This is a genomic window from Parerythrobacter aestuarii (assembly GCF_030140925.1).
In the GTDB taxonomy this organism is placed as follows: domain Bacteria; phylum Pseudomonadota; class Alphaproteobacteria; order Sphingomonadales; family Sphingomonadaceae; genus Parerythrobacter; species Parerythrobacter aestuarii.
Map to the genome: position 1 here is coordinate 2603128 of NZ_JARBWD010000001.1, position 55461 is coordinate 2658588.

General features: G+C 62.6%; 57 protein-coding genes and 1 tRNA gene (1 of these 58 only partly in view). 30 read left to right on the forward strand and 28 right to left on the reverse strand.

All coding sequences use genetic code 11. The annotated features are described in order from the left end of the window. Positions 1–116 precede the first annotated feature (116 nt). On the forward strand, positions 117–1625 hold the full coding sequence (locus QPW08_RS12655) for an MFS transporter (RefSeq protein WP_284126172.1): 1509 nt from the start codon (positions 117–119) through the stop codon (positions 1623–1625). A 71-nt stretch (positions 1626–1696) separates the two neighbouring features. Here the strand turns inward: QPW08_RS12655 and QPW08_RS12660 are convergent, their stop codons facing one another. Next, entirely contained in the window at positions 1697–2584 is an 888-nt protein-coding gene (locus QPW08_RS12660) for an ROK family protein (protein ID WP_284126173.1), read from the reverse strand. Between the two features lie 65 nt (positions 2585–2649). Here QPW08_RS12660 and QPW08_RS12665 point away from each other — a divergent pair, with 65 nt between their 5' ends. After that, a complete protein-coding gene (locus QPW08_RS12665; protein WP_284126174.1) occupies positions 2650–3981 on the forward strand; it encodes an MFS transporter in 1332 nt (443 codons plus the stop codon). 112 nt (positions 3982–4093) lie between these two features. On the opposite strand, the gene QPW08_RS12670 is transcribed toward QPW08_RS12665, so the two are convergent. Next, positions 4094–4184, reverse strand: a tRNA-Ser gene (locus QPW08_RS12670). A gap of 108 nt (positions 4185–4292) precedes the next feature. Between QPW08_RS12670 and QPW08_RS12675 the strand changes: the two genes are divergently transcribed. From QPW08_RS12675 to QPW08_RS12685, 3 genes are all read left to right on the forward strand, one after another. Next, complete coding sequence (locus QPW08_RS12675) at positions 4293–4697, forward strand: metallopeptidase family protein (protein WP_284126175.1); 405 nt, start codon at positions 4293–4295, stop codon at positions 4695–4697. A 194-nt stretch (positions 4698–4891) separates the two neighbouring features. Continuing rightward, positions 4892–5908: a peptidylprolyl isomerase gene (locus QPW08_RS12680; protein ID WP_284126176.1), complete on the forward strand. Its 1017-nt coding sequence runs from the start codon at positions 4892–4894 to the stop codon at positions 5906–5908. Beyond that, positions 5905–6219 (forward strand): DUF1905 domain-containing protein, encoded by a 315-nt coding sequence (locus QPW08_RS12685; RefSeq protein ID WP_284126177.1) that lies wholly within the window; start codon positions 5905–5907, stop codon positions 6217–6219. Before QPW08_RS12680 ends, QPW08_RS12685 begins: the two co-directional genes overlap by 4 nt. Positions 6220–6297: 78 nt before the next feature. Here the strand turns inward: QPW08_RS12685 and QPW08_RS12690 are convergent, their stop codons facing one another. Beyond that, positions 6298–8391 carry a RelA/SpoT family protein gene (locus tag QPW08_RS12690; RefSeq protein ID WP_284126352.1) on the reverse strand — a complete coding sequence of 698 codons (2094 nt, stop codon included), beginning with the start codon at positions 8389–8391 and terminating at the stop codon, positions 6298–6300. A gap of 125 nt (positions 8392–8516) precedes the next feature. On the opposite strand from QPW08_RS12690, the gene QPW08_RS12695 reads away from it, so the two are divergent. Continuing rightward, positions 8517–9989: a patatin-like phospholipase family protein gene (locus QPW08_RS12695; RefSeq protein ID WP_284126178.1), complete on the forward strand. Its 1473-nt coding sequence runs from the start codon at positions 8517–8519 to the stop codon at positions 9987–9989. Here QPW08_RS12695 and QPW08_RS12700 read toward each other — a convergent pair. Together QPW08_RS12700 and QPW08_RS12705 are read right to left on the reverse strand one after the other, a co-directional pair. Continuing rightward, positions 9986–11896: a M1 family metallopeptidase gene (locus tag QPW08_RS12700; RefSeq protein WP_284126179.1), complete on the reverse strand. Its 1911-nt coding sequence runs from the start codon at positions 11894–11896 to the stop codon at positions 9986–9988. The genes QPW08_RS12695 and QPW08_RS12700 overlap by 4 nt on opposite strands. Before the next feature lie 35 nt (positions 11897–11931). Continuing rightward, positions 11932–12798: a Rieske (2Fe-2S) protein gene (locus tag QPW08_RS12705; RefSeq protein ID WP_284126180.1), complete on the reverse strand. Its 867-nt coding sequence runs from the start codon at positions 12796–12798 to the stop codon at positions 11932–11934. 100 nt (positions 12799–12898) lie between these two features. On the opposite strand from QPW08_RS12705, the gene QPW08_RS12710 reads away from it, so the two are divergent. Then, positions 12899–13792, forward strand: coding sequence for a glycoside hydrolase family 16 protein (locus QPW08_RS12710; RefSeq protein ID WP_284126181.1), 894 nt, complete (start codon positions 12899–12901; stop codon positions 13790–13792). Here the strand turns inward: QPW08_RS12710 and hemF are convergent, their stop codons facing one another. Beyond that, positions 13793–14650: an oxygen-dependent coproporphyrinogen oxidase gene (gene hemF, locus QPW08_RS12715; RefSeq protein WP_284126182.1), complete on the reverse strand. Its 858-nt coding sequence runs from the start codon at positions 14648–14650 to the stop codon at positions 13793–13795. Between the two features lie 44 nt (positions 14651–14694). Here hemF and pdeM point away from each other — a divergent pair, with 44 nt between their 5' ends. From pdeM to QPW08_RS12755, 8 genes are all read left to right on the forward strand, one after another. Beyond that, positions 14695–15399 (forward strand): ligase-associated DNA damage response endonuclease PdeM, encoded by a 705-nt coding sequence (gene pdeM, locus QPW08_RS12720; RefSeq protein ID WP_284126183.1) that lies wholly within the window; start codon positions 14695–14697, stop codon positions 15397–15399. 114 nt (positions 15400–15513) lie between these two features. Beyond that, the gene (infC, locus tag QPW08_RS12725; RefSeq protein ID WP_284126184.1) at positions 15514–16032 is read left to right on the forward strand and encodes a translation initiation factor IF-3; all 519 of its coding nucleotides are present in this window, start codon (positions 15514–15516) and stop codon (positions 16030–16032) included. Between the two features lie 258 nt (positions 16033–16290). Continuing rightward, complete coding sequence (locus QPW08_RS12730; protein WP_284126185.1) at positions 16291–17298, forward strand: DUF547 domain-containing protein; 1008 nt, start codon at positions 16291–16293, stop codon at positions 17296–17298. 143 nt (positions 17299–17441) lie between these two features. Beyond that, positions 17442–18593: a DUF547 domain-containing protein gene (locus QPW08_RS12735; RefSeq protein ID WP_284126186.1), complete on the forward strand. Its 1152-nt coding sequence runs from the start codon at positions 17442–17444 to the stop codon at positions 18591–18593. Between the two features lie 73 nt (positions 18594–18666). Then, on the forward strand, positions 18667–20100 hold the full coding sequence (locus tag QPW08_RS12740) for an SLC13 family permease (RefSeq protein WP_284126187.1): 1434 nt from the start codon (positions 18667–18669) through the stop codon (positions 20098–20100). A 179-nt stretch (positions 20101–20279) separates the two neighbouring features. Further along, on the forward strand, positions 20280–21599 hold the full coding sequence (locus QPW08_RS12745) for a cystathionine gamma-synthase family protein (RefSeq protein WP_284126188.1): 1320 nt from the start codon (positions 20280–20282) through the stop codon (positions 21597–21599). A gap of 154 nt (positions 21600–21753) precedes the next feature. Then, the gene (locus QPW08_RS12750) at positions 21754–22251 is read left to right on the forward strand and encodes a hypothetical protein (protein ID WP_284126189.1); all 498 of its coding nucleotides are present in this window, start codon (positions 21754–21756) and stop codon (positions 22249–22251) included. Positions 22252–22290: 39 nt separating this feature from the next. Continuing rightward, the gene (locus QPW08_RS12755) at positions 22291–23118 is read left to right on the forward strand and encodes an SDR family NAD(P)-dependent oxidoreductase (protein WP_284126190.1); all 828 of its coding nucleotides are present in this window, start codon (positions 22291–22293) and stop codon (positions 23116–23118) included. Positions 23119–23124: 6 nt separating this feature from the next. Here QPW08_RS12755 and QPW08_RS12760 read toward each other — a convergent pair whose 3' ends face one another. Next, positions 23125–24705 (reverse strand): tyrosinase family protein, encoded by a 1581-nt coding sequence (locus QPW08_RS12760; RefSeq protein ID WP_284126191.1) that lies wholly within the window; start codon positions 24703–24705, stop codon positions 23125–23127. Positions 24706–24876: 171 nt separating this feature from the next. On the opposite strand from QPW08_RS12760, the gene QPW08_RS12765 reads away from it, so the two are divergent. Both QPW08_RS12765 and QPW08_RS12770 read left to right on the forward strand, forming a co-directional pair. Continuing rightward, positions 24877–25341, forward strand: a complete 465-nt coding sequence (locus QPW08_RS12765; RefSeq protein ID WP_284126192.1) for a hypothetical protein — start codon at positions 24877–24879, stop codon at positions 25339–25341. Between the two features lie 13 nt (positions 25342–25354). Next, on the forward strand, positions 25355–25630 hold the full coding sequence (locus QPW08_RS12770; RefSeq protein ID WP_284126193.1) for a hypothetical protein: 276 nt from the start codon (positions 25355–25357) through the stop codon (positions 25628–25630). A 44-nt stretch (positions 25631–25674) separates the two neighbouring features. On the opposite strand, the gene QPW08_RS12775 is transcribed toward QPW08_RS12770, so the two are convergent. Then, positions 25675–26208: a J domain-containing protein gene (locus tag QPW08_RS12775; RefSeq protein ID WP_284126194.1), complete on the reverse strand. Its 534-nt coding sequence runs from the start codon at positions 26206–26208 to the stop codon at positions 25675–25677. A 180-nt stretch (positions 26209–26388) separates the two neighbouring features. Between QPW08_RS12775 and QPW08_RS12780 the strand changes: the two genes are divergently transcribed. Beyond that, the gene (locus QPW08_RS12780) at positions 26389–26529 is read left to right on the forward strand and encodes a hypothetical protein (protein ID WP_284126195.1); all 141 of its coding nucleotides are present in this window, start codon (positions 26389–26391) and stop codon (positions 26527–26529) included. 50 nt (positions 26530–26579) lie between these two features. Here QPW08_RS12780 and pal read toward each other — a convergent pair whose 3' ends face one another. The 14 genes from pal to hisB form a co-directional block, all read right to left on the reverse strand. Further along, positions 26580–27095 carry a peptidoglycan-associated lipoprotein Pal gene (gene pal / locus QPW08_RS12785; protein WP_284126196.1) on the reverse strand — a complete coding sequence of 172 codons (516 nt, stop codon included), beginning with the start codon at positions 27093–27095 and terminating at the stop codon, positions 26580–26582. 65 nt (positions 27096–27160) lie between these two features. After that, positions 27161–28558, reverse strand: a complete 1398-nt coding sequence (gene tolB, locus QPW08_RS12790; RefSeq protein ID WP_284126197.1) for a Tol-Pal system beta propeller repeat protein TolB — start codon at positions 28556–28558, stop codon at positions 27161–27163. Beyond that, complete coding sequence (locus QPW08_RS12795) at positions 28555–29316, reverse strand: energy transducer TonB (RefSeq protein WP_284126198.1); 762 nt, start codon at positions 29314–29316, stop codon at positions 28555–28557. Before QPW08_RS12795 ends, tolB begins: the two co-directional genes overlap by 4 nt. A gap of 10 nt (positions 29317–29326) precedes the next feature. Next, positions 29327–29770: an ExbD/TolR family protein gene (locus QPW08_RS12800; protein WP_284126199.1), complete on the reverse strand. Its 444-nt coding sequence runs from the start codon at positions 29768–29770 to the stop codon at positions 29327–29329. Continuing rightward, complete coding sequence (tolQ, locus tag QPW08_RS12805) at positions 29770–30486, reverse strand: protein TolQ (RefSeq protein WP_284126200.1); 717 nt, start codon at positions 30484–30486, stop codon at positions 29770–29772. The genes QPW08_RS12800 and tolQ overlap by 1 nt, the downstream gene beginning before the upstream one ends. Beyond that, positions 30483–30941 (reverse strand): YbgC/FadM family acyl-CoA thioesterase, encoded by a 459-nt coding sequence (locus QPW08_RS12810; protein ID WP_284126201.1) that lies wholly within the window; start codon positions 30939–30941, stop codon positions 30483–30485. The genes tolQ and QPW08_RS12810 overlap by 4 nt, the downstream gene beginning before the upstream one ends. Positions 30942–31029: 88 nt before the next feature. Then, positions 31030–31416, reverse strand: a complete 387-nt coding sequence (locus QPW08_RS12815) for an HIT domain-containing protein (protein WP_284126202.1) — start codon at positions 31414–31416, stop codon at positions 31030–31032. Next, on the reverse strand, positions 31416–31730 hold the full coding sequence (locus QPW08_RS12820) for a phosphoribosyl-ATP diphosphatase (RefSeq protein WP_284126203.1): 315 nt from the start codon (positions 31728–31730) through the stop codon (positions 31416–31418). The genes QPW08_RS12815 and QPW08_RS12820 overlap by 1 nt, the downstream gene beginning before the upstream one ends. 41 nt (positions 31731–31771) lie before the next feature. Then, the gene (locus QPW08_RS12825) at positions 31772–31957 is read right to left on the reverse strand and encodes a PEP-CTERM sorting domain-containing protein (protein ID WP_284126204.1); all 186 of its coding nucleotides are present in this window, start codon (positions 31955–31957) and stop codon (positions 31772–31774) included. A 109-nt stretch (positions 31958–32066) separates the two neighbouring features. Continuing rightward, on the reverse strand, positions 32067–32912 hold the full coding sequence (gene hisF / locus QPW08_RS12830) for an imidazole glycerol phosphate synthase subunit HisF (RefSeq protein ID WP_284126205.1): 846 nt from the start codon (positions 32910–32912) through the stop codon (positions 32067–32069). Beyond that, complete coding sequence (locus QPW08_RS12835; protein ID WP_284126206.1) at positions 32909–33241, reverse strand: hypothetical protein; 333 nt, start codon at positions 33239–33241, stop codon at positions 32909–32911. The genes hisF and QPW08_RS12835 overlap by 4 nt, the downstream gene beginning before the upstream one ends. Continuing rightward, positions 33238–33966, reverse strand: a complete 729-nt coding sequence (gene hisA, locus QPW08_RS12840) for a 1-(5-phosphoribosyl)-5-[(5-phosphoribosylamino)methylideneamino]imidazole-4-carboxamide isomerase (RefSeq protein ID WP_284126207.1) — start codon at positions 33964–33966, stop codon at positions 33238–33240. Before hisA ends, QPW08_RS12835 begins: the two co-directional genes overlap by 4 nt. Positions 33967–34060: 94 nt before the next feature. Next, on the reverse strand, positions 34061–34690 hold the full coding sequence (hisH, locus tag QPW08_RS12845) for an imidazole glycerol phosphate synthase subunit HisH (protein WP_284126208.1): 630 nt from the start codon (positions 34688–34690) through the stop codon (positions 34061–34063). Then, positions 34683–35276, reverse strand: a complete 594-nt coding sequence (gene hisB / locus QPW08_RS12850) for an imidazoleglycerol-phosphate dehydratase HisB (RefSeq protein WP_284126209.1) — start codon at positions 35274–35276, stop codon at positions 34683–34685. The genes hisH and hisB overlap by 8 nt, the downstream gene beginning before the upstream one ends. Before the next feature lie 82 nt (positions 35277–35358). Here hisB and QPW08_RS12855 point away from each other — a divergent pair, with 82 nt between their 5' ends. From QPW08_RS12855 to gmk, 3 genes are read left to right on the forward strand one after another with little or no spacing between them, the layout of a single operon-like run. Further along, entirely contained in the window at positions 35359–35847 is a 489-nt protein-coding gene (locus tag QPW08_RS12855; RefSeq protein WP_284126210.1) for an SspB family protein, read from the forward strand. Beyond that, complete coding sequence (locus tag QPW08_RS12860; protein WP_284126211.1) at positions 35847–36218, forward strand: hypothetical protein; 372 nt, start codon at positions 35847–35849, stop codon at positions 36216–36218. Before QPW08_RS12855 ends, QPW08_RS12860 begins: the two co-directional genes overlap by 1 nt. Positions 36219–36264: 46 nt before the next feature. After that, a complete protein-coding gene (gmk, locus tag QPW08_RS12865) occupies positions 36265–36918 on the forward strand; it encodes a guanylate kinase (protein WP_284126212.1) in 654 nt (217 codons plus the stop codon). A gap of 14 nt (positions 36919–36932) precedes the next feature. Here the strand turns inward: gmk and QPW08_RS12870 are convergent, their stop codons facing one another. Further along, positions 36933–39233 (reverse strand): putative bifunctional diguanylate cyclase/phosphodiesterase, encoded by a 2301-nt coding sequence (locus QPW08_RS12870; RefSeq protein WP_284126213.1) that lies wholly within the window; start codon positions 39231–39233, stop codon positions 36933–36935. Next, positions 39230–39841, reverse strand: a complete 612-nt coding sequence (locus QPW08_RS12875) for a cupredoxin domain-containing protein (protein ID WP_284126214.1) — start codon at positions 39839–39841, stop codon at positions 39230–39232. Before QPW08_RS12875 ends, QPW08_RS12870 begins: the two co-directional genes overlap by 4 nt. Positions 39842–39940: 99 nt before the next feature. On the opposite strand from QPW08_RS12875, the gene QPW08_RS12880 reads away from it, so the two are divergent. The 3 genes from QPW08_RS12880 (at position 39941) to QPW08_RS12890 (ending at position 42608) form a co-directional block, all read left to right on the forward strand. Then, a complete protein-coding gene (locus QPW08_RS12880) occupies positions 39941–40849 on the forward strand; it encodes a DUF3034 family protein (protein ID WP_284126215.1) in 909 nt (302 codons plus the stop codon). A gap of 35 nt (positions 40850–40884) precedes the next feature. After that, the gene (locus QPW08_RS12885; protein ID WP_284126216.1) at positions 40885–41412 is read left to right on the forward strand and encodes a group I truncated hemoglobin; all 528 of its coding nucleotides are present in this window, start codon (positions 40885–40887) and stop codon (positions 41410–41412) included. Positions 41413–41549: 137 nt separating this feature from the next. Continuing rightward, on the forward strand, positions 41550–42608 hold the full coding sequence (locus QPW08_RS12890) for a fatty acid desaturase (RefSeq protein WP_284126217.1): 1059 nt from the start codon (positions 41550–41552) through the stop codon (positions 42606–42608). 78 nt (positions 42609–42686) lie between these two features. Here QPW08_RS12890 and QPW08_RS12895 read toward each other — a convergent pair whose 3' ends face one another. The 3 genes from QPW08_RS12895 to QPW08_RS12905 are packed head-to-tail and all read right to left on the reverse strand — an operon-like array spanning position 42687 to position 45832. Further along, positions 42687–43493, reverse strand: a complete 807-nt coding sequence (locus tag QPW08_RS12895) for an SDR family NAD(P)-dependent oxidoreductase (protein ID WP_284126353.1) — start codon at positions 43491–43493, stop codon at positions 42687–42689. A gap of 17 nt (positions 43494–43510) precedes the next feature. Further along, positions 43511–44650, reverse strand: a complete 1140-nt coding sequence (locus QPW08_RS12900) for an acyl-CoA dehydrogenase family protein (protein WP_284126218.1) — start codon at positions 44648–44650, stop codon at positions 43511–43513. 3 nt (positions 44651–44653) lie between these two features. After that, the gene (locus QPW08_RS12905; protein ID WP_284126219.1) at positions 44654–45832 is read right to left on the reverse strand and encodes an acyl-CoA dehydrogenase family protein; all 1179 of its coding nucleotides are present in this window, start codon (positions 45830–45832) and stop codon (positions 44654–44656) included. Positions 45833–46028: 196 nt separating this feature from the next. On the opposite strand from QPW08_RS12905, the gene QPW08_RS12910 reads away from it, so the two are divergent. The 5 genes from QPW08_RS12910 to QPW08_RS12930 all read left to right on the forward strand — a co-directional run bounded on the left by QPW08_RS12910 (position 46029) and on the right by QPW08_RS12930 (position 52115). After that, positions 46029–46886, forward strand: coding sequence for an SDR family NAD(P)-dependent oxidoreductase (locus tag QPW08_RS12910; RefSeq protein ID WP_284126354.1), 858 nt, complete (start codon positions 46029–46031; stop codon positions 46884–46886). Beyond that, positions 46883–48319, forward strand: coding sequence for an MFS transporter (locus tag QPW08_RS12915; protein ID WP_284126220.1), 1437 nt, complete (start codon positions 46883–46885; stop codon positions 48317–48319). Before QPW08_RS12910 ends, QPW08_RS12915 begins: the two co-directional genes overlap by 4 nt. Before the next feature lie 92 nt (positions 48320–48411). Next, on the forward strand, positions 48412–49749 hold the full coding sequence (locus tag QPW08_RS12920) for an acyl-CoA dehydrogenase family protein (protein WP_284126221.1): 1338 nt from the start codon (positions 48412–48414) through the stop codon (positions 49747–49749). A gap of 107 nt (positions 49750–49856) precedes the next feature. After that, entirely contained in the window at positions 49857–50945 is a 1089-nt protein-coding gene (locus tag QPW08_RS12925; protein WP_284126222.1) for a Zn-dependent alcohol dehydrogenase, read from the forward strand. Positions 50946–51035: 90 nt separating this feature from the next. After that, on the forward strand, positions 51036–52115 hold the full coding sequence (locus QPW08_RS12930; protein ID WP_284126223.1) for a phosphotransferase family protein: 1080 nt from the start codon (positions 51036–51038) through the stop codon (positions 52113–52115). 229 nt (positions 52116–52344) lie between these two features. Here QPW08_RS12930 and QPW08_RS12935 read toward each other — a convergent pair whose 3' ends face one another. Further along, positions 52345–54675, reverse strand: coding sequence for a S8 family peptidase (locus QPW08_RS12935; protein WP_284126224.1), 2331 nt, complete (start codon positions 54673–54675; stop codon positions 52345–52347). A 157-nt stretch (positions 54676–54832) separates the two neighbouring features. On the opposite strand from QPW08_RS12935, the gene dapD reads away from it, so the two are divergent. After that, a protein-coding gene (gene dapD / locus QPW08_RS12940; protein WP_284126225.1) for a 2,3,4,5-tetrahydropyridine-2,6-dicarboxylate N-succinyltransferase crosses the window boundary here: on the forward strand, positions 54833–55461 show its 5' portion. The gene runs 190 nt beyond the window's last position; only the first 629 of its 819 coding nucleotides appear in the window; it begins with the start codon at positions 54833–54835; its stop codon lies beyond the right edge, outside the window.

The following is a 55461-nucleotide window of genomic DNA, read 5'->3' on the forward strand; positions in this document are numbered from 1 at the left end:
ACCACGTTCGCAGACCACATTCGTATGTGTATTGCCCCGCTCCGCGTGGCGTGCCAGCGATGGCCGATCGACAGCGCAAGCACCCGCAAAGAGGTGCCGCGCGAGGGGGAGAGTACATGGCAACCGCAATCGCCAAACCGCACCAGAGCTTCTGGGGCCTGTGGAACATCAGCTTCGGCTTCTTCGGGATCCAGATCGGCTTTGCGCTGCAGAATTCGAACATGAGCCGGGTGTTCCAGACACTCGGTGCGAGCATGGACGATTTGCCTGCTCTATGGGTCGCCGCACCGCTGACCGGGCTGGTCGTGCAGCCGATCATCGGCCACCTGTCAGACAAGACCTGGAACCGGCTCGGACGAAGGCGGCCATACTTCCTGACAGGGGCAATCTTCGCCGCCATCTCGCTGATCCTGATGCCTCTCGCGCCGGCCATTGCCGCCCCGCTGGTGTTCGCCGCGGCGATGCTGTGGGTGCTCGACGCCTCGCTCAATTTCTCGATGGAGCCGTTCCGCGCCTTCGTCGGTGACATGCTGGGCACCGACCAACACAGCGCGGGCTATGCTGTCCAGACCGCATTTATCGGCGCGGGCGCGGTGGTCGGCTCGATCTTCCCTTACTTCCTCGAACATGTCGGGGTGAGCAATGTCGCGCCGGGTGGAGGCCTGCCCGACACGGTAAAGTGGAGCTTCTGGGCCGGCGGTATCGCGCTGTTCGCGGCAGTTATGTGGACTATCCTGACCACGCGCGAATATTCGCCGGAGGAAATGGCGGCTTTCGGCGGCGAAGAAGCGCTGGACGACGACACCACCCTGCGCGCGCTGGCGGCCAAGAGCTATGGGTCGGCAGGCGCATGTATGGCGGCGGGCGTGCTGGTCGTGCTCGCTGTGCTGATGCTGCGGCTGGAGAAAGAGGTCTACCTGCTGGGCGGCCTACTGGCGACCTATGGTGTACTCAGCGCGATCGCCATTTCCATGGCCAAGCAAGGCAAGGCCGCCAACATGCTCTCCAGTATCGTCGGCGATTTTTCCGGCATGCCCGATGTCATGAAGCGGCTGGCGCTGGTGCAGTTCTTCAGCTGGTCGGCGCTCTTCATCATGTGGATCAACACCACTCCGGTGGTGACGCAATATGTCTTCGGATCGAGCGACACCGCCAGCGCCGCCTACAATGAAGGCGCGAACTGGGTGAACGTGCTCTTCACGGTCTACAACGGCGTCGCGGCGGTGGCCGCGCTGGCGCTGCTGCCGTGGCTCAGCCGCACCTTTGGGCAGGTCAAGACGCATTCGATCTGCCTGACACTGGGTGCGATCGGCTTCCTGATGTTCTTCTTCGTGCGCGATGCGCAGGCACTGCTGCTGGCCGAGGTCGGCATCGGCATCGCCTGGGCCAGCATCCTTGCCATGCCCTATGCGATCCTCGCGTCGAACCTGCCGCAGGCCAAGCTCGGCATCTACATGGGGCTGTTCAACATCTTCATCGTTGTTCCCCAGCTGCTGGTAGCGACAGTGATGGGCAGCATCATGCTGTGGCTGTTCCCGGGCGAGCCGATCTGGACCATGCTGTTCGCCGCGGCAAGCTGGCTGGTGGCAGCCGCTGCCATGCTCCGGGTGCAGGCTGCGAGCTAGGTTACTCAATGACCGTTGCGGCGATGGCCGGCAATAGAGGCACTTCCTGCGAACCATTGCAGGAGCAGTCACTAGGCGAGAGCGCGCTCCGCAACCATCAGCGCTCCGACCGGTCCGGCGCGGTTTGCAAGCTCGGGCCGCCTGATACGCTCTCGGATGGTCGCTTCGTCCAAATCGGGCAGATAACCCGCCAACAGTTGCGGCACCATCGATCTCGCATGAGCGATCAGTTCGGGCCTGTTTGTCGCCACGCCGCCGCCGACAAGAATCCGATCGCAGCTCAGCGTCAGGAGAAGGGTCGCAAAGAGCTGCGCGAGGTCAGACGCTACAAACTCCCAGCGTGGATCGTCCGCAGCCACCTGCGCGGGATCGATACCGAAGCGCGCCGCCAGCGCCGGGCCGCTTACCAATCCTTCTACGCAATCACCGTGAAACGGGCAGTTTCCGGCAAATACATCATCTCGCGAACGCTTGAGGCGAAGATGACCAATTTCCGGGTGCAATGCGCCAACGATAGGCTTGCCATCGAACAAAATGCCTCCGCCCAGCCCCGTCCCAATAGTCAGGTAGACCAGCGAGCGACAACCGCGACCGGCGCCATAGGCACATTCGGCCAGCGCCGCTCCGTTGACATCAGTATCAATGGCTGCCGGGCAATCGAGGTCATTGGCAAGCACCCCGAGCACGTCGAAATTGCTCCAGCCCTGCTTGGGTGTGCGCAGGATATGCCCATAGTCGCTGGCAGTAGGATCGACGCGAACTGGCCCAAAGCTTGCGATCCCGAAAGCATCGAGAGGCTGCTCTTCGTTCCACTGGGAAAGCACCGACAAACACGCGCCCAGCGTTTCCGCAGGCGTGGTTGTCGGAAACGTTTCGCAATCGGTGATCATCGACCCGCGACCGCGCACGACGATCGCTTTGGTCCCACCGAGTTCCACCCCTGCAACAAGCTTCTCCATGCCGGCACTGTTGGCAGAGGGCTGCACTGCGCGTCCACACGAATTCGTATGGGAGTTGTCAAACCATGATCCCGTCCAAGCCGCGCCTCTCGCTCTTGCGCATCGTCGAAATGAATATCGGCTTCTTCGGCCTGCAATTCAGTTTCGGGCTGCAACAGGCGAATATGGGACCAATCTACGGCTTCCTTGGGGCTGAGGAAGCGACAATGCCGCTGTTGTGGCTGGCCGGGCCCGTGACTGGCCTGATCGTCCAGCCCATCGTGGGAGCGATGAGCGATCGGACATCGACCAGATACGGGCGACGGACTCCCTATTTCCTGATCGGCGCTGTCATCTGCTCGATCTGCCTGTTCCTGATGCCCTATTCCAGCGCGCTCTGGATGGCGGCGAGTCTCCTCTGGATCCTGGACGCCGGCAACAATATCACCATGGAGCCGTATCGCGCCTATGTCGCAGACCGCCTCTCGCCTGGGCAGCGCTCGACCGGGTTCCTTACGCAAAGCGCGTTCACCGGACTGGCGCAGACACTGTCCTACCTGGCGCCCACGCTGCTCACCGCGTTCGTCGCCAAGGATGTGCTGGACGAGAATGGCATACCGGTGATCGTCCGCATCGCTTTCGTGATAGGTGCGATCCTGTCGATCTCGACAATCGTCTGGTCGGTCTGGCGGGTGCCTGAACTGCCAATGACGACGGACGAAAAGGAACTGCTTCGCGAAAAACCGCTGACGCTCAAGGCAACGATGGCAGAGATCGTTGATGCGATACGCGAAATGCCCAAGCCGATGAAGCAACTTGCAGTCGCCATGCTGTGCCAGTGGTACGCCATGTTCGCTTACTGGCAGTATGTCACCTTCGCAGTAGGCCGCGCGATCTATGATACGAGCGACCCGTCGAGCGCCGCGTTCCGGGATGCGACCCTCACGGCTCAGCAGGCCGGTGCGCTCTACAATTTCATAGCCTTTCTCGGCGCATTGGCGCTTATCCCGATAGTGGCTCGACTGGGCGCGCGCTTGGTCCATGCCACCTGCCTTACAGCTTCCGGCATCGCCATGCTGCTGTTGCCAGGGGTCGACACAACCGGGGGCCTCTTCTTCTTGATGCTGGGTATCGGGATCGGTTGGGCCGGAATGATGGGCAATACCTATGTCATGCTGGCTGACTCGATTCCCCCTGAACGCAACGGCATCTACATGGGTATCTTCAACCTGTTTATCGTCATTCCGATGTTGATACAGACCTTGACGATGCCCCTGATTTACAACTCGATTCTGCGCGGCGATCCACGAAATGTGCTCATGCTGGGTGGTTGCCTGATGATTATGGGAGCATTCGCTACTCTGTTTGTGGATGCCGGACATCGGACGCCGCGCGAACAGACAAGGTCAACAGGGTGATCGCTGCTCCGCAACCAACGAGACATGCCCGCTAAACGGTGCCTGTCTATTGAAGCGCGCATAGCGGGAGCCCTGTGAAGGCCTGCCACTGGAGACTAGTGCTCGAGGTAGGTGGCGGAGCGGGTGGGATTCGAACCCACGATACGGGGTTACCGTATACACACTTTCCAGGCGTGCGCCTTCGACCACTCGGCCACCGCTCCGTATTTCCTGTTGGCCTACCGCGCTTCGCGCTGCTTGAGGTCAGCAAGAACGCGGCCCTCTAGCCGCCACGACTTGCCGTGGCAAGCGGGTCTGCCTACCTCTTCGCCATGAAGCGCATTTTCGGCACTCCGATCACCCTCGCTGAGATGGAAACGCTCGGGATTGCAGCACTGGACAAACTCCCGGCTCCCTTCCGCGAACAGATGGGGGATGTTGTGTTCCTGGTCGAAGACTTCGCCGATAAAGAGACCCTGCGCGAGCTCGGGATCGAGGGCCCGTTCGAGCTTTCGGGTCTCTATGAAGGCCATGCGCTGACCGAACGCAGTATCGAGATGTCAGGCACGCTGCCAACCCGCATCCGCCTGTTCCGCCGCCCGATCTTCCACGAATGGGCGACACGCGGTGACGAGACGCTGGAGCATCTGGTGACGCATGTGGTGGTGCACGAGGTGGGGCATCACTTCGGGCTGAGCGATGCCGACATGCATGCGCTGGAGGATGGGGTCCTTTAACCCAAGCCCGGTCGGGCTGAGCCTGTCGAAGCCCAGGCGCGGATGTTGCGGCTGCCCTTCGACAGGTTCAGGGCGAACGGGGTTGGGAACTGGTTCCAATTCGTCATTGCGAGGAGCGCAGCGACGCGGCAATCTAGGGGCGTCTCGCGATCCGCCCTGGATCTCTTCGCTCCGCTCGCAATGACGGGATTGGTATGATCAAGCACTTCTTCGCCGCCACAGCCGCGCTCGCCCTTCCCTTCTCCTTCCCTGCTGCCGCGCAAGGCGAGCCCGAGGGGGCGCCCTCACCGGGCCAGATCGTCGATGCTTCGGCGCAGGACGAATGGGTGACCATCGATCCCGAAGACCTGCTAGTGATGACGCTTGCCCCGGATGCGGAGGGCAACGCGCGCGCAGTCGTGATCCAGTTGATGCCCGCGCCCTTCAGCCAGGGCTGGGTCAGCAACATCCGCACCCTCGCCCGCGCCAAATGGTATGACGGGATCAGCGTCAACCGGGTGCAGGACAATTACGTCGTCCAATGGGGCGATCCTAATTACGACAATCCGGAGGCTAGTGGCGAGGCGAAGGCACTGCCCTCCAGCTTACAAAAAGTTTCAGTTGAAGAATACACGACCGATTATCGGACATCACCTACTCTGAGAGAGCGCTTCTTTGACAAGGTGCAGGAGTATTTGATCGAGTCGAGTAACATGCTTCGTGGGAAGACCCCCTATCGCGGCGACGCCTATTCGGTTGGGACCCTGAGTGTCTTGGGCTGGCCGGTCGCATATGAGAGCGGCGAGGTTTGGCCCGTCCATTGCTACGGCATGGTCGGCGTAGGGCGGAACTATTCGCCGGACACCGGCTCTGGCGCGGAGCTCTACACCGTGATCGGCCATGCGCCGCGGCATCTCGATCGCAATATCGCGCTGGTGGGTCGGGTGATTTCCGGGATGGAGCATTTGTCCTCGCTGCCGCGCGGCAAGGGCGAACTGGGGTTCTACGCCGATTTCGAGGTCGAAAAGCGCACCCCCATCCTCTCGATCCGCGTCGCCAGTGACCTGCCGGAGGCCGAGCAACCGAGGTTCGAGTATCTCTCCACCGAAAGCGAGAGCTTCGCCAGATACGCCGATGCGCGCGCCAACCGCCGCGATCCGTTCTTCATCCATCCCGCCGGCGGGGCCGATATCTGCAATATCCCGGTGCCGATCCGCGCAGTGGCAGAGTGAGCAACAGTCTTGTCCTGACGACCTCACTCGTCCGCTGGGATGGCGGCACGGCGGCCTATCACCTCGTCCGCATCGACGGTGAACCCGCCGAGGCGATCGCCATGCATGCGCGAATCGAACGGCTGGAGACCGGCCGACGGCGCGGCTTCGGTTCAGTCAAGGTCAGCGCGCGCGTGGGCGACACCGAATGGAAGAGCTCGGTCTTCCCTTCGAAGCCCAATGGCTGGATATTGCTGGTCAGCAAGAAGGTGATGCGCGCCGAGGATCTTGCCGAAGGCGATCCGGTGAGGTTGGAGCTGGAGCTTCTGTGAGTTCCCGCGAAGGCGGGAACCTCGGGACGCCTGGTCGAAACTGCCTGAGGCTCCCGCTTTCGCGGGAGCTCGGGAAGGCTAGATCCGCTCGGCCTGCGCCACCGCATCGCTGGCGCGCAGGGCACTCAACATTCGCGTCAGGTGTGCGAGGTCCTGCACTTCGAGGTCGATCTCGTAACTGGTGAACGGATGATCGAGCTGGGTCTGGTTGAGGCTCGTCACATTGACATGGTTCTTGGCGAAGATCCCCGCCATTTCCGCCAGCGTGCCGGGCCGGTCATACAGCGTAACCCGCAGCCGCCCGACCGCGCCATGGCTGCGCTTGCCCCATTGCAGATCGATCCAGTCGTTGTCGATCCCACTCGCCAGTGTCAGGCAGTCGATGGTGTGGACTTCCACCCCTTCGCCCTGCTTGCGGGTGCCGACGATGCGGTCGCCCGGCACCGGGTGGCAGCATTCGGCGAGCTTGAAGCCGACCCCGGCGGTGAGGCCACGGATCGAGATCGCTTTTTCGCGCTTGGACCAGTCGGGCTCTTCGTCCTCGAATTCAGCCGTGCAGCCGGGGACCAGCGCTTCCATCACATCCATGTCGGAGATTTCAGCCGCGCCGATAGCGTAGAAGAGGTCTTCGTCTTCCTCCATCTCCAGCCGTTTGAGCGCTTCGCGCACGGCCTTCTTGCCGATCTTGGCGGGGACACGGTCGGCAATATCGTCGAACAGCTTCTTGCCCAGTTCGGCAACTTCGGCGCGTTCCTTCTGCCGCACCGCGCGGCGGATTGAAGCCCGTGCCTTGCCGGTGACGACAAAGCCAAGCCAGCTCATCTGCGGCTCGGCTTCCTTGCCCTTGATGATCTCGACCACGTCGCCATTGCCCAACACGGTACGCAGCGGCATGTGCTTGCCGTTGATCTTGGCCCCAACTGTCTGCGCCCCCAGGTCGGTATGCACGGCAAAGGCGAAATCGACCGGGGTTGCGCCCTTGGGCAACTGGAACAGCGCACCCTTGGGGGTGAAGGCAAAAATGCGATCCTGGTAGATCGCCATCCTTGTATGCTCGAGCAGCTCTTCGGCATCGTGGCTGGCATCGACGATTTCGATCAGGTCGCGCAACCAGCCCACCGAGCCATCGGGTGTGTCGTGTTGTTTGTAGGCCCAGTGCGCGGCCAGCCCGAATTCATTGCGCTGGTGCATGTCGCGGGTGCGTATCTGCACCTCCACCCGCATGGAATTTTCGTAGATCAGCGACGTATGGAGCGAGCGATAGCCGTTGTTCTTGGGCGTCGAGATGTAGTCCTTGAAGCGCCCGGGAATGAATTGCCACACCGTGTGCAATACGCCGAGCGCGCGATAGCAGTCGGCAATGTCATCGGTGATGATGCGGAAAGCGAAGATATCGCTGACCTGTTCGAAGCTGACATGCCGCTCGGCCATCTTGTGCCAGATCGAATAGGGATGCTTTTCGCGGCCGGAAACTTCGACTTTCAGACCAGCCTCGGCCAAGGCCTGCTTGATCGCCAGCGCAATCGCATCGACCTGTCCGCCATCCTGTTCGCGGATCTGCGTGAGCCGGTCGGTGATGGTCTTGTATGCATCAGGCTCGATCTGTTCGAATGCCAGCGCCTGCATCTCGCGCATATATTCGTACATCCCGATCCGCTCTGCCAGCGGGGCATAGATATCCATCGTCTCGCGCGCGATACGGCGGCGCTTTTCCGGGTTCTTGATGTGATGCAGCGTGCGCATGTTGTGGAGCCGGTCACCCAGCTTGACCAGCAGCACGCGGATGTCTTCGCTCATCGCCAGCAGGAACTTGCGCAGGTTTTCAGCGGCGCGCTCATTCTCAGGCATCTGCTCGATCTTGCTGAGCTTGGTCACGCCATCGACCAGTCGGGCAACGTCTTTACCGAAATTGCTCTCGATATCCTCGATTGTCGCCAGCGTATCCTCGACCGTGTCGTGGAGCAGCGCCGTGATGATCGAATCCTGGTCGAGCTTGAGATCAGTCATCAAGCCGGCGACTTCGACCGGATGGCTGAAATAGGGATCGCCACTGGCACGCAGCTGGCTGCCATGCTTCTGCACCGTATAGACATAGGCGCGGTTGAGCATCGCCTCGTCGGCGTCAGGGTCATATTCCTTGACCCGTTCAATGAGTTCGTACTGGCGCAGCATCTTCCCGGACAAGAATGTGGCGCAAGTGGGGCATATTGCAATGCAAAATGCCTCTTTGGTCCTATCCAACTGCGGAATTGGGGCTATCGTGCATCATTGCAGGGGTTTGCCAGTGGGGGCGCGACATGCGGACATCGATTTTGGCTATGGGCCTGGCGGCACTCGTTCTGAGCGGGTGCGGCATAAACCAGAAGGCACCATTGACGACGGGACCGCAGATGTGCGGCTTCATCACACATTCGCTTTCGATCCCGATTCCCGATCCCAGCGCGCCCGACCAGCTTTCGCCCTTTGCCGCTGATATCGAAGCCAGCTTGTCGACCTTCGATGCGCAGCAGCAGGCGAACATGCCTGAAACGGGTCCTGTCCCCGAAGATACTCCACTGCCGGAACCGGGAACGCCGCCTGAACCCGCCCCGGAACCGGTCGAACCAGAACCCGCCAACATGCTGTTCCTCTCCGGGGGCAGCGAGCACGGCGCCTACGGGGCCGGCATCCTCAAGGGATGGGGCGGTGACGGCCAGCTGCCCGATTTCCAGGTCGTGACCGGGATCAGCACCGGCTCGATCCTCTCCAGCTTCGCTTTCGTCGGCAAGGGCGATTTTGCCGCCGACGGCTACACCATCTCCAGCGAAAGCCAGCTGCTCAACGTTTATAGCAAGCCCAAGAACGGCAAGCCCGACATTGGCAATTACATGGACCTCATCAAGAAAGGCGCCTTTGCCAACCTCGATCCACTGCGTAGCCGTATCAAGGGTTTCCTGACCAAGGATTATGTCGCCGACGGCACTTCGCACACGACCACGGTGATGGCCGAGATCGCCCGACGTCATGCGCAGGGGCGGCGGCTGTATGTCGGCGCGGTAGACATCGATTCCGGCATCGGCACCGCTTTCAACATGGGCGACATGGCAACCCGCTATGATACGGCACGGTTGCAGGGTGAGCCGGACAAGATGGAAAAGTGGCTCGATTGCTATGTCAGTGCCATCATCGCGTCTTCCTCGACACCCATGGCGGCACCGCCCGTGTTTATCGACAACACCATGTATGTCGATGGCGGGGCGCGGTTCGGGCTGTTCGGCGACACTGTGATCCGGGCCGTGCGGGTTCACTCAAGCAGGGCCGACGAAGAGCATCGCGCGCACGCCGCACCGCGCGTCTATGCGGTACTGAATGGCACCATGCAGTTACCTCCCCCGGCCTGCCCCAAGGAGGATCCGTCATTGTGCAATGGCGACCCTCCGGCCTGGCCAAACAACGGCCAGCACAAGGATTGGAACATCCTCGAGCTGGCGCTCAAATCCGAACGGGTGCTGGTGAACCAGGTCTATCGTTTCTCCGCCCAGTCGGTCGAAGACGAAGCCTGCAATGGCGGCGGGTGCTTCAACTTCCTGCGGATCGAGCCTGACATCAGCGAATTCGCCATCGCCCTGCCTGCCCCGCTCAATGCCGGAAACGAAGGCGAGTTGACTTGCCCGCAATGGACCGCGGTCGATATTGCCACCGACAACCCCATACAGTTCCACAAGCGCTATATGCGGTGCCTGATCCGCTATGGGGAAAGCAAGGTGCAGGAGGCCGGCTGGGGCAGCTAGCTCCCCACCACCTTGTCTACGGCACCTTGTGTTACCGCGTGATAGCTGCTGCGGGTCTTGGCATAGACCCGCTTGGCAATCGGCTGGCCCCAGCTGCCCTGTTCCATCAGCACGGTGAACAGCGGGCGCACGAACTTGGTCCGTCCGACGCGTGACAGGAAAGCATCAGCCTGCGGCACCGCCGGATCATAGCGATTGCCCAGCGCCAGTTCGAGCCAGAGGAACAGCTCTTCGTTGTTGCCGGTCCGGGACAGGCCCAGCGCGCTGTCGAGCGCGGCCAGCTCTGCACCGGTGCGGGCCTTGGGAATATTGTCGAGGAAACGCTGCCGCTCGGCCGAGGTCCAGCCGTTGTAGCTGGCCCTGGCCGGCAGGGCACCGGTATCGGCATAGGCCTTCACCGCCGCGTCGATCTCGGCAAAGACCGTGGCGTCGGGGCGATAGACATTGTCCGGCAGGCCGGGGGCATAGATCCAGTCCTCGAGCTTGAGCTCTTTCGCGCGGGCTTCATCACCGCCGAGCAGGTTTGCCTTCATGTCGGCAAGTAACATCGCCGAAGTCGCGGGCTGGAACGCGTGCCGGTCGAACCAGCTGCGCAGCCAGGCGTCGAATGTCTCGCGTCCGACGGCATGTTCCAGAGTGCGCAGGAACGCCGCCCCCTTGTTGTAGACGATGGCGCTGCCTGCACTGTCCGTCCCGATCGGCTGGTGCAGCGCGGTGCCCGGCGCGTCCGTACCAACTTCGGCCAGCGTTTCCTCGATCGCCGCGAAATCGAGCAGAGCCTCCTGCACTGCGCGCTTCTCGCCGTAGATCTTCTCGACGATGCGGTTCTCGAAATAGGTCGTCACCCCTTCGTTGAGCCAGCTGTCAGTCCAGTTGGCATTGGTGACGAGATTGCCCGACCAGCTGTGCGCCAGCTCATGCGCGACGAGGCCGGTGAGGCTCTTGTCCCCGGCGATGAAAGTCGGGGTGAGGAAGGTCAGCGTGGGGTTTTCCATGCCGCCGAACGGGAAGGCGGGAGGCAGCACGATCATGTCATAGCGACCCCAGCGATAGGGGCCGTAGAGTTCCTCGGCAGCCCCGACCATCGCTTCGGTATCTTCCAGCTCCTTCGCGGCGGCATCGATCATCGCCGGTTCGGTCCACACGCCCGTGCGCGGGCCGAGCTCGCGGAACACGATGTCGCCCGCGGCAATGGCGATCAGGTAAGGCGCGACGGGCTTGTCCATGCTGTAGGTGAAGGCACGGCGACCCTCGCCCACATCTTCGGGATCACCGCCCGAAAGGCCCGACATGACGACCGTCAGTTCCGCCGGAGCGGTGATGCGCGCGTTCCAGGTCTGGCGGATGCCGGGGCTGTCCTGGGTCGGGATCCAGCTGCGGTTGAGCGTCGCCTGGCCCTGGCTGAGCAGGTAAGGATGCTTGCCCCCGGCGGTCTGTTCCGGGCTGAGCCATTGCAGCGCATCGGCATTGGCGGCGGAATAGGTGACGGTGATCTGGCGTGGTTCCTCGCTGTCGGAGGCACCGATGGTGACTGACAGCGGAGCGCCGTGCAGTCCTTCGTCACCGCCTTCTCCTTCGATCCGGTCGCCCAGTTCCCAAGCGAGCGGCTGCCCCTCGGCATCGGTGACGCTTTCGATCTCCAGCCCATCCGTATCGAGGATGACGGTATCGACCCCCGGCCTGGCAATGATATCCAGCACCGCCTTGCCTGCAACCGCCTTGTTCTCGAAGTCGAGATCGAGACCGAGCGAGACATGGCTGACGCGGGCATCGAGCGGTTTGGCGAAGCTGTAGACGTCCACCGCGTCCTCGCTGTCGAGGATCGGCGCGACAGCGGGCGCGTCGGAAGGTAGCTCGCCGGAACAGGCGGCAAGCAGGAACAGGGCAGCAGCGGCAAGAAAGCGCATCGGGATACTCCGGGGAGGTCTGTGTCGGGCGCGCGTTAGCGCAGGTCGGCGTGAACGACCAGCCGCCCATCTTCGACAGCAGTGCGATAGAGCCGCAACGCGCCGCAGCGGCCTCGTTCCTCGCTCCCGCTGGCAAGGTCGAAGCGGTAGCCGTGCCAGGGGCAGGTGATACCACCGTTGGCATCGGGCTGGGCATCGTCGAGCGGGCCCAGCGCGTGCGGGCAGCGGGCGGCATGGGCAACCCATTGCCCCTGCCAGTGCCGCACCAGCACCCTCGCCCCGTCGAGCGTCGCTTCGTGCACGCGCGCGTGGTCGAGCTCTGCCTCCGGGCCAAGGTCGACAGCAGAGTTGTCGTCCGTTCCGCGCAGCGCCTTGCGCTCGTCAAGCGCTTCCTGCCGCCCCAGCATCAGCGCTTCATCCTCGTCATAGAGCGTGGCGTATTGCGCCTGCAGATAGCCAAGGATCATCGCCGCCTGCTCCTCATGCTCGGGCGGCTGCGGCAGGTAGAAACGGACATCGACCGTGATCCCGCCAGCGTCATTGTCCTTGGCTTGCGTGTGGATCTGCGTCCCCTGTGCTGGCCCTGCCACAACGGTGGTCGCCCAGTAATGCCGTTCGTTGTCGACCAGCAGCTCGATCAGCTGCTCGCCGCCATTGTTCGGCAGCGCGGTCTTGCAGCGCCATCCCCAGGTGCCGCTTTCAACCTCTTCGATCGCTGCAAAGGAAGACGGATGAACAAACGGCAAGTGCTCCCAGTCGTGCGCGTTCTCCATCATCCGGGGCAGGCTAGACGGTATGTCGCGGACATAGTTGCCGAGGTAGTGCAGGTGATCTGTCGCATCGGCAGCGATATTTGTCGGGCGCACTGCGAAACTTGCGCGCTCTTCAGTCATTGTCTGCATATACTGCTCCCGCACGGGCTTGATCCGAAGCGATCTGGAGCGGGCGCTGTAACCCTGTCCATCTCTGCCTCGCTAGCCCTAAACAGAACGAAAGGCCCTCATGAAAGCAATATATGTCCTTGCCGCTGCCAGCCTCACTCTTACGCTAGCGGCCTGCCACGGCACCACCGCAGAAACCTCCGACCAAGCCCATACGGAGCGCGAGCTTATATTCTTCGACGGCTTCGACAATGGCGAGCTTGATCGCGAAAAGTGGATCGTTGTCGGCACGGATTTCTGGGTCAATCGGGAGGAGCAGGCCTATCTCGACGATCCTGAAACCATCGTTTTCCGCGATGGTGTCGAAGGTGCAGAGGGTGGCGTGCTGGAGCTGCGCCCGGTCTATCGCCCCGGCGTGGATCCGCACGAGGACCGCGAAGCCGATTTCGTGTCCGGTCGGCTCGAGTCCAAGGGAAAGTTCGAGACGACATACGGCCGCGCAGAGGCCCGGATTCGCTTGCCCGATGCGGAAGGTTTCTGGCCGGCGTTCTGGATGCTGGGCAACGGCAAATGGCCGGATACAGGCGAAATCGACATCATGGAGTATATCGGCGAGAAGGACTGGACAGCAGTCGCGCTGCACGGTCCGGGCTACTCGGGCGACAATACGCCATTCGTTGACCGCTTCTACTTCCCGCAGGGTGAGGACGCGACCGGCTGGCATGTCTATGCTGTCGAATGGACGCCGGATATGATCCAGTTCGAGATCGACGGGCGCGTGACCTATCGCGCTACCCGCAAAATGGTCGAACACCTGAGCGACTGGGCGTTCGACAATCCCAAATACCTCATCCTCAATTCCGCAATCGGCGGAGCCTATCCAGTCAAGAACAATCGGGTCGAAGAACCCTATTACGGCCTGCCCCAAGCAACTGCCGAGTTGATCAAGCGCGGCGAAGTGGCAATGGAGGTGGACTGGGTGAAGGTTTACGCGCCGCTCGACGCTGGCGACTGATCAGCTCCACACCGCCTCAGGCGGCAGGCTCATCAGGATGGCATCGATATTGCCGCCGGTCTTGAGGCCGAACAGCGTGCCGCGGTCGTAAACCAGGTTGAATTCGGCATAGCGTCCGCGCCATTCGAGCTGGGTCTGCTTCTCTTCGGGTGTAAACGGGCTTTCCATCCGGCGGCGGACGAGCTTCGGGAAGATGTCGAGAAATGCCTTGCCGACATCCTGCGTGAAGGCAAAATTGCGCTCGAACGCGGCGTCGTCCGTGCATTCCAGGTGATCGTAGAAAATCCCGCCCACGCCGCGATGCACGCCCCTGTGGGGAATATAGAAATAGTCGTCGGCCCATTTCTTGAACCGCTCGTAATAGGTCGGGTTATGCGCCGAGCATGCGGCGCGGAAGCGGGCATGGAATTCGTCGGTGTCCTCGGCATAGGGGATCGGCGGGTTGAGGTCTGCCCCGCCGCCGAACCAGGCCGCCTGCGTGGTGAGGAACCGGGTGTTCATGTGCACCGCCGGCACATGCGGGTTGGCCATATGCGCGACGAGGCTGATGCCGGTTGCGGTGAAACCCGGATTCTCTGCGCTGGCACCATTGACCTGTCCGGCGAATTCCTTGCTGAAATTGCCTTTCACGGTCGAGACATTGACCCCGACCTTCTCGAAAACCTTGCCTTTCATGAGGCCCTGAACGCCGCCGCCGGGATCGGGATTGCCCTCTTCCTCGCGATCCCATGGAGTGTACTGGAATGCAGCATCCGAGCCCGCCTCGCGCTCGATTGCTTCGAACTCGGCACAGATCGAATCCCGCAAGGCTTCGAACCATTGTCTCGCGGTGGCGGTTTGGGTTGTCCAGTCAGTCATGATGCACCCTTGCCAAACCGCATGAGTCGCGGCAAGTGACCACAATGGTTCCCCTTTCGTTCGCATCCGAAGAATTGCTCCTGACAACCGGCAACGCCCTCTATTGGCCGGCAGAAAGAGCGCTTTTGGTGGCGGACCTGCACCTGGAGAAGGCCAGCTTCTATGCTCGCCACGGGCAGATGCTGCCACCCTACGACAGTCGCGAAACGCTGGAGCGGGTGGCCGACGCCGTGAAGGCGACAGGGGCCCGGCGTGTCATTACCCTGGGCGACAATTTCCATGATCGCGAAGGTTCCTCGCGGCTGGAGCCCTATGCTGCCGGGATGCTGGAAGCCTTGACCCGGTCGCTCGACTGGGTCTGGATCACCGGCAATCACGATGGCGAGGCCATGCACCGCAGCTTCGGCGGCACTGTTGCTGAAGAACTGGAGATTGGCGGCATTGTATTGCGGCATGAGGCCCGGCGCGGCGAGACGCGCCCGGAACTATCCGGCCACTACCATCCCAAGCTCCGCGTCCGTGTGCGCCAGCGTCATGTCAGCCGACCTTGCGCAGTGCGAGCGAGCGGGACGACTTCCGACCGCATGATCCTGCCAGCCTTCGGCACCCTTACCGGCGGCATGGATGCAGGCGACCCGGCAATCCTGGGGGCACTGCAGCCCTCTGCAGCGATTGATGCGCTGGTCCCGGTCAAGGGCAGGCTCTCGACATTCCCGCTTTGGCGCGAAGGTGCCACACACGGCATTTAATTCGCGCCCGGTAACGCAACCCCTTTGCGAATCCTTCGCTCACCCCCTACATAGCGCCCAGTTCAAACGGCCATTTCAGGAGAATGCCCCATAGCCCGTCCACCACGTCGTTCCATGCAGCCGCCGGTCAAGAGCGGTCCGCGATACGACAATTTCATCCAGTCGCCCAAGGTTCGCGTCATCGACGACGAAGGGGAGAACCTTGGAGTCATGTACACCAACGAAGCGATCGAGCAGGCCCAGGAGAAGGGCCTGAACCTGGTCGAGGTCTCACCCAACGCAGACCCGCCGGTGTGCAAGTTCCTCGATGTCGGCAAGCACCGCTACGAAGCGCAGAAAAAGGCCAACCTGGCGCGCAAGACGCAGAAGACCCAGGACATCAAGGAAGTGAAGATGCGCCCCAACATCGACACGCATGATTATGACGTGAAGATGCGGAACGTGAACAAGTTCCTGGAGCATGGCGACAAGGTAAAAGTGACGCTGCGCTTCCGGGGCCGCGAGATGACGCACCAGCAACTGGGCATGAATTTGCTCAATCGCGTGCGTGACGATGTGGAAGAGATCGCCAAGGTAGAGAGTTTTCCCCGCCTTGAAGGTCGCCAGATGCTGATGGTGCTGGCTCCAAAATAAGTATTACCGCGCGTACTTGCAGCAAAAAGGCTGCAGGGCTGGCGACTTACATGAATTTGCGATACCGCCGATGCTACGGATATTTGCCGCGGCATCGGCGGTATTTGCGTTGACCATCGATGCCGCTGCATGCACCCCACCCCCAGCGGAGTCTGCAGCATGCCCAAATCCCCCCGGTTCCCAATTCGCCATTCGTTGGCTGTAGTTGCGCTTGTCGCCTCGCCCATCCCCCTTCACGCATCAAGCCAGAGCGAGGCCGTGCTCTTCGCTCCGGCACCGGCGAAGCAGGATATCAGCATCGATTACGGATACTGGGATGCCGCGCTCAAGGAAATCGTCTTCAAGATGGGCCGATCGGAGCGCAAGGGAGCGCCGAGCGTATCTGCCGGGATAGCCACCCGTTTCGTCTATGGGCATGAGTCCCGGCTTCGGCTGGAAGGCAACCGGGTGCTGTTTTCTTTCCTGGAGGACGAACAACTGGAAGCGCTGACCGCCTACCGGCAGGACCTGGAGGCCGTCGCAGCGCAAGTCGACCTCACTTCCCTACCGAGGAATGAGCAATTGGCGTTCTGGCTGAACTTGCACAATGTCGCGGTGATCGAACAGATTTCGCGCAATTATCCCGTCAAGCGACCGGCCATGCTGCGGCTCGGGGAGGAACGCGTCCCGCTGGACGAAGCCAAGATCGTTTCCATCGCCGGGGTGATGCTCAGCCCCCGGGATATTCGCATAAAGATCGTCTATCCCAACTGGCAGGATCCGAAGGTCATCTACGGCTTCTTCCGCGGAGAAATCGGCGGGCCTTCGATCATGCGGGAGGCCTTTACCGGCGAGAATGTCTCCGACCTGCTCGACGAGGCAGCCGATGAGTTCGTCAACTCCCTGCGGGGGACGGAGAAACGTGGAAAGATCATGCATGTCTCACGGCTCTACGAAGAGGCTATCCCGTTCTATTTCCCCGACCGCCAGGCCAGCCTGCGGGCCCATCTCATCGCCTACAGCGACGAGGATGTGCGTGGGCTGATCGAGCGAACCCATACGATCGAGCCGAGCTTGTGGGAAGAAGACATCTCCGACCTCGCCGGGGCAGAATTCGATCCGCAATATTATCCCAACCCAGTTCCCACCAATGGCCTGGCCCCCAATATTGCCCGGCTGGTTGGCGAACGGAATGCCAAGCTCGAGCGGATGATCCGCCGGGGCAAGCTGATTGGCAAGGTCACCGTGATCGATATGGAAAAGGAACGGAAGAAAGAGGTCGAATAGGCTGGCGTGCGAAGTCATTGGTCGAGCCCGGCCACAAATTGATCGAACCGCGACCACCTTGCCTGCCGTGTACGGCTAAGGCATTGTGCAACAAACAGTACGGTCGCCCCAGTATCCCCCTTCTCATTGGAGCTTGTCCCCCGATGCCCCGTAAGATCTTGCTTGCCGCCCTTTCTGCAGGCGCAGCCCTGTCGCTCATTGCAACCGTACCGGCTTCTGCGCAGAGCGCGGCTTCTGCCAGCGATGCCTCTTTCGCGCAGTTCACGCCCAAGGCGGATATGACGCAGACCTCGCTCGATTACACGGTATGGGACGAAGCCCTGCGTTATGTCGTGTTTCGCATGGGTCGATCCTCGCGCCAGGCCGCTCCATCCGTCGAAGTCGGGCTGTCCGGGAGGATCAAACGCGGACATCATTCGCGCTATCGCCTCGAAGGAAACCGGGTGATTTTTTCCTTCCTTGAACAGGACATCAAGGACTCGTTGCTGGCGTACAAGCAGGATCTGGAAAGCGTTGCCAGCCAGGTCGACATAGCCTCGCTGCCGCGCAACGAGCAGCTGGCCTACTGGATCAACCTGCACAACGCTGCGGTCATTGCCGAGCTGGCGCAGCAATATCCGGTCCGCTCGCCCTCGCTGGGCAAGTTCGGGCCCGACAATGTGTCGCTCGACGAAGCCAAGGTCATTACCGTCAATGGCGTGGCGATGAGCCCGCGCGATATTCGCACAAAGATCGTCTATCCCAACTGGCAGGATCCGAAGGTCATCTACGGCTTCTTCCGCGGGGAAATCGGCGGGCCTTCGATCCCGGGAGAAGCCTTCACCGCCGCCAATGTCTCGCGCCTGCTGGCGGACAATGCGCGCGAGTTCGTCAACAGCTTGCGGGGCGTCGAGAAGATCGGTTCGACCATGCATGTCTCCAAGATCTACGAAGAGGCACGGCCGTTCTACTTCGGCAATTGGGAGGCCGACCTGCGCGCCCATATCGACAAATATGCCCGCCTGGATGTGGCAGATGTGCTGGAGAAGACGACCCGCAGCGAAGCCTCGCTGTACGAGACCGATATCTCGGACCTTGCCGGCGGGCAGCGGGAGCCGAGCTACAGCAATATCCAGACCCTCGGCGAAGATGGCATGACCTCGGCCCAGAGCACGCGCGTGCCAAGCTCGGTTGCGCGGCTGATCCTTGAACATCGCCGCAAGATCAACGAACTGATCCGGCGCAAGGAGCTGACACCGCGGGTTATCGTGATCGACATGAACAGTTCGACCGGCGAAGGCTACGAAGTCGAGTAATCGACACCCGGCCCGCCTGCCCACCTTGCCCTCTGCAGCCTGAACGCTAGGACAAGCCGCAGAGGGGAAGTTTGTGACTGCACAACGGATCGGTCTGATTATCGGCGCACTCGGCCTGCTGGCCGGATTCCTTGCGCCTGTGCCGGGCAGCATGACGCGCGAGGCGCTGATCGTCGCTGGGCTGGTCGTGCTGATGGCGAGCTGGTGGATGACCGAAGCGATCCCGCTCACGGCCACTGCGTTGATGCCGTTCATCGTCTTGCCGCTGGGCGGTGTGATGGGTGCCAAGGCGACCGCGAGCGCCTATTACGCGCCTATCCTGTTCCTCTTGCTGGGCGGTGCATTCCTGGCGCTAGCCATCGAGCGGACCGGGCTGCATCGGCGGCTCAGCCTTGCCATCCTCAAGACGATCGGCAGCGGCGGTGACCAGTCGCGACTGTTGCTCGCCTTCATGGTTAGCGCGGCAGTTCTTTCCATGTTGATTTCCAACACCTCGACGTCGCTGATCATGATGCCGATGGCGCTGGCAGTCCTGCATGGCGGGGGTGTGCCCTTGGCCTCAAGCAGCGAAGCGGTAGGCCACAAGGAAGGCCTGGCTGGCGCACTGCCCATGGGCATCGCCTTTGCCGCCAGCATCGGTGGGCTCGGCACCATTGTCGGCTCACCGACAAACGGCATCGCGGTTGCCTTGCTCGATGAAATGACGGGACTGCGCATCAGCTTTGCCGAATGGATGGCCTATGGCTTGCCGGTTGTAATCGTTGGCGTGCCATTGGCCGCGTTCCTGATCTCGCGGGTGCAGCGCGTTTCCGCCCACCCTTTCGACGTAAAGGCGGCGCGTGCCACAATCGACGACCACTCTCCATGGTCCAGTGCTGAAAAGCGCCTGTTGCCGATCATCGCCATCACTTTCTTGCTGTGGATGAGTCAGCGCTGGGTTGCGCCCTACCTGCCGGAGGACAGCTGGACCGACGGCACTATCGCCATCCTCGCGTCGCTGGCGCTGTTCCTGCTGCCTGACGGAACCGGGCGGCCCATGCTGAAATGGCAGGAAGCCGATCGTGCACCATGGGGTGTCATTATGATGTTTGGCGGCGGGCTGGCGCTGGCAGCAGGCATGCAAGCCTCCGGCCTTGCCGAATGGCTCGGGCAAGCGTTGTTGCCGCTCGATGCACTCCCGCTGGTGGTGGTCGCAATCGCCATTGTCGCCATGGTCGTGCTGATCACCGAATTCGCCAGCAATGTCGCTACGGCGAGCGGGATCATCCCGGTGGTAGCGAGCCTGGTGGTGGCACTGGGGGTCGATCCGATCCTGCTCGCCATGCCCGCCGCGCTCGCTGCCAGCTGGGGCTTCATGCTTCCTGCCGGGACCGGGCCCAACGCGATCGCATGGTCCACCGGTCACATCCGCATCGAGCGGATGGTCAAGGCCGGAATCCTGCTCGACCTCATCGGCATATTCCTGATCGTTGCACTGGTTTGGGCAGTGGCCGCAATCCTGGCATAGCGACATGGGATAATTTCATTTGTAACCGGTTGCACGGGTGCCGACGCGGCGGTATTTGCCTGTGCCAGCATTCAGGCACACCGTGCAGATGCGCTCCTGCGGAGGTTAGGAGCGGGCGGCCCGTGTGCCCATTGGCTCCTGCCTTCCTGGGAGCGTGACACAAGGAAGGTCCATCACCGATGACCGATGCCGTCGACGCTGTCGATCAGCCCACCCCGCGCCGCAATCCCAAGCCCAAGGTGACCACCATCAACGGTCGCGAGATGAAGCCCAGCACGCTGATGATGGGCCATGGCTATGACCCGGCGCTGTCCGAAGGCTCGCTCAAGAGCCCGATTTTCCTCACTAGTACTTTCGCGTTCCCGAGCGCCGCCGACGGCAAGCGTCACTTCGAAGGCATCACCGGAATCCGCCCGGGCGGTGCCGAGGGCCTGGTCTATTCGCGCTTCAACGCACCCAACCAGGAAATCCTCGAAGACCGTCTCGCCATCTGGGACGGAGCCGAAGAGGCGCTGAGCTTCTCCAGCGGGATGACCGCGATCGCCATCCTGATGCTGGCCGCGTGCAAGGCGGGCGACGTGATCGTTCATTCCGGCCCGCTCTACGCTGCTTCCGAAGGCTTTGTCGCCAAGATCATGGCCAAATATGGCGTGACCTATGTCGACTTCCCCGCCGGAGCAACGCCGGCGGAACTCGACGCGGTGATGGCAAAGGCCAAGGCGCAGGCGGAAGCGCAGGGTGGCGAAGTGCCGCTGATCTACCTCGAAAGCCCCGCCAACCCGACCAACGCGCTGGTCGATGTCGAAGCGGTCAAGGTAGCGCGCGACGCGCATTTCGACGCCGACCGCTGCCCTATCGCCATCGACAACACCTTCCTCGGCCCGCTGTGGTCGCGCCCCCTCGAGCACGGCGCGGACCTGGTGGTCTATTCGCTGACCAAATATGTCGGCGGCCATTCGGACCTCGTCGCCGGCAGCGTCTCCGGCAAGAAGCGCTTCATCGATGCCATCCGCGCACTGCGCAACACCATGGGCGGGATCGCCGATCCCAATACCGCGTGGATGCTGTGTCGCAGCCTCGAGACCGTCGAACTGCGGATGCAGCGCGCGGGCGAGAATGCGGAGAAGGTCTGCGCTTTCCTCAAAAGCCACCCGAAGGTCGCCGGCCTCGGCTATCTCGGCATGATCGAGGATGCGCGGCAACAGGACATCTATGACCGGCACTGCCTGGGGGCAGGCTCCACATTCTCGCTGTTCATCAAGGGCGGCGAGGCCGAATGCTTCCGCTTCCTCGATGCGCTCAAAGTCGCCAAACTCGCAGTCAGCCTCGGCGGGACCGAGACGCTTGCCAGCCATCCGGCCAGCATGACGCACCTCTCCGTGCCACAGGCGCGCAAGGATGCGCTGGGCATCACCGACAGCCTGGTGCGCATCAGCATCGGCATCGAGGATCCGGATGATCTCATCGCCGACTTCGAACAGGCTCTGGCCGCAGTCTGATTGCCGCTCCTGTCCTATCCCGAGTCGCAATCCCGGTGTAGATGCGACTCGGAAGTGGGCAGACCCGTGGCTCAATCCGAGGCCGGTCATGGCTTCATCAATGGCGATCTGATCGGCAAACTGCGGCTGCCCCTCGCGAGAGGGAGGACCGACAATGCAAGACAACGCCATTATCCTGATGGGGGCAGGAGGATTGTCCCTGGTCGCCGCCATCGCCTGCTATCTGAAGAACACCGAACGCTTCGTTTTCCCGATCGCGCTGTTATTGATCGGGGTATTCCTGCTGGCAGCCAATGTCGTGAAGGCGGAGCTTCCCGGCGGGGTCAAGATCGAGCTGCAGAAGCTCGCCGACAATTCGTCGGAAGCGGCAAAGGCGCTGACTGAAGCATCGCAGAGAAATGGCGAGGCGATTGCCGCGCTGAACGAGTCCATGGCTGCCAGTGAAAGGGCGTTTGCCGCCTATCGCATTGAAGTGAACAAGCGATTTGCCGCGCTCAACGAACCGGAGGTTCGGCTGCCCCAATCGCAGCAAGTCCTGCAATCACGGCAAGTTGCCGCGAGCAAGATTCGCGAAGCGCGCAGCGCCAATGAGCTTGCCGTCGACAAGACCAAGATCCTCGAAGAGATGGCGAAGATGGGCGTGGGTAGGTGAGGGCTATCGAAATGCGCCGCGCGGGTGCTAGACAGCCGCATGGCAAATCCTGAACAGAAGCCCATTATCCTCGTCATCGGCGCCGGTGCCGGCATCGGCGGCCATGTTGCTAGACGCTTTGCCGACGGCGGCTACCACGCGGTGCTGGCCCGGCGTTCCGACGAAGAGGGCCTGCAACGTCTTGTGACGCAAATCGAGGAAGCGGGCGGCAGCGCCAGCGGCACGCTGCTCAACGCTAGCGAAGACGGCTCGATCGAAGATCTTGTTGAGCGGGTAGAGCGCGACATCGGCCCAATCGACACTGCGCTCTACAATCTTGGCGCGCAGATCGGGAATCGCACGCTGAACGATACACCGCACCGCACCTTCGAGCTCGGCTGGCGACTGGGATGCTACGGTGTGTTTCGCCTCGCTCATGCGCTGTTCCCGGCGATGGTCGAACGCGGAAAGGGCACGCTGCTTGTCACTTCCGCGACGGCCGCTGTGCGCGGCAATGCCGGGCAGCACAGCCATGCCGCCGCGATGGGTGGCCGGCGGATGCTGTGCCAGACGCTCAACGCCGAATACGCCCCGCAAGGCGTGCATGTCGCGCATGTCGTGGTCGATGGTTCAGTCGATGCGCCCGACACGCTGGGCAAGCTGCTCGGCGACAGGTTCGAAGCCTATAAGGCGAGCAAGGGCGAGGACGGCGTGATCGATCCCGCTGCGCTGGCGGAAACCTACTGGCACCTGGCCCAGCAGCCGAGGAACTGCTGGACACACGAGCTCGACCTGCGGCCTTTCACCGACACCCCGTGGTGGAACGACAATCCCGATCCGAAGATCAATACCGCAGGGCAGCGCCCGCCGGCAGAGCAGGAAGACTAGCCATACCTAGCGGATTTCCAGCGTATAGCTGGGTCGCTCGCCTTCGGTTGCCACGAACCCTTCCGTCAGCACCCCGGCGGCCTTGTTCACAGGACCATCACCGACGATGCCGTCGCGGGTATGCAGTTCCACAGTGACTTTCTCGGGTTCCAGACCTTCGGGAATATAGCTGTCCGCGCTCACCTTCAGCTTGCTCATGCAGTTGGCACAGCCTTCCACATTCCAGCGACTGAGTACGGGTTCGACATCGATCAACTCGCGCTTGCCGTCGCGTTCGCCATAAATCGCGATCAGCATCGAACCGCGCACCTTGGACCGGTCAATACCTTCTACGTGCGCAACTTTCGGCGCGGCAGACGTTGTCATTGCCGCGAGCGAATCGACCGCCTTGGCGGCAGGAGCATCGAGCGATCCCGGGCCGTAGGTATAGCCCATCTGCCCTTCGATATCGATGCAATCCGCGCTGGTGACAGAGGCTCCACTGGCATCGACAAACGGTAGCAAGGGAGTCTGCAGCGACATCGTCGCGTTACGGTCAGCCCCGGCCGGTGGCGGATTGTTCTCGCCATATGTGGCACCGGGATCGTTCGGATCGATGGTGAGGTTCTGGGTCGAACCGCTGCGCTGCTGCCATTTCCAGAACACATAGTCGATGAAGCAGTGGTGGAAGAAGAACACCGGATCGAGCCCGGCGGTGTTGTTCTCGCCCATGTCGCCATTGGCACCGGCGATGGGAGAGATATTCCCCTGCCCGGGCACGTCGAAACCGCCGACTGCCAAGTGCATGTAATTGTGCGGGCTTTCCAGCGCCATCACCAGCGATTGCGGGTTGGCGTTGTTGTAAGCGCTCGAGCTCGTGGTGTTGGAGAACAGCGTGTAGGTGGGTGCCGCAAGGCAGGCGACAAAGCGCTTGTGGATCAGTCCCCATGTGCCGCCGCCAACCACCACCTGGGTGTTGAGCCACTGCGTGATGTTGTAGTTCAGCTGCGTATTCTGGTCGGCTGCAGTAGGGAACTGCGCATTGTGCGCGGCGGATTCCGACTGCGCCTGCGGCGTACCGACGAGGCCGGAAAGCGGGTAGCGGACCGTCGCATACCCGGCAGGCTTGGAATACAGGGTCTGCCCGGCAACATCCTGGATCGCATCAGGCAGAGTGAAAGACCGTATCGGGTTGGGAATTTGCACGCCGTCGAGCGTATAGAACTCGTCTGTCAGGCAGGGGGGCAAGCCAAGAGAGAGGGATTGCTGGCTGGTTTCATCCCAGAACGGGAGCGTGACATCCTCGCAGCCCGGGATGGAGCGCAGCGCATTCTCCAGGCGCATCATGTAGGCCCGGTGCCAGGTCGGAAACAGGACTGTGCCATGCTGGCAATAACCGCCCCACCAGGACGGGTCAGTCGCCCCTTCGCCGGTAAATGGCTCGCCATGATACCCGCCGATTACGAAGAATGAATTCGGGTCGGTGGCCGGCAGATCCTTGATCCCCTTCCAGGCGCGCATCAGGTTGTCGAGTTCGGTCGTATTGCCATTGTCGAAATCGGCCTGGATATCCCAGATAGACCTGCGAACACGGATTGAATTAGTCATGGCAACACCCCTCCATTTCGGAAAAACACTCCGAATAAAACTCTGATGACGGACCCATATTTTTGTAAAATCTGAAATGACCACTAAATATTGCGGTTGTCAATATTCCCGGTTTGCCAAGCATCGAGAATTTTTATATTCACCTGCAGGACCAATCCGGGACATCGACTCATGCTCGAAGGGCTTTGGACATATCGCAGCTTCTTCAACCGCTACGACCGCGTGGATTCGGATGCCAATGCTGCGCTTGCGCTGCTGTTCGGCGAAGGCCTGTTGAAGCTGACCCGACTGCAAACCGGCAACTATACGGGCGGCCTGTCTTTCGGCGACGGCCTGGACCTGAATCTCGAATGCAAGATTCTGCGCGATAGTGACCCGTTCGAGTTCGCCTGGATCGGGACAGGGCTTGCCGGCAAGCCGACAGAGGGGTGGCGCTATGATTATCGAGGGTATCTTTCGCACCAGTGGCCAAATGCCATCGACCAGGTGCCGGCACTGGTGGGCACAGTGATCCGGACGCTAGCCCACGGCGACAATGCCCCGGCCGGGGTCACTGCTTCGTTCATCGCTGTAAAACACCCCGAGCGTGACGATGACGATGTCTCTGCTCCGCGCGCTCCGAGCTTCCTGACATGAGAGCGGACTGGGCGTGAGCGCAAACTGGCACAGCGTCCGCGCCCGGATCGGCGCAATTACCGCGCTCTTCGCCATGCCCGCCATCATGGCGATGCCGGCCAGCACGGCAACTATCGGTGCTATCCCGCTTTGTGCTGGCGATGGTGAAACCCGCTACATGCTACAGCCGCCGGACTCGCCGCTGCCCAGGTCTTCAAAACGCGATCAGGGTGACGGTAAATCCATGGCCTGCGCCCATGTTCCGGTGGTCCGCAAGGCCGGGGACGACCCCGAGGACGAAGCAGGATAGCTTCCTGTCCCTGGCCCACCCCTGCTATCAGGCAGGCGGTGGATTCATCCCTTCCACTCGCGACGTTCTTCGGCTGCTTTAAGCACTTCGTAGGAAAGCTGCAGTTTCTGGAACTCGTCTGCGGCCTCCTTGTCACCTGGCTTGACGTCGGGGTGCACGGCCTTGGCTTTGACACGGTAGGCCTTCTTGATCGCGGCGAAATCGGCGTCGGCATCCAGCCCGAGCACTTCAAGCGCGCGCATTTCATCGGCGGAGCGGCTGCCGTCGCCGCTGCCGGCCCAGCCATAATGCTGCGCCTCGGCATAGCCAGCGCTTTCGGCCTGCTCACTCTTGGCCCGGGCGGCTTTCTCCGCCTTGTCGAGCCCTTCGAAATAGTCCCACTTGGAATTGTATTCGGCGGCGTGCTTCTGGCAAAAATACCACCGCTCCGGGCTGTTTGGTGCCTTTGGCGCGGGGCAATCGCCCGGTTCTTCGCACCCATGCCGATCGCAAATACGCACGCTGGTCGCCTCGCGCGAGCCGCCATAGGGCCGCCAGCGGGGGAAGCCCCAATCGTCAGACCGACGCGCCTTAGGCATCGAGGAGGTTACATGCAGTTGGTCGGGCGATCATGACAGCCAATCTAGGGAGTATTGAGAGAGATGGAAAGTTCGGGAACCAGTTGCACAGTGAAATGTTGCATTGCAACAGAGTGTTTACCCCCGCCCGCTAGTGGGCACGCCAGACCAATCGACGAAAGCGCCCCCATGTTCCAAGACATGAGCAAACAACTGAGCTTTTCCGCAACCGTTTCGGTGCTGACCATGGCGCTGTTCGCGATGGCAGCGGGCCAGCAGGTTATCTCGGTCGAGCGCGCTCAGGCGCAGGCTCCGCTCGGGATATCGGCTTTCGCTCGCTAGGCGTCGGCCTGCCCCCGCCCATCGGGCAGGGGCACACCCTATTCCACCAGTCAGTCGATAACAACGGAGACCGCGCGGCGGTTCTGCGCCCATGCGCCTTCGTTCGAACCAAGCGCGACCGGACGTTCCTTGCCGTAGCTGACGACCGAGATGCGGCTGGCATCAATGCCCAAGCTGACCAGGTAGTTCTTGGCCGCATTGGCCCGGCGTTCACCCAGCGCGAGGTTGTATTCACGTGTGCCGCGTTCGTCGCAGTGCCCTTCGATGGTGATCGTCACATTGGGATATTGCGACAGGTACTGTGCCTGCGTCTGCAAGGCGGCGGCATCGGCGCTGTCGATATTGTAGCGATCGGTATCGAAATAGATGATGTTCTGCCCGTTGACGCCGCGCACGAAGTGCTCCTGCGTGCCGATCGCCGGGCCGGTGGGGACAGTCGGGCCAGGTGTCGGGGTCGTCGTGACCGGGCCCGGATCGGGCGGCAGGTCTTCAGGGGCGCTGGTCTTGCAGGCGGACAGCGCGAGGGCGCCGGCCAGCAGGGTGACAGAAGCGATATGAGCATTCATCAGGCGTCTCCTCAGTGAGAGAATCGAGTGCGGAGCGACCCGCTTCGATTTGTTATATAACACATTTATGGCAGGATCGGTCCCCATGCAGGGTCCGAGGCATCGACGGGGGTGTTGAGGCGGCGCAGGTTCTCGCCGGTCAGGTCGACCTGGTAGAGCGCGGTATCGCCGCTGTTTCGCTCGGTGCGGAAGAACTGGATGATGCGTCCGTTGGGTGCCCAGGTCGGGGCTTCATCCTGCCAGCCATTCGATAGCGTGCGAAAACCGCGTCCGTTGGGGCTGATCACTGCAATATTGAAGTCGCCGGCGATGTGCGTGAACGCGATCTGGTCGCCGCGCGGGCTCCATTCCGGTGTCGCCGCGCGTCCTCCGAAGAAGCTGATGCGGCGCTGGCTCGAACCGTCGGCGTTCATGACGTAGAGTTGCTGGCTGCCCGAACGGTCGCTCTCGAACACGATCTGGCCGCCGTCGGGCGAATAGGATCCGCCGATGTCGATCCCCGGCTCGTTGGTCAGCCGAACGCTCGGCCCGCCCGCCGCACTGACGCGGTAGATGTCGGTGTTGCCGTTAACGGCCATGGAATAGAGGATCCACTTGCCGTCCGGGCTCCAGCGCGGGGCGAAAGTGGGATTGGTGCTCTGCGTCACCAGCTGCTGCTGACCGGTGCCGATGTCGTAGATGTAGATGCGCGGGTTGCCGTCGACATAGCTGAGATACAGTAACCGGCGATAATCGGGTGAGTAACGCGGGGTGAGCGCAGTGGCGCGTCCGGTGGTGATGAAGCGATGGTTGGCCCCGTCGCTATCCATGATCGCCAGCCGCTTGGTGCGGTTATCCTTGGGCCCGGTCTCAGCGATGTAAGCGATGCGGCTGTCGAAAAACGGGCTTTCCCCGGTAAGCCGCGAATAGACCAGGTCGGAGCACTTGTGCGCCGCCCGGCGCCAGTCTGCCGGCGGGACGACCCAGCCGCTGCGCACCAGCTCTTCGCGCAGGGCCATGTCGTAGAGGTAGCAGCCGACGATCAGGTTCCCGTCGCCGCGCGCCCGGACATAGCCATGCACCAGCATTTCCGCGCCGCGATTGGACCATGTCGCCCACTGCGGATCGGTGATCTGCGGATAGGTCGGCTTGGGCAGGCTGTCGGGCCCGGTCGGTTCGAACAGGCCGTTATTGCGCAGATTGCTGGTGATGATGCGGGCCAGCTCCACTCCCAAGGCAGAGGTGCCGCTGGCATTGGCAGCGGTCGGCACGTCGCGATCGGCGGCGAAGGCCGGGATAGCGATGCCGAGATCGTCGAGATTGCCTTCGAAAGAGACCGAAACTGACAGGCCGCCTTCGTCGTCTCCTTCATCGGCAATATCCTCGACTGCGGCAGTGGTTGGCGGTGCGGAACCAAGATCTTCATTCTGCGCGAACGCCGGTGCGGCGATCACAATACTCGCAATGATCGCGAGGGTTCTCATTGTGACAATCTCCAATCCAGGTCAGCCGTGACGACTTTCCAAGCGTTATAATATTCATCGGGCAAATCGAACGGGGCAGCCCGTTGCACAGCACGGATAGCCAGTTCCTTGTGGCGCTCTGCTTGGGCACGGTTGATGTCGTTCACGCCCTTTTGATCAACCACTACCGGACGTCCTGCCAGAGAACCGTCGGGGTTCAGGCGAAACCTGACATAACTGACTATCTTTTCGACTTCCGGGCCACTCGGCGGTTGCCAGTGCGGCTTGATCTGGCGGCCTATCGCTTGTCCAATCGAAGCCTTGGCGCTGGCACCGATCTGCGAGGCGGGCAGGCGGGTCTCTTCGGTCGTCGTACTGGCACCGGAACCGGGCAGGAAATCGGCCCCGATCTGGCTGCCGCGCGGGGTCGCTGTCGGCCTGGGCGTAGGTCGGCTGGTAGGGCGCGTCACCGGCTGCGGCCTGGGCCGGGCGGCCTGCGTCGGGCGCGGCTGGGGCGAGACGACGCGCGGTTGTTCGGGCGCGGGTTCGGGCAAGGGAGCGAGCTCGGGCGCAATCGCAGCGCGGCTCTCGGACACCAGCTCGGGTGCTTCGGCCTGCAGCCCGACCTCCTCCGCCAGGCTCACTGTGACTTTTTGGACCGGCTCGAACACCGGTGCACTGCGGACCTGGACCAGCAGCGCCACCACCAACAGCAAGTGCAATACAACCGCGACCCCGAGACCGAGGCCTTCTTCGCGGCGGAGGGCGAGTGCTGTCATCTTGCCGGTGCTATGGTTGATCGGATGAACCGCCGGTGACCATCTGGATCGAGTTGAACCCGGCGCGGTTCAGCTCCCCCATCACCGCCATTACCCGGCCATAGTCGAGCGAACGGTCAGCCCGCAGCGTGACTTGCGGAGGTGTGCCGTCGGCGCGTTGCGGCACATTGGCGAGCCCTGCGGCAAACTGGCCCGGCCGCTGCGCCACGTCGTCTATGTAGATCAGCCCGTCATTGGCAATGGTGACCGTGATCTGCTCGACCTCGTTGGGCAGCGCATTGGCGCGGCTGTCGGGCAAGTCGACCGGCACGCCCGAATTGAGCAGCGGGGCGGTGACCATGAAGATGATCAGCAGCACCAGCATCACGTCGACGAAAGGCGTGACGTTGATCTCTGCCATCGGCGCGCGGCGGCTGTTGCGACCACGCCGTGAGGCCATGATCCCCATCGCCATCAGAGCCGCTCCAGCTCGCGGCCGAGGTTGGCGTGGAACTTGTCAGCGAAGCGCTGCAGCCTGGCTTCGAACAGGTTCACCCCGTTGCTGAAGCGGTTGTAGGCGATCACTGCCGGGATAGCGGCGAACAGGCCGATAGCGGTCGCGAACAATGCTTCGGAAATCCCCGGAGCGACTACCGCGAGCGAGCTCGATTCCTGCACCCCGATCTGGAAGAAGCTGTTCATGATGCCCCAGACCGTGCCGAACAGGCCAATGAAGGGCGCGACCGAACCAACCGTGGCAAGGAAATTGAGCCGCGCGGCCAGCGTATCGGCCTCCTCCGCCACTTGCCCGGCCATAGCTGCACCGATCCGCGACGAAGCAGCATCGCGGTCTTTCAGCCCCTTGGCGGTCGAACGCTTCCACTCGTTCATCGCCACGCCTGCGATGCGAGCCGAAGGTACGTCTTTCTTCTGGTATTGGCTCATTACGCTGTCGAAATCGTCCGCCTGCCAGAATTCGCGCTCGAATGCCGCTGAGCGGCGCTTGAGCGTGCCAAGCCGCATGGAGAAGCTGACGATGATCATCCAGCTCCAGATCGACGCCAGGATCAGCCCAACCATCACCACCTGCACCACGATATCGGCATCGAGGAACAGCTGCACAGGGTTGAGCTTGCCCGACATCTCGACGGGAGCAGCAGCGGCCATCAGGTTCAGGGGCGGAAAGGTCATGCGGGGATTTCCTCGGTAAGAACGGTCTGGAAGGCCTGGCGCCAGGCCTCGGGCTGGCGGCGCGGCCGACCATCGGGCGCGACGAAGCCGACCCGGAATGTCGCTTCGGTCAGCAATTCGTCTGCGCGATAGGCGCGCTGGTGCATCACAACGCTCGCTGCCTTGATCTGAGTGCACCGTGTATGAATGACGACATCGTCGTCGAGCTTGGCCGGGCGGAAATACTTCAGCGTCAGGTCGGCCACGGCATAGGCCCCCTCCCCTGCTTCGATTGCCTCGCGCTGGTCGATCTCCAAAATTCGCAGCACGTCGGATCGCGCGCGCTCGAACCAGCGCAGGTAGTTGGCGTGGTAGGTAATGCCCGACAGGTCGGTATCCTCGTAATAGACCCGCACCGCGTAGAGGTGCACGGGTCCGTCGAAGACACCGCCGGGAGGATTGGGGAGTGCTGCCATAATTCCGCAAACGCCTTTAGCGGAGGCGTGAGTCGCCTAGCAAGCGGGAACGACGGAGCGAGTCAGACGTGCGACGAAATCGGGCTGACTACTTCCAATGCTTGCAGATCATCGGCCCCAGCGGTTCACCGCCGAAGATGTGGACATGCAGGTGCGGTACTTCCTGGTGCCCGTGACCGCCAATATTGGCCATCAGGCGATAGCCGGGCTCGACCAGCCCCTTGCGTCTCGCCACTTCCCCTACCGCGCGGACGAAACCGGCGATTTCCTCGGCGCTGGCATGGGCGGAGAAATCGTCCCAGCTGACATAGTGGCCCTTGGGGATCACCAGCGTGTGGATTTCGGCCTGCGGGTTGATATCCTCGAAGGCATGGGCCCACTCGTCGTCATAGACCCGGGTCGAAGGGATCTCCCCGCGCAGGATCTTGGCGAAGATGTTGCTGTCGTCATAGGGCTTGGTGGCATCGATCGGCATTACTCGCTCCTGCTCGCTTTTTCCTCCAGGCCGGACACGCCTTCGCGGCGGTCGAGTTCGCCCAGCACATCGGCCAGCGACACCCCGCGGGCGTTGAGCAGCACCAGCAGGTGGAACAGCACATCGGCCGCTTCGCCGGTCAATTCCTCGGCCGAGCCGGTCAGCGCGGCGATCACGGCTTCGGTGGCTTCCTCGCCCAGCTTCTGCGCGATCTTGCCCAGCCCCTTGGCGTGGAGCTTCGCCACATAGCTGCTGGCAGGATCGGCCGAACGGCGCGCGGCAATGGTGCTTTCGAGGCGTTGGAGAGTGTCCATGCCGCGAGCAATGCGGGCAGCGGCGGCCCGGCGTCAAGCGGTCAATCCGCGTCAGAGCGATCTTCCGGGCGTTTCCGCCTGCGCCCAAGGCCAAACCTACCGACCAGCACGCCGGTCACGCCAAGCGCGAACAGCGCCCAGTTGGATGGTTCTGGCACACTCGTGCCGCCCGCAGCCACGGCTGGGGCGCCGGCGACGAGCAGCACGGCGGCGATCATGCGGTCCATGGGTTTGGTTAAGCAAGCTATGGGCCACTATCGCGGCATCCGCAGAACTCTGCCAAATCCATGGTTAACCAACTGTAACCGCATGTAAATGCTGTAATTTATCCCGACACTATATGCGGGCAGGCAGTCCGGCGGTGCGCAACGCGTCATGCGCCTCGGCAATGGTGTGGGTGCCGAAATGGAAGATCGAAGCTGCCAGCACGGCGCTGGCATGGCCTTCGGTCACGCCTTCGACGAGATGCTGCAAGGTGCCGACCCCGCCGCTCGCGATCACCGGTACGGAAACGCTGTCGGCGATGGTGCGGGTCAGCAGCAGGTCATAGCCGGCCTGCGTCCCGTCGCCATCCATGCTGGTGACGAGCAATTCGCCTGCACCCAGATCCGCGACCTGCTCGGCGAATTCGATGGCGTCGATCCCGGTGGGTTTGCGCCCTCCGTGGGTAAATATCTCCCAGCGGCAATTCCCCCCAACCGTTCGGGCTGAGCCTGTCGAAGCCCAGCCACCACGTTTCGCCTGCCCTTCGACAGGCTCAGGGCGAACGGAGGTTGGGACTCGTCTGGCATCGACACTCGCGACCACGCACTGGCTGCCGAACTTTTCCGCGATCTCGCGCACCAGCTCGGGCCGGGCCACCGCCGCGCTGTTGATCGCGACCTTGTCCGCGCCTGCCAGCAGCAGCGCGCGGGCATCCTCGACGCTGCGCACCCCGCCGCCGACGGTCAGCGGCATGAAGCACACTTCTGCCGTGCGCCGGACGATATCGAGCAGCGTCCCGCGCCCTTCATGGCTGGCGGAAATATCGAGGAAACACAGCTCGTCCGCCCCCACCGCATCATAGGCCCGCGCCTGCTCGACCGGGTCGCCCGCATCCTTCAGATCGACAAAGTTGACGCCCTTGACCACGCGGCCATCGGCGACGTCGAGACAGGGAATGACGCGGATCCGGACGGTCATGTCATTAGACCGAGATAAATCATTCGCAGACTGGCACCGCTCATCAACACGCTCATCAGGAAAAGGATCGCCGCGATTGCCCAATAATCGGGCTCTCCGCGATGGCCTACAAAGCCACGGATTTCCATTTTTCCCACCTTGCGCCCATGCCAGATTCCCACTGCAGGAATGCCCGCGAAGGCAAAGAACGCAAGGCCCGGCAGCAGAGAATTGTCGAAGGCTTCCTTCCACACAACCATTCCGAGAAGCCAGATTGCAAAAAACACCGTGCCGATGACGCCAAACGTGAGGATCAGCCTTTCAGCCTTGGCGTTCGCCTGAATAATCACGCTCTCGCCCCCATCGCTATCGCCGCAGCCAAGTCCAGCCGACCCTCGTAGAGCGCGCGCCCGGTAATCACGCCTTCAATCCCCTCATGCGCGTGCAGCGAGAGGACGTGGATGTCGTCCAGCCCCTTGACCCCGCCGCTGGCGATCACGGGGATATCGACCTGCCGCGCCAGCTCGACCGTGGCGTCGATATTGCAGCCCTTGAGCATCCCGTCGCGGCCGATATCGGTGAACAGCAGCGCGGCAACGCCCGCATCCTCGAACCGGCGGGCAAGATCGACCACCGGCACATCGGACACTTCGGCCCAGCCTTCGGTCGCGACCATGCCGTCCTTGGCATCGACTGCCACGACGATCCCGCCTTCATAAGCGCGCGCCATGTCCTTGACGAACTCGGGGTCCTTGAGCGCAGCCGAACCCATCACAATCCGCGCAACGCCGAGGTCGAACCAGCCCTCGACCGCTTCGCGCGTGCGGATGCCGCCGCCCAGCTGGACGTAGCCGGGGAAGGCTTCGACGATGGCTTCCACCGCTTCGCGGTTTTCCGCCCGCCCGGCGAAGCTGCCGTCGAGATCGACCACATGCAGGTGCTCCGCCCCCGCGTCCGCGAACAGCGTGGCCTGTGCGGCGGGGTTGTCGCCGTAGACGGTGGCGCGGTCCATATCGCCCTCGGCGAGGCGCACTACCTCGCCGCCCTTTAGGTCGATGGCAGGGAAGATGATCATGGGCGAGCGCTCCAGCGAAGGCGGGAGCCTCCGTCCGCAGGCAGTACCCTGGTGGCCTGAGGCCCCAGCCTTCGCTGGGGCTCGCAATTTGCAACTACACCCGCCATTCGAGGAACCTCTCCAACAGCCCCAGCCCATAGGCCTGGCTCTTCTCCGGGTGGAACTGCACGCCGACGATATTGTCGCGCGCGACCGCTGCGACCAGCCCGCCGCCGTGATCGGTCATGGCAAGGATGTCGTGCCCGTCATCGGCGTGGAAATGATAGGAATGGAGGAAATAGGCCTCGCCTTCCTCCACCAGCGCGTGACCCCTCGCATGGGGGGTGAGCGCAACATCGTTCCAGCCCATATGCGGGACCTTTACGCTCGGATCGGTCGGCTCGATCAACCGCACTTCACCCGGCACCCAGTCGAGCCCCGGCGTCTCCGCATGCTCCAGCCCGCGCGTGGCCAGCAATTGCATCCCCACACAGATACCGAGGAACGGCACGCCGCCCAGCAGCACGCGCTCTTCCAGCGCGTCGACCATGCCTTCGATGCTACGCAGGCCTTCCGCGCACGCCTTGAACGAGCCGACACCCGGCAGCACCACGCGATCCGCCTTGCGGACGAGGTCAGGATTGTGGGTGACCTTCACGCCATGCGCACCCGCAGCTTTCAATGCGTTGTGAACTGAATGCAGGTTGCCCGCGCCGTAGTCGATCAGCGCGATCCTCTCAGCCACCCAGCTGGCCTTTCGTCGAAGGGATCGCCCCGCCCTTGCGCGGATCGGTCTCCACCGCCTGCCGCATCGCCCGGGCGAAACCCTTGTAGATGCTCTCGCAGATATGGTGGTTGTTGGAGCCGTAGAGCAACTCGACATGCAGCGTGATGCCGCAGGCCTGCGCGACGGAATGGAACCAGTGCTCGATCAGCTCGGTGTCCCATTCGCCGAGCTTTTCTTGCGTGAAGCCGGCTTTCCATACGATATAGGGCCGCCCGGAGATATCCAGCGCCACCCGCGCCAGCGTCTCGTCCATCGGCGAATAGGCGGTGCCGTAGCGACCGATCCCGCCCTTGTCGCCGAGCGCTTCGTTCAGCGCCTGGCCGAGCGCGATGGCGCTGTCTTCAGTGGTGTGATGCTGGTCGACATGCAAATCGCCGTCGACCTTCATGGTGACGTCGATCAGCGAATGCTTGGAAAACTGCTCGACCATGTGGTCGAGGAAGCCGATTCCGGTGGAAACGTCATATTTTCCGGTCCCGTCGAGGTTCACCTCGATCAGGATCTTCGTTTCTGCGGTATTGCGTTCGATTCTGCCGGTTCGCATGGGCGCGGGCTATAGCTTTCAGTGGCGGATAGGCAAGCATTCTGCGCTTGACCGCAGCCCCGGCTGTCGCCACCTAGGCGCCATGAGCGAGGACACCCCCGACAGTCTCATTCCCTACGACGAGATCGTACAGGAAGCCCTGCGCGCCGTGGTTGGCCGCGTGCTGGGGGAAATCCAGCAAGGCGGCGGCGAATTGCCTGGCAGCCACCACTTCTACATTACCTTCAAGACCGGTGCGCCCGAAGTCTCGATCCCGCCGCATCTTTCCGAGCGATTCCCTGACGAGATGACCATCGTCCTGCAGAACAAGTTCTGGGACCTCGAAGTGACCGACCAGGGCTTTTCCGTCGGCCTCAGCTTCAACCAGGTGCCCGCGCACCTGCAGATCCCGTTTTCCGCCATTACCGCCTTCGTCGATCCGGCAGTTGATTTCGGGCTGCAGTTCCAGGCCACTGTCGCCGACATGGCACCGGAAGTGCATGAAGACCCGGAAAACGACGAGACCCCCAATGGCGATGGGGATGGTGACGGATCCAATGTCGTGACGGTCGATTTCGGCCGCAAGAAGTAATGGCCCGGCGCAAGCGTCTCCCTGCCAAGACCGATGCTGCCAAAGAGGGTAATGCTCCCGACCCGGCAACCAACCTCATCATGGCGGATATCGCTCTGCGTGCCGGCAGCTACCTCCTTCGTAGCGCGGTCGAACGCAGCATGCTGCGGGGTCGCTATGGCAAGGATGTCGCCAAGGACGTGCTGCAGAACCGGAGCGTGAAGCAAAATCTCGCCGCTTTCGCTGCAGCGAAGGTCGCCACACGTTCTGTCCCCGGTGCAGCCATCGTGGGCGGCGGGATCGCGCTAAAGAAGCTGTTCGATCTCAGCCAGCAACGCCGCCTGCGCCTCAGCGGCCAGAAGGCTGAAAAGGAACAGGCTGGCGAAGACTAAGCCTTCAAGGCTTGATTTCTCGCTGCCGAGCGGTGCAAAGGCCCCCATGGCCGCACGTACTCCCCACGACCAGTCCGATGCCCTCAACCGCCGCGGGCTCCTGTTTATCCTCTCTTCGCCCTCCGGCGCAGGCAAGACCACGATCAGCCACATGTTGTTGGGCGCAGACGACGCCATCCAGCTCTCCGTCTCCGCCACCACCCGCCCGCCGCGCGCGGGCGAAATCGACGGCATCGACTATCACTTCGTCAGCAACGCAAAGTTCGACGAAATGATCGAGAAGGATGATTTCTACGAATGGGCCGAAGTCTTCGGCAATCGTTATGGCACGCCAAAGGGCTATATCCGTAAGGGCCTGAAGGAAGGGCAGGACTTCCTGTTCGATATCGACTGGCAGGGCACCCAGCAGCTGAAGCAGAAAGATGACCAGGATGTCGTCACCGTCTTTATCCTGCCGCCGAGCCTCGACGAACTGCGCCACCGGCTGGAAACCCGCGCCACTGACAGCGAAGACGTGATCGACCGGCGGATGGATCGCGCCCGGGGCGAGATCAGCCACTGGGCGGAATATGACTATGTCGTGATCAACGACGACGTCGATGCCTGTTTCGTCAAGGTGCGCGAGATCCTGCACGCTGAACGCATGAAACGGACGCGGCAGACCGGGCTGATCCCGTTCGTGCGCGGGTTGATGAGCTAGCCTGCGTCCGTGGGCTAAGCAGTCATGGCCGTGGCGTTGCCGGCCTCTGTCCACACTCGCAATTGCTCGGCCGACATCGGCCGGCTCAACAGGAAGCCCTGGATGCTCCGGCATCCTTCGCGGCGCAGGATTTCCAGCTGCTGCTCGTCTTCCACGCCTTCAGCCAGCGTTTCCATTCCCAGCGCCTCTGCCAGCGTAGTGATCGCCCGGATGATTGCGTGCCCGTTTTCGCCGCTGGCAAGGTCGGTGACGAAGCTGCGGTCGATCTTGACCTTGTCGAACGGGAAAGAGCGCAAGTAGCTGAGCGAGGAATAGCCCGTGCCGAAATCGTCGAGCGCGATACGCACGCCCAGATTGCGCAGCTGGTGCAGGATCGCCATGGTCTTCTCGACTTGGGCGATGAAGATGCTCTCCGTGATCTCCAGCTCGAGCCGGTTGGGCGCGATGCCCGACGAGGCAATGGCATTGAGGATCTTCGACACCAGTTCAGGCGAGCTGAATTGCTTGGGCGAGATGTTGACCGCCACCGCGAGGTCTTCGTCCCACTGGCTGGCCTGATGGCAAGCCTCGCGGATGACCCATTCCCCGATCGGCAGGATCAGCCCGGTCTCCTCGGCCAGCGGAATGAAGTCCACAGGAGAGACCAAGCCCTTGACCGGATGATTCCAGCGGATCAGCGCTTCGAAACCTTTGAGCCGTTCTTCGGTCAGGCTGTAGAGCGGCTGGAAGTAGAGTTCGAATTCGCCTTCGCTGATGGCCTTGCGGAGGTCGAGTTCCATCTGCCGGCGCAGGCGAGCCTGCTCGTCGAGCGAAGGCTCGAAGAAGTGATAGCAGGACTTGCCTTCATGCTTCGCCCGGTACAGCGCCAGGTCGGCATGCTTCATCAGCGTGACGCCGTCCGCGCCATCGGCAGGCGCGATCGCGATGCCGAGGCTGGCCGAGCAGTCCGCCTTCTGCCCTTCGATTTCGATATCGCGCATGAAGCAGGACTGGACCGTGCGAGCGATCGTGTTGAGATCGTCATCCGGGGCGATCCCGTCGATCAATATCGCAAACTCGTCACCGCCCAGCCGGGCGATGGTCGCATCCGCCAGGTCTTCGCGCAGGAAGTCGGCCACGTTCTTCAGCAAGGCGTCGCCCGCCGGATGGCCTAAGGTGTCGTTGACGACCTTGAAATCGTCGAGGTCGGCATAGACCACCATGACCTGCCCCTCGCCCTTGCGCCGCGCCATGGACAGCGTCAGTTGCTCAACGAACAGCTTGCGATTGGGCAGGTTGGTCAGCCCGTCATGCAGGCCGACATGGACGATTTCCTTCTCGCGCTCGTCGATCGCTTCGATCATGGCGTTGAAGCTTCCGGCCAGGCGGCCGATCTCGTCGTCGGTGTCGACAGTGACTTCGACCCGCTCGCCGGCGCTGACGAGCCGGGTTGCTTCGTCGAGCTTGCGCAGCGGCGCAGTCATGGTTTTGGCGACACGCCAGCTGAGCGCTACCACCAGCAGCAATCCGGCGACGGCCAGCGCTGCCAGCAGCCAGCGTATGCCGGAGTATTCGGCCAGTGCGCGGGTCAGCGAATGCTTCAGCACCAGTTGCGGGCTGAGGTCTTCCTGCAGCGATGGCAGTTCCGACACGCGATAGAGCATGCGCTCGCCCTCGGCCCGTTCGAACACTGCGCCAAGGGGCGCGTCAGCGATGGTCGCCGGCAGGCTGGCGCGGCGCAGGACCGAAGCGTCGAGATCGATCGCAGCAAGCTCCACCAGGCGTGCCAGTGCTGCCTCGTCGAGCGGCTGCGTCACGACCAGCCAGCCAACCAGGTCGGGCACTTCGATCGGCGATGCAGCGGCCAGCGCGAGCTGGTCTCCCTGCATGATGACGCCGTACTTCCGGCCTTCGTCGAGGGCGCTCCACAGGCCCATCGGGTTAGGCATGGCATCGCCGGTAGAACCGGTAAGCGAGGCATCGTAGCCAACAACGAAAGCGGCGCTGCTGCCCGAACGCTCGCGCAGGCTATCCAGAGCGCTGGAAATGGTCGGACGGTCGTTGGTAGCTACCGCTTCACGAAAGCCGAAATCGCGCGAAAGGACGTCGGTCGAGCTGCGCATCTGGCGCGCGCGCAGGTCGAGTATCTCATCGAACACCCGCGCATTGGCGGCCAGGTCGCGCGTCGTGGCATTCTCTGCGAAACGACCAATGCCCTGCCCGACAATAACCATGATCGTAGCGAGCACGACGGCAAACAGCGCTGCGTAGAGCGCTGCCATGCGCAGCTTCAGCGAGCCGAAGCGCAGCATGTCGATGCGACCGATGGCCGTCACCGCAATTTCACCTTGTACTTGCGCGACAGGCCGCCATCGAGCGAAACGGTGTAGCGCACTTCATTGCCCGGTGCCCTTAGGCGCGGATGCCAGATTGTGACGGTAGCACTGCCGCCGGGCACTGCGGAGATGTTGGCGATACCATTGCCATTGGTCTTGGCCGCATAGGGCGTGTCCACCACCCGGACATAACCGCGCATGTTGTCATGGATATTGCAGCCAAGCGCGGCCGAACCGGCGACGTCGAAACGCTGGGCCCGGGTCTGGTCGCGGCCATAAAGATCGATCTCGAAGCGAGCGATCTTGGAGAAGCTGTAGATGCTGTGACGAACCCGGTCGAGATTGGGAAACGCTACGGTCGAACCCTTGGCCACGATCAGCGTGCCGGGCGTGAACTGCAGGTTCTTCTGCGCCATCGCGGCGCGCCAGGGAAAGCCTGAGGGAGACCTTGCGCCCCCTGCCGGGGTGATTTCCACGACGGCATCGCGGATCGGCAAGCCACGCTCGTCGACGACCTGTACACGCGCAGAACCATTGCCGGCCGCAAGCAGGTGCGCGGCAGGAACAGCGAGGCCTAGGCATGCCAGGAAGATCGCGAGCAGTCTCACGACCGTGGCAATTAGGAGAGAAACCTTAATGAACCCCTCAGACAAGGCGAATGGGTGGAATTAGCGCGGCCTTAACCATGCGATCCTATGTCGCTGAGAATGAAGCGAGTTCCAGCCCTTGCCATCATGACCATCGGCCTTGCGTTCGGCCCGGTGGCTGCCTTCGCGCAGGACAGCGATGTCAGCTCTCCAGTGGAGAGTGAGAAGACCGTATTTGAAGGCGGGAAACTGCTGCTGACCAATGCCGTCAGCTCTGTGGAAGGTGCCAGCGGAGGCGGCATCGCCACCTGGGCCACGATCGGCGGGCTCGAAACCAACAGCGGGATCGGGCTGACCGGCCATGTGACGTTGATCGAGTTGCCCGACTACGGTTGGCAGAGCCACGGCATCGCCCTCGGCATCGGCAACCGGGTCGAGCTCTCCTACGCCAGGCAGAATTTCGACACCCGCGATGTGGGTGCGGCGCTCGGTCTCGGTCAGGGCTTCACATTCAATCAGGACGTATTCGGGGCCAAGGTCCGTCTCGCGGGCGACCTCGTGTATGGCGATCCGCTGGTCCCGCAGATCAGTGTCGGTGTCCAGCATAAGCGCAGCCGCGATGCGGCGATCGTGCAGGCGGTCGGGGCGGACAGCGCCAATGGCACCGATGTCTTCGTCAGCGCATCCAAGCTGTTCCTGTCGCACAGCGTCCTTGCCTCGGCGACACTTCGCTACACATCCGGGAACCAGGGCGGCCTGCTCGGCTTCGGCAATGTCACTGACGACGACCGCGAGTTGCAGTTCGAAGGCTCGATCGCCTACCAGCTCTCGCGCCGGGCCGTGATCGGAGCAGAGTTTCGCAGCAAGCCAGACAATCTCGGGCTCGGCGAGGACGACTGGATGGATGTCTTCGCCGCCTATGCCGTGAGCGACAACATCACGCTGACGGCGGCCTATGCCGACCTCGGCTCCATCGCTACTTTCGACAACCAGCGCGGCGGCTTCCTTTCCGCCCAGATCGCATTCTGATCGCGCGTCCGGCCACGACACCAGGATCCAGCTCCATGTTCCTCCTCCCCCTCGCTTTGCTTGCCATGCAGGAAACCCCGCCGCCAGACATCGACTGGGACAAGGAATTCGGGGTCGAGGAAGAAGTCCGCGACCCGGAGACCGGCGAACTCCCTGTCGATCCTTACGAACAGAGCAATGCCAATGCCGGGGCCAGGCAGTTCTCCGGCACGAAGATGGCGGAGCTGTTCGGCGGGCAGGATGGCATCCGCCGCATTGCCGAACGCACGGTTGACCTCTCCCGCGAAGACCCGCGCATCGCGGAAATCTTCGTCGCGCATGACATGGTGCGGTTGAAGCGAACCCTGTTCGAACAGTTCTGCTACATCCTCAACGCCGGATGCGACTACACCGGCCGCGACATGGCGAAGGCGCATGACGGCATGGGCGTGGAAAAGCGCGACCTCAATGCGCTGGTCGAGAACCTGCAGCAGGCCATGCGCGAAGAAGGCATACCCTTCGCCGCCCAGAACCGCTTCCTTGCCAAGCTGGCCCCGATGTCGAAGGACGTTGTCACGCGCTAGCTTGCCTGTGGTCCCGTCATCGACCAACGGGTTCGATCCGTCGGTTGCATCAGGACTTGATAAACCACCTCAAGCAAGATGACTTTATCGCTTCGGCTGCTATGGCCATCCATAAGGCACGCGAGAGAGGATAAGCCGTGAGGTCGCCAGATACATTGCCGGAAACAGGTCACGCTACGAGTGAGGTCACGCCGGAAAGCTTCGATCCACGCCGGCTCGCGCGCGAGCTGAAGCCGTTCTACGAACCCCGTACAGCGCGCAGCTGGATCGAGCTGGCGATCACGCTTGTGCCCTTCATTGCCGTGTTCGGTACAATCTTGTTCGCCATAGATGCAGGCTATTGGATCGCGCTACTTCTGGCACCTATCGCCGGGCTGCTCTTGCTGCGGCTGTTCATTATCCAGCACGATTGCGGCCACGGTGCGTTCATGCGCCGCCGCGGGATCAACGACTGGCTGGGGCGCGCACTCGGCGTGCTCACGCTGACGCCATATGATTGCTGGCGCCGCAGCCACGCGCTGCACCACGCCGCCACCGGAAATCTCGATGCCCGCGGGTTTGGCGATGTCGATACGCTGACAGTGCGCGAGTATCTGGAAGGCAGCCGCTGGCAGCGGATATTTTATCGCACCTACCGGCATCCGGTGGTGCTGCTGGGCCTGGGCCCGGCCTACCTGTTCCTGCTCCGCCACCGCCTGCCGATCGGGCTCATGACCGCGGGCAAGGAATACTGGATCAGCGCCATGGCGACCAATGCCGTGATCGCCACGATCCTCGGCGGGCTCATCTGGGCCTTCGGTATCGGTGCCGTGTCGGCAGTGTTTTTCCCGGTGTTGCTGACAGCTGCCAGCATGGGAGTTTGGTTGTTCTACATCCAGCACCAGTTCGAAGACGCGCATTGGGACCAGCGCGAGGATTGGGAATTCCATGAAGCAGCCCTCGCGGGCAGCAGTTACCTCGACCTGCCGGCACCGCTCCGTTGGTTCACCGGCAATATCGGGATCCACCACATCCACCACCTGGCCAGCCGAATCCCGTTCTACCGCTTGCCGGAAGCGCTGCGGGCGCACCCGCGCCTGGCCGAGCTCAACCGCTTCACAATGCGCCAGACCTTCAAGCCCTTGGCGCTCGCGCTGTGGGACGAACAACAACGCAAGCTGGTGACTTTCCGCGAGGCGAAGCGGCTGGCTGCCTAGCAGCTACAATCATGAGCAAACGAAAAAGGCCGCCGGATTGCTCCTGCGGCCTTTCTTGTTCTTGCAGCCCCCTTGGAACTACCTGCCCGACGGATCGACGAAGTTCCCTGCCCCGACATTGGCGTTCACTACACCTCCGTCGATCGCCAGCGTGGTGCCAACAACATAGTCACCGGCACGGCTGAGCAGGTAAATCGCACCTGCCGCCATATCTTCGGTCACGCCAACACGGCCGGATGGAATACCGCGAGCCGATGCTTCCGGATTGTCGCGCGCGGCGCGGTTCATGGCGCTGGGGAAAGCGCCCGGGCCGATGCCGTTGACGACGATATTGTCGCGCACCAGCTCGGCCGCCATCCGGCGGGTCAGGTGGATGAGACCGGCCTTGGACGCCTGGTAAGGGTAGGTCGGCCACGGGTTCGATTTCATGCCATCGATACTGGCGATCATCAGCACCTTGGCCGGACGCTCGGGCGTCGCTGCCGCCTTGAGCAGCGGGTAGAGCTTCTGGGTCAGGAAGAACGGCGTCTTCACGTTGAGGTCCATCGTCCGGTCCCAGCCTGCCTCAGTGAACTCGGCAAAGGGCTCGCCCCAGGCCGCACCGGCATTGTTGACCAGCAGGTCGAGCTTGTCCTCACGGCTGGCGATCTCGTCAGCCAGCTGCTGGATGCCTTCGACCTGGCTCAAGTCTCCAGTCAGGCCAATGACCTTGTCACCCAGTTCGGCGGCTGTCTCGTCAACCTGTTCCTTCTTGCGGGCAACGATGTAGACACGTTCGCAGCCGGCTTCGAGCAAGCCCTCGACGATCATCTTGCCGATGCCGCGCGAACCACCCGTTACCAGCGCGACGCGGCCTTGCAGACCGAACAGGTCCTGTAGGTTCATCATAATTTCTCTCCCGCTCAGTATCCGCTGAGCTCGGCCACGCGGTTGGCGTGGTAATAAGCGTCACCGAGGAACTCCTGCAGCGCGCGGTCGCGCTTCATGTAGAGCCCGATGTCGTATTCGTCGGTCATGCCGATCCCGCCGTGCATCTGCACGCCTTCGCGAACGGCAAGCCCGGCGGTGGTGGCAACCTTGGCCTTGGCAACCGACGCCATCAGCGAGGCCTGCTCGCTGCCGGCATCGAGCAGCTGCTGGGCCTTGATGGTGGCGGCACGGGCAATCTCGACTTCGGAATAAAGATGCGCGGCGCGGTGCTGCAGCGCCTGGAACTCGCCGATGACCTTGCCGAACTGCTTGCGCTGCTTGATGTAGTCGACAGTCATGTCCATCGCCCCGCGCGCGACACCAACGCCTTCGCTGGCGCTGCCAACACGGCCAGCATCGAGCATGGCATTGAGCACGGCGCGGCCATTGTCGACTTCACCGATCACGGCATCGCCGTCGAGCTCGACCCCGTCGAACTTCGTATGCGTTGCCATCGAGCTGTCGACCAGCCGCACCGCAGCGTGGCTCATGTTGGCAGCGTCCTTGGGCACGGCGAACAGGGTGATGCCATCTTCGTCGCTGTCCGAGCCTGAGGTGCGCGCGGCAACCACCAGCATGTCGGCGCTGCCGCCGTAGACCACGAAGTCCTTCTGGCCGCTGAGTTTGAAACCGTTACCTGAACGTTCGGCCCGGCACTGAATGCTTTCGGGCCGATGCTTGGGGCCTTCGTCGATGGCGACCGCGAACACGCTCTTGCCTTCGACCAGGCCAGGCAAATAGCGGCCGCGCATATCGTCGCTGCTATGCTTGAGCGCGGTGGCGGCGAGAACCGAGGAGGTGAGGAAAGGCGACGGCGTGAGGTTACGCCCGATCTCCTCCAGCACGATCCCGGCTTCGACATGGCCCATGCCCATGCCGCCATCGTCCTCGCCGACGAGGATGCCGGTGAAGCCCATTTCGCCGAACTGTTCCCACAGCCCGTGACCGAAGCCGTCCTTGCAATCGCGGTCACGCCAGTGGCGCAGCTGCTTCGCGATGCTACCTTCCTCGGCCATGAACTGGCTGGCGGTCTCGGCCAGCATCGCCTGATCGTCGTCGTGATACAGTGGCATGGATCAGGCTCCCGGCAGTTCGAGGATGCGTTTGGAAATGACGTTGAGCATGACTTCGCTCGTTCCGCCTTCGATCGAGTTGGCCTTGGTGCGCAGCCAGTTGCGCGCAGGCTTGCCGCCCTCGGTCTCGTCGCTGTCCCACTCCAGTGCGCGGCTGCCGCCAGCGCTCATGATCAGCTCGTTGCGGGTCTTGTTGAGCTCGGTCCCGGCGTATTTCATCATGTTCGGCTGCGCGGGGTGCGCCTTGCCGACCTTGATTTCGTCGAGGAACTTCTCGCTCATCGCGGTGAAGGCCAGCGCGTCGACATCGAACATCGCGATCTCGGCGCGCAGCACCGGGTCGAGCGTCGTGTGGCGGCTCATCGCCGCGCCCAGCGACGTGGCGCGATCACCACCGCCGGTAGCGGAAATCATCTCGCGCTCATGCCCGAGCAGGTACTTGGCAACATCCCACCCGCGGTTGATCTCGCCGACGTAGCCGGGAATGTCTTCGCCATAGCTCTTTGGCACTGTCACATCGTCGAAGAAGGTTTCGCAGAACGGGCTGTTGCCGCTGATCAGCAGGATCGGCTTGGTCGACACGCCGGTGCTGGCCATGTCGTAGAGCATAAAGGTAATGCCCTGGTACTTGTTGGCCTTGTCTGTGCGGACGAGGCAGAAAATCCAGTCGGCCTTGTCGGCATAGGAGGTCCAGATCTTCTGGCCGTTGACCACCCAGTGGTCGCCCTTGTCTTCGCCGAAGGTCTGCAGGGAAACAAGGTCCGAACCAGAACCTGGCTCCGAATAGCCCTGGCACCAGCGGATTTCACCGCGGGCGATTTCGTTGAGGAAGCGCTGCTTCTGGCCTTCGGTGCCGAAGTGGAGCAGCGCCGGGCCGAGCATCCAGATGCCGAAGCTGGAGAGCGGCGGACGCGCATTGATCGCCGCCATTTCCTCGCGCAGGACCTTGGCCTCTGCCGGGCTCAGGCCCGCGCCACCATATTCCTTGGGCCATGCGGGAACGGTGTAGCCCTTCTCCACGCAGGCTTCGAACCACGCCTTCTGCGCGTCGCTCTTGAAGGTGGCGTTGCGTCCACCCCAGTAGATATCGTCTTCGTCGCGCACCGGCTCGCGCATTTCGGCGGGGCAGTTCGCCTCCAGCCAGGCGCGGGTTTCGCTGCGGAAAGTCTCAAGATCGGACATGTTCCGACTCCTCTCATCGTCTCGAACTTGACGCTTACGGTAAGGGGATTCGTACCCATGCTGCAAGCACCGTTTGTCCGCTCCGCCTTGCCGTAGCGTCAGGCCATGAGAGCCATCATACCGCGTTGACGAATACTCTCATCGGCCTAAGCTGGTTGCAAAATGAAATGGGCCAAAAGGCAAGGGAGAGATGGAGATGCGATTCTCCGGCAAGACCGTAGTCATCACAGGCGCGGCATCGGGCATTGGCCTGGAAAGCACCCGCTTGTTCGCCAGCGAGGGCGCGACGGTGTTTGCCGCCGACATCAACGACGAAGCTGGAAAATTGCTCGAAGCCGAGATCAAGGGCGATGTGCGGTACCAGCATTGCGATGTCTGCTCGACCGAGCAAATCAAGGCGCTGATGGACCGGGCCGCCGAGGAAACCGGCGGCATCGACGTGGTGTTCAACAATGCCGGGGCCGGCGGCGCGCGCGAGAAAATATTCGAGATCGAGCCTGCCGACTGGGATCGGACGATGGACTTGCTGCTGCGCTCGGTCGCTTTCGGCATCCGCTATGCCGTCCCGCATATGCAGGACCGCAAGGGCGCGAGCATCGTCAACGTATCGAGCGTCGCTGCTGTCGGTCCGGGTTACTCCCCCACCGCCTATGCCGTCGCCAAGGCGGGCGTGCTGCACCTGACCAAGATGGCGGCGGCAGACCTTGCCCAGTTCGGCATCCGTGTGAACGCAATCCAGCCCGGCTTCATCAACACCAACATCTTCACGTCCTCGCTGGAAATCCCCGACGAGGCGAAGGAGATGGCGAAAGGTGTGATCGCGCAGATGAGCTCCAACGCCCAGCCGGTCCAGCGCGGTGGCCAGCCGCGCGACATTGCCGAGGCCTGCGCCTATCTCGCCAGCGAAGCCGCCGGATTCGTCACCGGCACTTCGCTGATCGTCGATGGCGGCATTACAATCGGCCCGCGCGAGAGCTGGGACCCTGAAGCCCCTGGCGCATTCGAAGCACTGATCCAGATGGAGGAAGCCGCCAAGCAGGCTGCCGGCGAATGAGCCTTCTCTCCGGCCCGCTGCCCATGCGCCTGAAAATCGTGCACGGCTTCGGAGCGGTGGCTTTTGGCGTGAAGGATACCGGGTTCAGCTTCTTCCTGCTGCTGTTCTACAATCAGGTGCTGGGCATGGATGCGCGGCTCGCCAGCGCCGCGCTGCTGGTAGCGCTGCTGGTCGATGCCGTCATCGATCCGCTGATCGGCAACCTGTCGGACCGGACCTATACTCGTTGGGGCAGGCGGCTGCCTTGGCTCTATGCCGCCCCCATCCCGCTTGCGTTCCTGTGGGTGGTTCTATGGACCCCGCATGGTGCCAGCCCGCCTTCGTTCTGGGACCTGTTGTGGGTAGCGGTCGGCGTGCGCATCCTGCTTTCCGCTTGTGAGGTTCCTTCTGTCAGCCTGCTGCCAGAGATTACCGCCGATTATGACGAGCGCACCACGCTGTTCCGCTATCGCTACTTGTCGGGCTGGTGCGGCGGAATCCTGATGATGGCGCTCGCCTATACGGTGTTCATGCCGGGGCAGGAGGGCCTCTTGCAGGCCGAAGGATACTTCTGGTTCGGCCTGTTTGGCGCGGTTCTGATGACAGTATCGGTGATGGGGTCAGCGCTGGGGCAGCATCGCCTTGTTGCGCATTTGCCCGAGCACAAGCCCGAACCGTTTACTTTCAAGGGCGCGTTTTCCGAAATTTTCGATGCGTTCTCAGAGAAGGCCTTCCTCATTTTCGCGGCAGGCGGGCTCGCCGCATACATCAGCCAGGGCATGACCTTTTCGATGACGAATTACATGAACCTGTTCGTGTGGCAGTTCGAAGGCATCGCCCTGCGCGCCTATCCGGCGATCCTGTTCCTGTCCGTCGTCGCCATGTTCTTCATAGTGGGGCCTATGCACCGCCGGTTCGGCAAGCCGCGCAGCGCCGCCTACAGCGCCTACGGCGCGCTGGTCTTCACGGCCACCCCCTACCTGCTGTTCGTCGCAGGGGTATGGCCGGACGCCGGGACGACGGCATCCACTCTGCTGGTCTATGCCTTCCTGCTGTTTGCCAACACGCTGGGGATCGTAGTGATGATCTCCGCCTCTTCCATGATCGCGGAGATTGTCGAACTCTACCAGCAACGCGGCGGCAAGCGGGCCGAGGGCGCATTCTATTCCGGCAACTGGCTGGTGCAGAAATGCGCGACGGGTGCAGGCATTTTCCTGACCGGACAGATCATCGCGTTGTCGCAGCTCTCGACCGATGCTGCGCCGGGGACGGTGCCCAAGCAAGTGCTGGACGAGCTGGTGCTGTGGTATGCTGCCGGGATTGCGGTTCTGGCGGTCATCACGGCCTATTGGCTGGCCCGTTTCCCTATCGACCGCCACGATCACGAGGCCCGGCTGGAGATATTGAACGATGCCGCAAGGGGCGATCCCGATGCGCATGCGATAACGCCCTAGCAGGCAAGAAATTCTACCCTTGGCGCGCCCGCTATGCTCTGCCACGGTCGCGCCAACAGAATCGAGAGACGAAGAAAGAGAGAGGCAACCCCATGGATTTCGAACCCACTGAACGCCAGGTCTATTGGCGCGATCGCGTCCGCAACTTTATCGAGGATCATATCCGCCCAGCGGTGCCGACTTACAAGGCGCAGGATGCCGAAGGGGATCGCTGGAAGGTCATCCCGGTGGTCGAGGAACTCAAGGCCAAGGCCAAGGCCGAAGGCATCTGGAACCTTTTCATGCCGCCGCGCAACGACGGGCACCACCATGTCGACGAGACCTATGAGTTCGAAGGCCCGGGCCTGACCAACCTCGAATATGCGCTCTGCGCCGAGGAAATGGGCCGCATCGGCTTTGCTTCCGAAGTCTTCAACTGCTCTGCCCCCGACACCGGCAACATGGAAGTGTTCCACCGCTACGGTACGCGTGAGCAAAAGGACAAGTGGCTGACCCCGATCATGAACGGCGAGATCCGCTCCGCCTTCCTCATGACCGAGCCGTTCACCGCTTCGTCGGACGCCACCAATATCGAAACCCGCATCGACCGCGATGGCGACGAATATGTCATCAATGGCCGCAAGTGGTGGTCCTCCGGCCTCGGCGATCCGCGTTGCAAGGTCGCCATCGTCATGGGCAAGACCGATTTCAGCGCCGGTCGCCATGCCGCGCAGTCGATGCTGCTGATGCCGCTGGAGGATACCCCCGGCGTCAACATCATCCGCCATCTGCCGGTGTTCGGCTATGACGATGCCCCGCATGGCCACATGGAAGTCGAGATGAAGGACGTACGCGTCCCCGTCACCAACATGCTGCTGGGCGAAGGTCGCGGGTTCGAGATCGCGCAGGGGCGCCTGGGCCCGGGCCGCATCCACCACTGCATGCGCACAATCGGCGTGGCCGAAGAAGCGCTGCACAAGATGTGCAAGCGGCTGCAGGAACGCGAGGCGTTCGGCAAGCCGATATACAAGCATTCGGTGTGGGAAGAGCGCGTTGCCCGCGCCCGGATCGACATCGACATGACCCGCCTGCTCTGCCTCAAGGCTGCCGACATGATGGACAAGGTCGGCAACAAGTCGGCCAAGCAGGAAATCGCCATGATCAAGGTGCAGGCCCCCAACATGGCGCTGCGGATCATCGACGATGCGATCCAGGCCCATGGCGGCGGCGGCGTGTCCGAGGACTATGGCCTCGCCAGCGCCTATGCCCACCAGCGCACGCTGCGTCTGGCTGACGGCCCTGACGAAGTCCACGCCCGCTCGATCGCGCGGATGGAATTCGCCAAGCACCTGCCCGAGGCTGGCCCGACCGCCAACGCTCTGCGCGATGGCAAGGCTCCGGTCACCGGCAATGACAGCCTGAGCTCCGGCGACATGGGCGCGACGCGGTAAATCACAGATGGTGACCCCCAGCGAAGGCTGAGGCTCACCATCGACCATGCACCAAGCTGCACGAGGTCCCAGCCTGCGCTGGGACTCACACTGATGAGAGGAACAGAATGGCCAAAGCAGCTATCCTTGAGAAACCCGGCGAAGGTCTCGTCATCGGCGACATCGAAGTCGCCGATCCCGCCCCGCATGAAGTGCTGATCGACACCAAGGCTTGCGGGCTTTGTCATTCGGACCTGCACTTTATCGATGGTGCCTATCCACATCCCCTGCCCGCCATTCCCGGGCACGAAGCGGCCGGCGTGGTGCGCGCAGTGGGGAGCGAAGTGAAGACAGTGAAGCCGGGCGACCATGTCGTCTCCTGCCTCAGTGCCTTCTGCGGCCATTGCGAGTTCTGCGTGACCGGGCGCATGGCGCTGTGCATGGGGGCCGACACTCGCCGCGCCCCGGATGCCACCCCGCGCCTCGTCCGCGCCGACGGTTCGCCGGTCAACCAGATGCTCAACCTCTCGGCCTTCTCCGAGCAGATGCTGATCCACGAGCATGCCTGCGTCGCCATCGACAAGGACATGCCGCTCGACCGCGCCGCGGTGATCGGCTGTGCGGTCACCACCGGGGCCGGGACAATCTTCAACGCCGCCAAGGTCACGCCGGGCGAAACCGTGCTGGTGGTCGGCTGCGGCGGGGTCGGCCTCGCTGCCATTAACGCCGCGCGGATTGCCGGCGCGGGCAAGGTCATCGCCGCCGATCCGCTCCCCGAGAAGCGCGAGCTGGCCAAGGTGTTGGGTGCCACCCACACCGTCGATGCGCTGGCCGGCGACGCTGCCCAGCAGATCATCGAGATTTCGGGTGGCGGTGTTCACTACGGCATCGAAGCTGTGGGTCGCCAGGCCTCTGCAGATCTTGCCGTTGCTGCGTTGCGGCGCGGCGGCACTGCGATCATCCTCGGCATGATGCCGCTGGACTGCAAGGTCGGCCTCAGCGCCATGGACCTGCTTTCAGGCAAGCGGCTGCAAGGCGCAATCATGGGCTACAACCACTTCCCGGTCGACCTGCCTCGCCTCGTCGATTTCTACATGCGCGGCCTGCTCGATCTCGACACCATCATCGCCGAGCGTATCCCGCTGGAAGACATCAACAAGGGCTTCGACAAGATGCGCGAGGGTCATTCGGCGCGCAGCGTGGTGGTGTTCGACTAGTTATCGGTGAGTTCCTGCGCAGGCAGGAACCTCATGCCGCAGGCGCGGCGACAATTTGAGGGAGGCCCCAGCCTTCGCTGGGGAGCAGGTATGGAAAGCATCGATTTCGACAAGGAAATGGTCGGCACCATCGAAGTGCCCGAAGCCGACCAGCTCAACCTCGATAACCTCACCGCGTGGTTCGAAGCCAATGTCGATGGTTATGCAGGCCCGTTGAGCTATTCCAAGTTCAAGGGAGGCCAGTCGAACCCGACCTACCGGATCGACACCCCCGGTGCTTCCTACGTGCTGCGCCGCCAGCCCTTCGGCAAGCTGCTGCCCAGCGCGCATGCGGTGGACCGCGAATACAAGGCGATGACGGGGCTCTATCCCACAGGCTTCCCGGTCCCGCGCACCTATGGCCTGTGCGAGGACCCTGACGTTATCGGCTCCAAGTTCTTCGTCATGAGCATGGCAGATGGGCGGTCCCTGTGGAACGGCGCGCTGCCCGGCGTGGCGAAGGAAGACCGCCGCGAAATCTATTATTCGATGATCGACACCATGGCCGACCTGCACCTGCAGAAGCCCGGCGAGATCGGCCTCGGCGACTTCGGCAAGCCCGATGATTACTGCGCGCGCCAGATCAGCCGCTGGACCAAGCAGTACAAACTCTCCGAAACCGAGCACCAGCCCAAGATGGAACGGTTGATTGAGTGGCTGCCCGAGACGATCCCGCCGCAGCATGAAAGCTCGGTCGTCCATGGCGACTACCGGCTCGACAATATGATATTCCACAAGACCGAGAACCGCGTTATCGCAGTGCTCGACTGGGAGCTGTCGACGCTGGGCGATCCGATCGCGGACTTCAGCTATCTGATGCTAAACTGGAAGAACGAGAGCGACGGGCGCGCGGGCCTTGCCAGCCTCGACCTCGAGGAGCTCGGCATCCCGACCATGCAGGAGGCGGTCGACCGCTATGTTGCGCGCACGGGCTATCCGGTGCCGCCGATGGACTGGTATTTCGGCTATAATTTGTTCCGCCTCGCGGGGATCATGCAGGGGATCAAGAAGCGCGTGATCGACGGCACCGCCTCATCCGCCCATGCCAAGTCGATGAGCGAGCGCGTGACCCCGCTGATCGAGCGCGCCTATGACTTCGCATTGGCGGCAGGGATGCCGGAGAAGGGCTGACGGCGGCGGAATTTGCGCTGTCCTACACGGGCGGCTTTATGCCATCGCTGGCGGCATGATCGTCAGGCCGCCCCTCCTCCCGTCGCGCGTGCACCCTAAAGGGGGCCGGGGGGCTACCCCTAGCCTGACCTGTCAAGCGATCCCATTTTCTTATGTTTTTCAGATACTTGAAATGATCTCTGAAGTTGACACAGTGTCAACTTCGTCAAGCAAGTGTCAAGCTGGCAGGTCAGAATTCACGCAGCCAGCGCACCACCACACCACGGTCACTCGGCATATCGGCATAGTGCCCCGGATCGCGGCGATAGAAAGCGCTGGCGGAGAGGTCGCCACCCCACGCATAGCCGCGCCAGGCCAGCTCACCCATGATCTCGCGCCCCTCCGGCGCAAGGGTTATGCGGCGCATGCCGAAGCCAGCGGTCTCGGTGGCATAGTCATAGCTGACCGGCAGGTTCAGATTGAGCCCGCCGCGCTCGACCCTCAAGGGTTGCGAGAGTCTGAAACCCAGCGTGTCGCCCGGCTGGAACAGGCCCTGCCGCACGAGATCGGCTGACCACGCGCTGCTGGCCAGGGTCGATCCCTGCGCCACCATCCCGCCCAGCCGTGCCCGTGTGTAGCCCCCTCGGGCATTGACCCCGGCCCACCAGCCGGGTGCAAGGTCGACGCCGAGCGAAGTCTCGAGAAACAGGCTGTCGGCTCCGCTGGCCCCGAAAGCATCGTGGAAATATCCGCCGAGGATCGTGCGCTCTTCCTGCAGCCAGTCGATCCCAAGCGTCGCCTGCACCGGCCCGAACCGCCGGTCGGCAGCAAGGCCGAGCGTGGCGATGCCATAGCGTTCCCGCTCGCGTGACAGCAGGTCGACCCCGTGCCGCTGTGCGCCGAGCAAGGCGTCGCCGCTCGATACCGTCAGCGTCAGCGCCATTTCGCCAATCCGGTGGCGCAAGGCCAGCGAAGCCGTATCGGCGCGCAGGAACCCGGTATCGCCGGAGACATCGGCGGCGACCATGAAGGCCGGCTGCCGCCGCCCCTGCAGATGCGCGGCAATCCCGCTCGCGCTTTGCGAAAAGGCCATGCCGAGCTGCAAGTCTGGCGCGAGCCGCGCGGCCATTTGCCCGGCGAGGACGCGCGCCTGCTCGGCCTCCTGCCCGCCCAGCGTCAGTAGTGCTGCCTTCGTGCCCAGCCCGGCATCCTCCACTGTAAACGCCATTGAAAGCTGGCCATTGCCGACCGACAGGCCACGCACGCCTTGCTGCACGGCAGCTTCCAGCCGCGGCGCAACCGCCGCCCCGCGCAGACGGCTGGCGATGTCATAGCTATAGGCGCGATCATACTTGTCGAGCAGGACCGAGCGGACCGATCCCTTGCCCAGCGCATCGCCCATCGCGGCCGAGCCGGTGCCGGTATCGTCGCGCATCGACAGCCCGCCCTTGCTGCCGGGAATGGTGGTGGTGCCCTGCGGTGCGAAGGCTTCGCCAATATCGAGGATGCCTCGACCGAAGATCGCATCGGTCCCGGTAGCACCCGCTTCGCGCGCGGTATCGAGCAGGATCTCGACGATCTCCGCTCCGGTCAGGTTGGGGAAAGCCTGCGCCAGCAACGCGACGGCCCCTGCCACTTGCGGAGCAGAAAAGCTGGTGCCGGAAAACAGCGTCACGAACTGATTGCCATTGGCATCGGTCTGCACGTCGAGCACCCCGTCGCGATAGGTGCAGCAGATCAGCTCGCCCCGGGCAGAAAGGAACGAGGCGGCGTCGCTCCCGGCCCGGTTGCTGAAGCTGGAAAAGTCGCCGTTGGGGTCGACCGAACCCACGATAATGACGTTGCTGCCACCCGCCTGCAGGACCGCACGAGCCAGCCCGCCGGGATCGCTTGCCGCATCGTTTCCGGCGGCCACGACGATCACAACCCCCGCCGCTGCAGCATTGGCGACCGCATCGAGCAGGGCCTGCGAGGCAGAGTTCCCGCCGAGGCTGATGTTGATTACCGCCGCGCCATTGGCCACGGCCCGGTCGATCCCGATGGCGATGTCCCGGTCGAAGAACAGGCAACCGGTGAGCGCGCCGTCGTTTGCCGGGGTGCAGCTGCCGGGGCGGTCGGCGCGCAACACCAACAGGCTGGCATCGAAAGCGATCCCCATGATGCCGGTATCATCGCGCGCAGCGGCAGCCACCATGGCGACGTTAGTACCATGGTCGTCCACCGCTTCGATATCGGCATTGCCGGCGAGGTCGCCGGACTGCGGATGGATTCGCCCGTCGAATTCAGGACTGTCGGTATCGATGCCGGTATCGATGACCGCGATGACCTGGCCTTCGCCGGTGAAGCCGTCTTCCCAGGCGATGATGGCACCATGAAATTCCGGTCCATCCGAGCGGCGATACTCCTCGGTGTCGAAGTTGGTGGTCGGCGTGGGCGTTGGTGTGGGGGTTGGTGTCGGGGTCGGCCCCGGCGTGCTGACCGCGCCACCACCGGTGCCGCCGCCACAGGCCGCCAGCGCGAGGCAGATACCGAGCCCAAGCGTGTGCAACGCCAGTACTCGCCCGCTCGTCGATGAAGCCATGAACTGCCCTTCCCCGTCTGGATCGCCCTGCGCCCGTTATTGCACAGATGGAAACTACTGCCAGACCAAATCCTTCACCTTCCAATGCCGCTTGCCCTCCCACGGCCTGCCCGCTAGCAGCCAGCGCCAAGCAATGACTGGACGACGGAAGCAAACAATGAGCGATCTGCAAGCCATTATCGAGCAGGCCTGGGATAACCGGGCCGATGTGACTCCGGATAGCAAGGATGTGGTGGAGGCCGTCGAAGCTGCGATCGCCATGCTCGACAATGGTAGCGCGCGGGTCGCGTCGCTCAATGGCGACGGCAAGTGGGAAGTCCACCAGTGGCTCAAGAAAGCGGTGCTCCTTTCCTTCCGCCTGCGCGACAATGTCGTGGTGGAAGGCGCAGTCGGTGCGCCGGCCTTCGACAAGGTGCCGAGCAAGTTCGAAGGCTGGGACGATGCCCGCTTCCGCGAAGCCGGTTTCCGTGTCGTGCCGGGGGCCATCGCCCGCCGCGGCAGCCATATCGGCAAGGGCGTGGTGCTGATGCCGAGCTTCGTCAACATCGGTGCCTATGTCGGCGATGGTACCATGATCGACACCTGGGCCAGCGTCGGCAGCTGCGCGCAGGTCGGCACAAACTGCCACATCTCCGCAGGTGCCGGGATCGGCGGCGTGCTGGAGCCGTTGCAGGCCAATCCGACCATCATTGGCGACAATTGCTTCATCGGGGCGCGTTCGGAAATTGTCGAAGGCGTGATCGTCGGTGAAGGCTGCGTGGTGGCGATGGGTGTCTTCATTACCCA

Excerpts from the sequence above, each read along its gene's own strand:
- QPW08_RS12760 (WP_284126191.1), bottom strand. The coding sequence starts at position 24,705 with ATGACTAATTCAATCCGTGTTCGCAGGTCTATCTGGGATATCCAGGCC.
- QPW08_RS12910 (WP_284126354.1), top strand. The coding sequence starts at position 46,029 with ATGCGATTCTCCGGCAAGACCGTAGTCATCACAGGCGCGGCATCGGGC.
- QPW08_RS12675 (WP_284126175.1), top strand. The coding sequence starts at position 4,293 with ATGAAGCGCATTTTCGGCACTCCGATCACCCTCGCTGAGATGGAAACG.
- QPW08_RS12680 (WP_284126176.1), top strand. The coding sequence starts at position 4,892 with ATGATCAAGCACTTCTTCGCCGCCACAGCCGCGCTCGCCCTTCCCTTC.
- hisF (WP_284126205.1), bottom strand. The coding sequence starts at position 32,912 with ATGACCGTCCGGATCCGCGTCATTCCCTGTCTCGACGTCGCCGATGGC.
- QPW08_RS12695 (WP_284126178.1), top strand. The coding sequence starts at position 8,517 with ATGCGGACATCGATTTTGGCTATGGGCCTGGCGGCACTCGTTCTGAGC.
- QPW08_RS12795 (WP_284126198.1), bottom strand. The coding sequence starts at position 29,316 with ATGACAGCACTCGCCCTCCGCCGCGAAGAAGGCCTCGGTCTCGGGGTC.
- QPW08_RS12880 (WP_284126215.1), top strand. The coding sequence starts at position 39,941 with ATGAAGCGAGTTCCAGCCCTTGCCATCATGACCATCGGCCTTGCGTTC.
- QPW08_RS12750 (WP_284126189.1), top strand. The coding sequence starts at position 21,754 with ATGCAAGACAACGCCATTATCCTGATGGGGGCAGGAGGATTGTCCCTG.
- QPW08_RS12800 (WP_284126199.1), bottom strand. The coding sequence starts at position 29,770 with ATGGCGATGGGGATCATGGCCTCACGGCGTGGTCGCAACAGCCGCCGC.
- QPW08_RS12815 (WP_284126202.1), bottom strand. The coding sequence starts at position 31,416 with ATGCCGATCGATGCCACCAAGCCCTATGACGACAGCAACATCTTCGCC.
- QPW08_RS12855 (WP_284126210.1), top strand. The coding sequence starts at position 35,359 with ATGAGCGAGGACACCCCCGACAGTCTCATTCCCTACGACGAGATCGTA.
- QPW08_RS12915 (WP_284126220.1), top strand. The coding sequence starts at position 46,883 with ATGAGCCTTCTCTCCGGCCCGCTGCCCATGCGCCTGAAAATCGTGCAC.
- QPW08_RS12935 (WP_284126224.1), bottom strand. The coding sequence starts at position 54,675 with ATGGCTTCATCGACGAGCGGGCGAGTACTGGCGTTGCACACGCTTGGG.
- QPW08_RS12765 (WP_284126192.1), top strand. The coding sequence starts at position 24,877 with ATGCTCGAAGGGCTTTGGACATATCGCAGCTTCTTCAACCGCTACGAC.
- QPW08_RS12895 (WP_284126353.1), bottom strand. The coding sequence starts at position 43,493 with ATGAACCTACAGGACCTGTTCGGTCTGCAAGGCCGCGTCGCGCTGGTA.
- QPW08_RS12820 (WP_284126203.1), bottom strand. The coding sequence starts at position 31,730 with ATGGACACTCTCCAACGCCTCGAAAGCACCATTGCCGCGCGCCGTTCG.
- QPW08_RS12905 (WP_284126219.1), bottom strand. The coding sequence starts at position 45,832 with ATGTCCGATCTTGAGACTTTCCGCAGCGAAACCCGCGCCTGGCTGGAG.
- QPW08_RS12745 (WP_284126188.1), top strand. The coding sequence starts at position 20,280 with ATGACCGATGCCGTCGACGCTGTCGATCAGCCCACCCCGCGCCGCAAT.
- pdeM (WP_284126183.1), top strand. The coding sequence starts at position 14,695 with ATGGTTCCCCTTTCGTTCGCATCCGAAGAATTGCTCCTGACAACCGGC.
- QPW08_RS12780 (WP_284126195.1), top strand. The coding sequence starts at position 26,389 with ATGAGCAAACAACTGAGCTTTTCCGCAACCGTTTCGGTGCTGACCATG.
- QPW08_RS12710 (WP_284126181.1), top strand. The coding sequence starts at position 12,899 with ATGAAAGCAATATATGTCCTTGCCGCTGCCAGCCTCACTCTTACGCTA.
- QPW08_RS12700 (WP_284126179.1), bottom strand. The coding sequence starts at position 11,896 with ATGCGCTTTCTTGCCGCTGCTGCCCTGTTCCTGCTTGCCGCCTGTTCC.
- QPW08_RS12690 (WP_284126352.1), bottom strand. The coding sequence starts at position 8,391 with ATGCTGCGCCAGTACGAACTCATTGAACGGGTCAAGGAATATGACCCT.
- QPW08_RS12860 (WP_284126211.1), top strand. The coding sequence starts at position 35,847 with ATGGCCCGGCGCAAGCGTCTCCCTGCCAAGACCGATGCTGCCAAAGAG.
- QPW08_RS12655 (WP_284126172.1), top strand. The coding sequence starts at position 117 with ATGGCAACCGCAATCGCCAAACCGCACCAGAGCTTCTGGGGCCTGTGG.
- tolQ (WP_284126200.1), bottom strand. The coding sequence starts at position 30,486 with ATGACCTTTCCGCCCCTGAACCTGATGGCCGCTGCTGCTCCCGTCGAG.
- infC (WP_284126184.1), top strand. The coding sequence starts at position 15,514 with ATGCAGCCGCCGGTCAAGAGCGGTCCGCGATACGACAATTTCATCCAG.
- hisA (WP_284126207.1), bottom strand. The coding sequence starts at position 33,966 with ATGATCATCTTCCCTGCCATCGACCTAAAGGGCGGCGAGGTAGTGCGC.
- QPW08_RS12810 (WP_284126201.1), bottom strand. The coding sequence starts at position 30,941 with ATGGCAGCACTCCCCAATCCTCCCGGCGGTGTCTTCGACGGACCCGTG.
- QPW08_RS12930 (WP_284126223.1), top strand. The coding sequence starts at position 51,036 with ATGGAAAGCATCGATTTCGACAAGGAAATGGTCGGCACCATCGAAGTG.
- QPW08_RS12775 (WP_284126194.1), bottom strand. The coding sequence starts at position 26,208 with ATGCCTAAGGCGCGTCGGTCTGACGATTGGGGCTTCCCCCGCTGGCGG.
- QPW08_RS12735 (WP_284126186.1), top strand. The coding sequence starts at position 17,442 with ATGCCCCGTAAGATCTTGCTTGCCGCCCTTTCTGCAGGCGCAGCCCTG.
- hisB (WP_284126209.1), bottom strand. The coding sequence starts at position 35,276 with ATGCGAACCGGCAGAATCGAACGCAATACCGCAGAAACGAAGATCCTG.
- QPW08_RS12755 (WP_284126190.1), top strand. The coding sequence starts at position 22,291 with ATGGCAAATCCTGAACAGAAGCCCATTATCCTCGTCATCGGCGCCGGT.
- QPW08_RS12705 (WP_284126180.1), bottom strand. The coding sequence starts at position 12,798 with ATGCAGACAATGACTGAAGAGCGCGCAAGTTTCGCAGTGCGCCCGACA.
- hemF (WP_284126182.1), bottom strand. The coding sequence starts at position 14,650 with ATGACTGACTGGACAACCCAAACCGCCACCGCGAGACAATGGTTCGAA.
- QPW08_RS12665 (WP_284126174.1), top strand. The coding sequence starts at position 2,650 with ATGATCCCGTCCAAGCCGCGCCTCTCGCTCTTGCGCATCGTCGAAATG.
- QPW08_RS12825 (WP_284126204.1), bottom strand. The coding sequence starts at position 31,957 with ATGGACCGCATGATCGCCGCCGTGCTGCTCGTCGCCGGCGCCCCAGCC.
- tolB (WP_284126197.1), bottom strand. The coding sequence starts at position 28,558 with ATGAGAACCCTCGCGATCATTGCGAGTATTGTGATCGCCGCACCGGCG.
- QPW08_RS12660 (WP_284126173.1), bottom strand. The coding sequence starts at position 2,584 with ATGGAGAAGCTTGTTGCAGGGGTGGAACTCGGTGGGACCAAAGCGATC.
- QPW08_RS12925 (WP_284126222.1), top strand. The coding sequence starts at position 49,857 with ATGGCCAAAGCAGCTATCCTTGAGAAACCCGGCGAAGGTCTCGTCATC.
- QPW08_RS12920 (WP_284126221.1), top strand. The coding sequence starts at position 48,412 with ATGGATTTCGAACCCACTGAACGCCAGGTCTATTGGCGCGATCGCGTC.
- QPW08_RS12885 (WP_284126216.1), top strand. The coding sequence starts at position 40,885 with ATGTTCCTCCTCCCCCTCGCTTTGCTTGCCATGCAGGAAACCCCGCCG.
- pal (WP_284126196.1), bottom strand. The coding sequence starts at position 27,095 with ATGAATGCTCATATCGCTTCTGTCACCCTGCTGGCCGGCGCCCTCGCG.
- QPW08_RS12900 (WP_284126218.1), bottom strand. The coding sequence starts at position 44,650 with ATGCCACTGTATCACGACGACGATCAGGCGATGCTGGCCGAGACCGCC.
- gmk (WP_284126212.1), top strand. The coding sequence starts at position 36,265 with ATGGCCGCACGTACTCCCCACGACCAGTCCGATGCCCTCAACCGCCGC.